This is a genomic window from Roseateles sp. So40a (genome assembly GCF_048081605.1).
Taxonomy (GTDB): domain Bacteria; phylum Pseudomonadota; class Gammaproteobacteria; order Burkholderiales; family Burkholderiaceae_C; genus Roseateles.
In genome coordinates, this window is record NZ_CP182288.1 from 957,448 (window position 1) to 1,014,655 (window position 57,208).

General features: G+C 67.9%; 45 protein-coding genes and 6 tRNA genes (2 of these 51 running past the window's edge). 33 read left to right on the forward strand and 18 right to left on the reverse strand.

Annotated features, from left to right (window positions below; all coding sequences use genetic code 11):
• Both metG and ACNI65_RS04430 read right to left on the reverse strand, forming a co-directional pair.
• Nucleotides 1-1,105: the 5' portion of a methionine--tRNA ligase gene (gene metG, locus ACNI65_RS04425; RefSeq protein ID WP_416761417.1), read on the reverse strand. It extends 941 nt beyond the left edge of the window; the window shows 1,105 of its 2,046 coding nt (coding positions 1-1,105); its start codon is at nt 1,103-1,105; its stop codon lies beyond the left edge, outside the window.
• Nucleotides 1,106-1,184: 79 nt separating this feature from the next.
• The gene (locus ACNI65_RS04430; RefSeq protein ID WP_416761418.1) at nt 1,185-2,180 is read right to left on the reverse strand and encodes a bile acid:sodium symporter family protein; all 996 of its coding nucleotides are present in this window, start codon (nt 2,178-2,180) and stop codon (nt 1,185-1,187) included.
• 925 nt (nt 2,181-3,105) lie between these two features.
• Here ACNI65_RS04430 and minC point away from each other — a divergent pair.
• The 3 genes from minC to minE are packed head-to-tail and all read left to right on the forward strand — an operon-like array spanning nt 3,106 to nt 5,170.
• Nucleotides 3,106-4,026 carry a septum site-determining protein MinC gene (gene minC, locus ACNI65_RS04435; protein WP_416761419.1) on the forward strand — a complete coding sequence of 307 codons (921 nt, stop codon included), beginning with the start codon at nt 3,106-3,108 and terminating at the stop codon, nt 4,024-4,026.
• A gap of 49 nt (nt 4,027-4,075) precedes the next feature.
• Nucleotides 4,076-4,888, forward strand: coding sequence for a septum site-determining protein MinD (gene minD / locus ACNI65_RS04440; protein ID WP_416761420.1), 813 nt, complete (start codon nt 4,076-4,078; stop codon nt 4,886-4,888).
• 18 nt (nt 4,889-4,906) lie between these two features.
• Nucleotides 4,907-5,170: a cell division topological specificity factor MinE gene (minE, locus tag ACNI65_RS04445; protein WP_416761422.1), complete on the forward strand. Its 264-nt coding sequence runs from the start codon at nt 4,907-4,909 to the stop codon at nt 5,168-5,170.
• Nucleotides 5,171-5,192: 22 nt separating this feature from the next.
• Here minE and ACNI65_RS04450 read toward each other — a convergent pair whose 3' ends face one another.
• The 3 genes from ACNI65_RS04450 to ACNI65_RS04460 form a co-directional block, all read right to left on the reverse strand.
• Nucleotides 5,193-6,050 (reverse strand): J domain-containing protein, encoded by an 858-nt coding sequence (locus ACNI65_RS04450; RefSeq protein ID WP_416761424.1) that lies wholly within the window; start codon nt 6,048-6,050, stop codon nt 5,193-5,195.
• A 148-nt stretch (nt 6,051-6,198) separates the two neighbouring features.
• On the reverse strand, nt 6,199-8,430 hold the full coding sequence (locus ACNI65_RS04455; RefSeq protein WP_416761426.1) for a sodium-translocating pyrophosphatase: 2,232 nt from the start codon (nt 8,428-8,430) through the stop codon (nt 6,199-6,201).
• A gap of 253 nt (nt 8,431-8,683) precedes the next feature.
• Nucleotides 8,684-9,898 carry a citrate synthase gene (locus ACNI65_RS04460; protein WP_416761427.1) on the reverse strand — a complete coding sequence of 405 codons (1,215 nt, stop codon included), beginning with the start codon at nt 9,896-9,898 and terminating at the stop codon, nt 8,684-8,686.
• A gap of 236 nt (nt 9,899-10,134) precedes the next feature.
• Here ACNI65_RS04460 and ACNI65_RS04465 point away from each other — a divergent pair, with 236 nt between their 5' ends.
• The 4 genes from ACNI65_RS04465 to ACNI65_RS04480 all read left to right on the forward strand — a co-directional run bounded on the left by ACNI65_RS04465 (nt 10,135) and on the right by ACNI65_RS04480 (nt 14,344).
• A complete protein-coding gene (locus tag ACNI65_RS04465) occupies nt 10,135-11,127 on the forward strand; it encodes a Bug family tripartite tricarboxylate transporter substrate binding protein (RefSeq protein WP_416761428.1) in 993 nt (330 codons plus the stop codon).
• Nucleotides 11,128-11,166: 39 nt separating this feature from the next.
• Nucleotides 11,167-12,120, forward strand: coding sequence for a 2-hydroxyacid dehydrogenase (locus tag ACNI65_RS04470; RefSeq protein WP_416761429.1), 954 nt, complete (start codon nt 11,167-11,169; stop codon nt 12,118-12,120).
• A 165-nt stretch (nt 12,121-12,285) separates the two neighbouring features.
• Entirely contained in the window at nt 12,286-12,825 is a 540-nt protein-coding gene (gene ppa / locus ACNI65_RS04475) for an inorganic diphosphatase (RefSeq protein WP_067062352.1), read from the forward strand.
• Between the two features lie 268 nt (nt 12,826-13,093).
• The gene (locus ACNI65_RS04480; protein ID WP_416761430.1) at nt 13,094-14,344 is read left to right on the forward strand and encodes a glycosyltransferase; all 1,251 of its coding nucleotides are present in this window, start codon (nt 13,094-13,096) and stop codon (nt 14,342-14,344) included.
• A 47-nt stretch (nt 14,345-14,391) separates the two neighbouring features.
• Here ACNI65_RS04480 and ACNI65_RS04485 read toward each other — a convergent pair whose 3' ends face one another.
• Entirely contained in the window at nt 14,392-15,591 is a 1,200-nt protein-coding gene (locus ACNI65_RS04485; RefSeq protein WP_416761431.1) for a GNAT family N-acetyltransferase, read from the reverse strand.
• A 58-nt stretch (nt 15,592-15,649) separates the two neighbouring features.
• Here ACNI65_RS04485 and ACNI65_RS04490 point away from each other — a divergent pair, with 58 nt between their 5' ends.
• Nucleotides 15,650-17,755, forward strand: coding sequence for an NAD(+) synthase (locus ACNI65_RS04490; protein WP_416761432.1), 2,106 nt, complete (start codon nt 15,650-15,652; stop codon nt 17,753-17,755).
• A gap of 106 nt (nt 17,756-17,861) precedes the next feature.
• On the forward strand, nt 17,862-18,200 hold the full coding sequence (locus tag ACNI65_RS04495) for a P-II family nitrogen regulator (protein WP_067275693.1): 339 nt from the start codon (nt 17,862-17,864) through the stop codon (nt 18,198-18,200).
• Between the two features lie 35 nt (nt 18,201-18,235).
• On the opposite strand, the gene ACNI65_RS04500 is transcribed toward ACNI65_RS04495, so the two are convergent.
• From ACNI65_RS04500 to ACNI65_RS04520, 5 genes are read right to left on the reverse strand one after another with little or no spacing between them, the layout of a single operon-like run.
• Entirely contained in the window at nt 18,236-18,613 is a 378-nt protein-coding gene (locus ACNI65_RS04500) for a diacylglycerol kinase (RefSeq protein ID WP_416761433.1), read from the reverse strand.
• A 31-nt stretch (nt 18,614-18,644) separates the two neighbouring features.
• Nucleotides 18,645-19,205, reverse strand: a complete 561-nt coding sequence (locus ACNI65_RS04505; RefSeq protein WP_416761434.1) for an RDD family protein — start codon at nt 19,203-19,205, stop codon at nt 18,645-18,647.
• A gap of 9 nt (nt 19,206-19,214) precedes the next feature.
• The gene (locus ACNI65_RS04510) at nt 19,215-20,045 is read right to left on the reverse strand and encodes a DUF3106 domain-containing protein (protein WP_416761435.1); all 831 of its coding nucleotides are present in this window, start codon (nt 20,043-20,045) and stop codon (nt 19,215-19,217) included.
• Nucleotides 20,046-20,053: 8 nt separating this feature from the next.
• Nucleotides 20,054-20,572 (reverse strand): DUF3619 family protein, encoded by a 519-nt coding sequence (locus ACNI65_RS04515; protein WP_416761436.1) that lies wholly within the window; start codon nt 20,570-20,572, stop codon nt 20,054-20,056.
• Entirely contained in the window at nt 20,569-21,135 is a 567-nt protein-coding gene (locus ACNI65_RS04520) for an RNA polymerase sigma factor (RefSeq protein ID WP_416761437.1), read from the reverse strand. The genes ACNI65_RS04515 and ACNI65_RS04520 overlap by 4 nt, the downstream gene beginning before the upstream one ends.
• A gap of 260 nt (nt 21,136-21,395) precedes the next feature.
• On the opposite strand from ACNI65_RS04520, the gene ACNI65_RS04525 reads away from it, so the two are divergent.
• The 7 genes from ACNI65_RS04525 to pbpG all read left to right on the forward strand — a co-directional run bounded on the left by ACNI65_RS04525 (nt 21,396) and on the right by pbpG (nt 30,682).
• Entirely contained in the window at nt 21,396-23,192 is a 1,797-nt protein-coding gene (locus ACNI65_RS04525; RefSeq protein WP_416761438.1) for an acetolactate synthase 3 catalytic subunit, read from the forward strand.
• 175 nt (nt 23,193-23,367) lie between these two features.
• Nucleotides 23,368-23,859, forward strand: a complete 492-nt coding sequence (gene ilvN / locus ACNI65_RS04530; protein WP_088403543.1) for an acetolactate synthase small subunit — start codon at nt 23,368-23,370, stop codon at nt 23,857-23,859.
• A gap of 53 nt (nt 23,860-23,912) precedes the next feature.
• On the forward strand, nt 23,913-24,929 hold the full coding sequence (ilvC, locus tag ACNI65_RS04535) for a ketol-acid reductoisomerase (RefSeq protein WP_416761439.1): 1,017 nt from the start codon (nt 23,913-23,915) through the stop codon (nt 24,927-24,929).
• A 115-nt stretch (nt 24,930-25,044) separates the two neighbouring features.
• On the forward strand, nt 25,045-25,893 hold the full coding sequence (pssA, locus tag ACNI65_RS04540) for a CDP-diacylglycerol--serine O-phosphatidyltransferase (protein WP_416761440.1): 849 nt from the start codon (nt 25,045-25,047) through the stop codon (nt 25,891-25,893).
• Nucleotides 25,894-26,166: 273 nt separating this feature from the next.
• Entirely contained in the window at nt 26,167-27,861 is a 1,695-nt protein-coding gene (gene leuA / locus ACNI65_RS04545) for a 2-isopropylmalate synthase (protein WP_416761441.1), read from the forward strand.
• A gap of 43 nt (nt 27,862-27,904) precedes the next feature.
• The gene (locus ACNI65_RS04550) at nt 27,905-29,446 is read left to right on the forward strand and encodes a 2-isopropylmalate synthase (protein WP_416761442.1); all 1,542 of its coding nucleotides are present in this window, start codon (nt 27,905-27,907) and stop codon (nt 29,444-29,446) included.
• A gap of 183 nt (nt 29,447-29,629) precedes the next feature.
• Nucleotides 29,630-30,682, forward strand: coding sequence for a D-alanyl-D-alanine endopeptidase (gene pbpG / locus ACNI65_RS04555; protein WP_416763568.1), 1,053 nt, complete (start codon nt 29,630-29,632; stop codon nt 30,680-30,682).
• 63 nt (nt 30,683-30,745) lie between these two features.
• On the opposite strand, the gene ACNI65_RS04560 is transcribed toward pbpG, so the two are convergent.
• The 4 genes from ACNI65_RS04560 to hpnC all read right to left on the reverse strand — a co-directional run bounded on the left by ACNI65_RS04560 (nt 30,746) and on the right by hpnC (nt 34,713).
• Nucleotides 30,746-31,513, reverse strand: a complete 768-nt coding sequence (locus tag ACNI65_RS04560; RefSeq protein WP_416761443.1) for an IclR family transcriptional regulator — start codon at nt 31,511-31,513, stop codon at nt 30,746-30,748.
• A 143-nt stretch (nt 31,514-31,656) separates the two neighbouring features.
• Nucleotides 31,657-32,940: a hydroxysqualene dehydroxylase HpnE gene (gene hpnE / locus ACNI65_RS04565; RefSeq protein ID WP_416761445.1), complete on the reverse strand. Its 1,284-nt coding sequence runs from the start codon at nt 32,938-32,940 to the stop codon at nt 31,657-31,659.
• Nucleotide 32,941: 1 nt separating this feature from the next.
• On the reverse strand, nt 32,942-33,844 hold the full coding sequence (gene hpnD, locus ACNI65_RS04570) for a presqualene diphosphate synthase HpnD (protein ID WP_416761446.1): 903 nt from the start codon (nt 33,842-33,844) through the stop codon (nt 32,942-32,944).
• Entirely contained in the window at nt 33,841-34,713 is an 873-nt protein-coding gene (gene hpnC, locus ACNI65_RS04575; protein ID WP_416761447.1) for a squalene synthase HpnC, read from the reverse strand. Before hpnC ends, hpnD begins: the two co-directional genes overlap by 4 nt.
• Before the next feature lie 134 nt (nt 34,714-34,847).
• Between hpnC and ACNI65_RS04580 the strand changes: the two genes are divergently transcribed.
• The 13 genes from ACNI65_RS04580 to ACNI65_RS04640 all read left to right on the forward strand — a co-directional run bounded on the left by ACNI65_RS04580 (nt 34,848) and on the right by ACNI65_RS04640 (nt 48,035).
• The gene (locus ACNI65_RS04580) at nt 34,848-36,017 is read left to right on the forward strand and encodes an efflux RND transporter periplasmic adaptor subunit (protein ID WP_416761448.1); all 1,170 of its coding nucleotides are present in this window, start codon (nt 34,848-34,850) and stop codon (nt 36,015-36,017) included.
• 16 nt (nt 36,018-36,033) lie between these two features.
• Nucleotides 36,034-39,174 (forward strand): efflux RND transporter permease subunit, encoded by a 3,141-nt coding sequence (locus ACNI65_RS04585; RefSeq protein ID WP_416761449.1) that lies wholly within the window; start codon nt 36,034-36,036, stop codon nt 39,172-39,174.
• A gap of 232 nt (nt 39,175-39,406) precedes the next feature.
• A tRNA-Leu gene (locus ACNI65_RS04590) sits at nt 39,407-39,493 on the forward strand.
• Nucleotides 39,494-39,519: 26 nt separating this feature from the next.
• Nucleotides 39,520-40,830, forward strand: coding sequence for a trigger factor (gene tig, locus ACNI65_RS04595; RefSeq protein ID WP_416761450.1), 1,311 nt, complete (start codon nt 39,520-39,522; stop codon nt 40,828-40,830).
• A gap of 202 nt (nt 40,831-41,032) precedes the next feature.
• Nucleotides 41,033-41,641, forward strand: coding sequence for an ATP-dependent Clp endopeptidase proteolytic subunit ClpP (gene clpP, locus ACNI65_RS04600; RefSeq protein WP_416761452.1), 609 nt, complete (start codon nt 41,033-41,035; stop codon nt 41,639-41,641).
• Between the two features lie 324 nt (nt 41,642-41,965).
• Nucleotides 41,966-43,234, forward strand: a complete 1,269-nt coding sequence (clpX, locus tag ACNI65_RS04605; protein ID WP_416761453.1) for an ATP-dependent Clp protease ATP-binding subunit ClpX — start codon at nt 41,966-41,968, stop codon at nt 43,232-43,234.
• A 139-nt stretch (nt 43,235-43,373) separates the two neighbouring features.
• Nucleotides 43,374-45,806 (forward strand): endopeptidase La, encoded by a 2,433-nt coding sequence (lon, locus tag ACNI65_RS04610; RefSeq protein ID WP_416761454.1) that lies wholly within the window; start codon nt 43,374-43,376, stop codon nt 45,804-45,806.
• A gap of 260 nt (nt 45,807-46,066) precedes the next feature.
• Nucleotides 46,067-46,142, forward strand: a tRNA-Gly gene (locus ACNI65_RS04615).
• 92 nt (nt 46,143-46,234) lie between these two features.
• Nucleotides 46,235-46,308 (forward strand) — tRNA-Cys (locus tag ACNI65_RS04620).
• Between the two features lie 13 nt (nt 46,309-46,321).
• Nucleotides 46,322-46,397 (forward strand) — tRNA-Gly (locus ACNI65_RS04625).
• 50 nt (nt 46,398-46,447) lie between these two features.
• Nucleotides 46,448-46,523: transfer RNA gene (locus ACNI65_RS04630), tRNA-Gly, on the forward strand.
• 103 nt (nt 46,524-46,626) lie between these two features.
• Nucleotides 46,627-46,714, forward strand: a tRNA-Leu gene (locus tag ACNI65_RS04635).
• A gap of 28 nt (nt 46,715-46,742) precedes the next feature.
• The gene (locus ACNI65_RS04640; RefSeq protein WP_416761455.1) at nt 46,743-48,035 is read left to right on the forward strand and encodes an MFS transporter; all 1,293 of its coding nucleotides are present in this window, start codon (nt 46,743-46,745) and stop codon (nt 48,033-48,035) included.
• A 9-nt stretch (nt 48,036-48,044) separates the two neighbouring features.
• Here the strand turns inward: ACNI65_RS04640 and murI are convergent, their stop codons facing one another.
• Nucleotides 48,045-48,908, reverse strand: a complete 864-nt coding sequence (murI, locus tag ACNI65_RS04645) for a glutamate racemase (protein ID WP_416761457.1) — start codon at nt 48,906-48,908, stop codon at nt 48,045-48,047.
• 259 nt (nt 48,909-49,167) lie between these two features.
• On the opposite strand from murI, the gene ACNI65_RS04650 reads away from it, so the two are divergent.
• From ACNI65_RS04650 to ACNI65_RS04665, 4 genes are all read left to right on the forward strand, one after another.
• Nucleotides 49,168-49,917, forward strand: coding sequence for an electron transfer flavoprotein subunit beta/FixA family protein (locus tag ACNI65_RS04650; protein ID WP_416761458.1), 750 nt, complete (start codon nt 49,168-49,170; stop codon nt 49,915-49,917).
• A gap of 27 nt (nt 49,918-49,944) precedes the next feature.
• Entirely contained in the window at nt 49,945-50,874 is a 930-nt protein-coding gene (locus ACNI65_RS04655; RefSeq protein ID WP_416761459.1) for an electron transfer flavoprotein subunit alpha/FixB family protein, read from the forward strand.
• 99 nt (nt 50,875-50,973) lie between these two features.
• Complete coding sequence (locus ACNI65_RS04660) at nt 50,974-52,767, forward strand: acyl-CoA dehydrogenase (RefSeq protein ID WP_416761461.1); 1,794 nt, start codon at nt 50,974-50,976, stop codon at nt 52,765-52,767.
• Between the two features lie 97 nt (nt 52,768-52,864).
• A complete protein-coding gene (locus ACNI65_RS04665; RefSeq protein WP_416761462.1) occupies nt 52,865-53,818 on the forward strand; it encodes an NAD(P)H-dependent flavin oxidoreductase in 954 nt (317 codons plus the stop codon).
• Between the two features lie 112 nt (nt 53,819-53,930).
• On the opposite strand, the gene ACNI65_RS04670 is transcribed toward ACNI65_RS04665, so the two are convergent.
• Complete coding sequence (locus ACNI65_RS04670) at nt 53,931-55,553, reverse strand: ABC transporter substrate-binding protein (protein ID WP_416761463.1); 1,623 nt, start codon at nt 55,551-55,553, stop codon at nt 53,931-53,933.
• 112 nt (nt 55,554-55,665) lie between these two features.
• Nucleotides 55,666-57,208 carry the 3' portion of an ABC transporter substrate-binding protein gene (locus ACNI65_RS04675; protein ID WP_416761464.1) on the reverse strand. Its footprint extends 89 nt past the window's final position, so only the last 1,543 of its 1,632 coding nucleotides appear in the window; its start codon lies beyond the right edge, outside the window — the gene reads right to left on this strand; it ends in the stop codon at nt 55,666-55,668.

Below are 57,208 nucleotides of genomic sequence, written 5' to 3' on the forward strand. Positions count from 1 at the left end.
GCTTGGCGGCGAGGTAGTAGCGCAGCCACTCGGGATTCATGCCCAGCGCCAGGTACTTCATCGGGTCCAGGCCGGTGCCGCGGCTCTTGGACATCTTCTCGCCGCCGTTGACGGTGAGGAAGCCATGCACGTACACATGGTTGGGCGTCTTGCGGCCGCTGAAATGCAGCATCGCCGGCCAGAACAGCGTGTGGAAGTAGGTGATGTCCTTGCCGATGAAATGGATCTGCTCGGTCGTCGGGTCGTTGACGAACGCGTCGAAGTCGCGGCCGGTCTTGCCGAAGTAGTTCTTCAGCGAGGCCAGGTAGCCGATGGGCGCGTCCAGCCACACGTAGAAGTACTTGCCCGGCGCATCGGGGATCTCGATGCCGAAGTAGGGCGCGTCGCGGCTGATGTCCCAGTCGCCCAGGCCGCCGTTGCCGTCCTCGTCCTTGGCGAACCACTCCTTGATCTTGTTGAGCACCTCGGGCTGCAGGCGGCCGGGCGCCTGCGTCCATTGCTCGAGGAACTCGACGCAGCGCGGGTCGGACAGCTTGAAGAAGTAGTGCTCGGAGGTCTTCATCACCGGCGTGGCGCCGGTCAGCACGGAGAACGGGTTCTTCAGCTCGGTGGGCGTGTAGACCGCGCCGCAGACCTCGCAGGAGTCGCCGTACTGGTCCTTGGCGCCGCACTTGGGGCATTCGCCCTTGATGAAGCGGTCGGGCAGGAACATCGACTTCTGCGGGTCGAAGAACTGCTCGATGGTCTTCACCGAGATCAGCTCGTTGGCGCGCAGCGCCTTGTAGATGTCCTTGGACAGCTCGTGGTTCTCGGCGCCGTCGGTCGAGTGCCAGTTGTCGAAGCTGATGTGGAAGCCGTCCAGGTACTGCTTGCGGCCCGAGGCGATGTCCGCGACGAACTGCTGCGGGCTCTTCCCGGCCTTCTCCGCCGCGATCATGATCGGCGCGCCGTGCGCGTCGTCGGCGCAGACGAAGTGCACCTCGCTGCCCTGCATCCGCTGGAAGCGCACCCAGATGTCGGCCTGGGTGTACTCCATGATGTGGCCAATGTGGAAGTTCGCATTGGCGTAGGGGAGGGCGGTGGTGACGAAGAGCTTGCGTGTCATGGCGCGATGAGGGCGGTGGTCCCGCCGGTCGCAGTCGGACGAAATGTCCAAGCGGCGGCGTCCGGGGGAACCGGCGATTTTAGGCGCGTGAAACGCGTGCCGCGTAACGCTGGGCGAGCCACGAGCACAGGATCAGCTGCAGCTGGTGATAGAACATGATCGGCAGGACGATCACGCCCACCGCCGGATGCGCCCCGAACAGCAGCTTGGCCATCGGCACGCCCGAGGCCAGCGTCTTCTTGGAGCCGCAGAACACGGCGGCGATCTCGTCCTCCACCGACAGGCCCATCGCGCGCGCCGCCAGCCGGCTCAGCACGATGACCACCGCCAGGAACAGCGCCGCGCCGAGCGCGGCCTTCACCAGCAGCTCCGCGCCGTGGTCGCGCCACAAGCCCGAGGCCACCGAGTCGCTGAACGCCGACAGCACGAGCAGGATGATCACCCAGCGGTCGATCAGCGTGATGCGCGACTTGTGCGCCGTGTAGAAGCGCAGCAGCACCGGACGCAGCAACTGGCCCGCCAGCAGCGGCAGCAGCAGCAGCTGGGTGAGCTTCCAGACGGCCTCGCCGAAGGGCAGCGTCGCGCCGCTGGTCCCGGCCATCAGCGTCACCAGCAGCGGCGTCAGCACGATGCCCAGCAGGCTGGAGACGCTGGCATTGAAGATCGCCGCGGGCACGTTGCCCTTGGCCAGCACCGTCATCGCCACCGACGAGGAGATCGTCGAGGGCAGCGCGCACAGGTAGGCGAAGCCCAGCGCGAGGTCGGGCGGCAGCCAGCGGCCGAACAGCGCGGTGAAGCCCCACCACAGCAGCGGGAACAGCGCGTAGGTGCTCAGCTGCACGAGCAGGTGAACGCGCCACTTGAGCGCCCCGTCGCGCAACGCCGCGGCCGATAGGCCCAGCCCGGTCAGGAAGAACACCAGCGCCACGCCCCAGTTGCTGACGACCTCCAGGCGCAGCAGCCCGCCGCTGCGGCCGAGATCGGGCCAGGCGCTCGCGAGCGCGACCGCGCCCACCAGCGCCATCAGGAACCATTCCTTGCGAACCCAGGACCGGAGGCCCACCGCCAAGCTCATCGCCAACCTTTCGCCAGCGCTCGGCCGGCACAACCATCGGGGAAAAGCAGGGACTCTAGCGGGCGCCGGACTTGCCCACCTGTCCTCAGCCTTGCCCGGGCGCCAGTTTCTTCGTCCGACGCAACGCCGGCCGCCCTGCATGTCGGATTCATGACGCACGCTGGTGCATCCGTGACGGTGATCGCACGGACAGCGCGCCCACCGGCCGGCCCTGGCGCGGCGTCATCGACTGGATTTGTAACGGTCCGGGCGTCTGTGGCTCGTCCCAAACACCCCCGGGGAGGGTCCCGAAAGGGGGTGAGGACCTCGCCTGCCAGTTCAAGGACCCCCGCTAAATCGTTGATTTGAAAGCCCCTGGAAACCTATCCACCGAGCCTGTGGATAACTGTGGGGAAAACCTGCCCGCGATCGCTCTAAACCGTTGAAAGACGGTCGCCTGAGGTTGGGTGCCTCATTTCCGGGCAAGCCAAATCGTTCTATATGAATCAATGACTTGGCGGGGCCACGGGAAAACCAGCAGCAACCTTGGGGCGGCGGTGTGCGAAGGAGGTCGAGAGCGGCACGATGGGGATAAGTCAAGCCCCGCATCCATCATTTTTGGGTTGACAGCCGCGAGATGACGCTGGAAGAGGCGACCCCTGCGGCCGGTCCGGAACTCCCCCGGACGGCGGATCTGTCCCCCGCCCCTGTGGACAAGCATGTGTGTCTCCTGGCGATGGCGCTTGCAAGTGCTTGTCACGACCGGTATTCCGGTGGTTTGCTCGAAAAAGAGGCAATCGTGACGAGGGTCCGACCGCCGGATGACACCGGCATGAGGAGCGCCTGACGGCTTTCGGGTGGTCGCGGGCTGGGCAGGCCCCTAAAGGGAGGGCCTCCGCGCACCGCTAAAATCCGCGACTTTGCAAACGCATTCCTCATTTCTTTCATGACGCAGGCCGTGGCGGGAAATTTGTCGGGGCGATCCGCCGCCGGCAAGACTCCAGAACTTTTTGAACTGAAGAGCGCCTCGCTGAGCCTGCTCGCCCTCGTGCTCAAGAGCGGCGACACCGCCGCGCTGGACGCGGAGCTGACGGCCAAGCTGGGCGAGACGCCCGATGCCTTCCACCACGACCCGCTGCTGCTGGACCTGAGCCAGCTGCCGGCCGTGGATGCCGAGGTGATGGTGGTCGATGGCGGTGCCGGGCAGTCCGAGCTGAATCTGTCGGTCGAGCCGGTCGAGTCGGCCAAGGTGGCGCCGGACGCCGCCGACGGTGACGCCGCCGCCCGCGTGGACCTGGCCGCCGTGCTGCCGCTGCTGCGCCGTCACCGGCTGCAGCCGGTGGGCGTGATCGGTGCCAATGCCGCGGAACTGGCGCAGGCCGCCGAGCTGGGTCTGGCCGAGGCGCCCGACGAACCGGTTCGTGCGGAGCGCGTGGAGCGTGAACCGCGCCCTGAGCCCAAGGTCCAGCAGGTCATCAAGGAAGTGATCGTCGAGCGCGCCGTCGAGGTGCCCGTGCCGGCCCCGGCGCCCGCGCCGACGGTGTACGTCGACAAGCCGCTGCGCTCGGGCCAGCAGGTCTACGCCAAGGGCGCCGACCTGGTCGTGCTGGCCGCGGTGAACCACGGGGCCGAGGTGATCGCCGACGGCAGCGTCCACGTCTACGCGCCGCTGCGCGGCAAGGTCATCGCCGGTGCGCGCGGCAACGCGCAGGCGCGGATCTTCGCGCAGCAGCTCGATGCCGAGCTGATCGCCATCGCCGGCATCTACCGCACCAGCGAGAACCCGCTGCCGGACAACGTGCGCGGCAAGCCGGCGCAGGTCCGGCTGGACGGCGAGAAATTGATCATGGAACCGCTGGGCGCGTGAGCCGGCGGATCCGCTGTTACCCGACACATTGAAAGAAGGACCTCGACCCATGACCAAGATCGTTGTGGTGACCTCCGGCAAGGGCGGCGTGGGCAAGACCACCACCAGCGCCAGCTTCGCCACCGGCCTCGCGATGCGCGGCTACAAGACCGCGGTGATCGACTTCGACGTCGGCCTGCGCAACCTCGACCTGATCATGGGTTGCGAGCGTCGCGTCGTGTATGACCTGATCAACGTCATCAACGACGAGATCAAGCTGAGCCAGGCGCTGATCAAGGACAAGCAGCTCGACAAGCTCTTCATCCTGGCCGCCTCGCAGACGCGCGACAAGGACGCGCTCAAGCAGGAGGGCGTCGAGCGCGTGCTGGAGGAGCTCAAGGCGATGGAGTTCGACTACATCGTCTGCGACTCGCCGGCCGGCATCGAGACCGGCGCGCTGATGGCCATGCATTACGCCGATGAGGCGCTGGTCGTGACCAACCCCGAGGTGTCCTCGGTGCGCGACAGCGATCGCATCCTGGGCATGCTCAACAGCAAGACCAAGCGCGCGATCGAAGGCAAGGAGCCCGTCAAGGAGCACCTGCTGATCACGCGCTACAACCCCAACCGCGTCGAGGGCGGGCAGATGCTGTCGCTGGAGGACATCCACGAGATCCTGCGCACGCCGCTGATCGGCGTGATCCCGGAAAGCGAAGTCGTGCTGCAGGCGTCCAACCAGGGCCTGCCCGCGATCCACATGAAGGGCACCGACGTGGCCGAGGCCTATGCCGACGTGATCTCGCGCTTCCTGGGCGAGGACAAGCCGATGCGATTCGTCGAGGCCGTCAAGCCCGGCTTCTTCAAGCGCCTGTTCAGCCGCTGACAGCCACGGGGAGACACCATGGGATTCATGTCCTTCTTCCTGGGTGAGAAGAAAAGCACCGCCAGCGTCGCCAAGGAGCGCCTGCAGCTGATCCTCGCCCATGAACGCAATGGTCGCGGCGCCAGCCCCGACTACCTGCCGCAACTGCAGCGCGAGCTGCTGGCGGTCATCTCCAAGTACGTCTCCATCAACCCGGACGACATCAAGGTGCACATGGAGCGCCAGGACGACCTCGAGGTCCTCGAGGTCAAGATCGAGCTGCCGGAGACCCGCAAGGCCTGATCAGGCCGGGGAAGCGGCCCGCTCAGTGCGAGGCCGCGATCCCGCCGCCCAGGCGCTGCTGGCGCTGGCGCAGGAAGGCCTCGGCCATGCTCGACTCGGGCTGCAGGCGCTGGCCGATGTAGAGCTCCTGGCGGCGCTCGGTGATCTGGGCGCGCAGCCGGTTGGCCATGATGCCCAGCGGATCGAGGCCCTTCTTCTCGGCGCGCGCGATGGACTCGCCGAGCTCATGCATCGTGTGGTTCCTGAGCAGCGCCAGATGGGCCTGGACCACGCGCAGGCGGCCCTGCACCGCGCGTTCCGCGCCGCGCAGCCATTCCATGACCGCATCGGCATCGCCGCCGCGGACCTTGACCAGGCTCTCGCCCGAGGCCAGCAAAAGCGCCTCCAGGCGCGCGCGATCGCAGGCTTCATAGGCCTCGTTCACCTCGGCCATCTTGCGCTCGCGGCGCACGCGCTCGGCATCGTCGGGCGCGAGGTCCGGATGCAGCCGCTTGGCGGCACGCCGATACAGCGTCTTGAGCGGCGGCGGGCCGACCTGCACCAGGCCGCCCTCGGGCTCCGCCGGCAGGGGCGCGCCCGCGGGCAGCAGCGGCAGCAGCGGCAGCGCGGTGGCGCGCGGCGCCTCGGGCGCGCGGGTGTCCAGCCCGTTGCGGGCCAGCGCCTCGTGCAGGTAGCGCATCGCGCAGTAGAGCTGTGATTCCAGCGCGTCCAGCTCCATGTAGAGCGGCCCCAGCGCGGCGACGTAGCGGTCCACGAAGCGCTGCATGCGCTGGCGGCAGTCGGCGTACTCGGCTTCCTGCGACGCGAGGTAGCGCTGAAGCTCGACCAGTTGATCGCGGCGGCGTTCGAATTCGCGCGGCGTGATGGCCTGGCTGAGCATGGTGGGCGGTGGTCCTGGACGGTGTCGATCTGAGCAGGGATTCTGCCGCGAGCGCCAGGGCCCTGAAAGCGCAAACAGCCCCTCGCGGGGCTGTTTTTCTCAGCGTTTTCACGGGGACGCCCGCCAGAGGCGTGCGCGCCCCGCCCAGTCAGGGGGTGGAGGCCGCGCTGGCGGCTTCCATCGGACCGCTGGCGACGGCCTCGGGGAGCGCGGCCGGCATGGACGCCGGGCCAGTGGCCGGGAGCGTGGCCGGAGCCGTCGTCTCAGGCGCCGAGGCGCTCATCGCCGGCGGTGTGTGGGCGCCGGCGGCGGGTCCGCCGGCACCGACCGCGGGCAGCAGCGGCACGATCAGCAACGCGACGATGTTGATGATCTTGATCAGCGGATTGACCGCCGGGCCGGCCGTGTCCTTGTAAGGGTCGCCGACGGTATCGCCGGTGACCGCCGCCTTGTGCGCGTCGCTGCCCTTGCCGCCGTGGTGGCCGTCCTCGATGTACTTCTTGGCGTTGTCCCAGGCGCCGCCGCCGGTGCACATCGAGATCGCCACGAACAGCCCCGTGACGATGGTGCCCATCAGCAGTCCGCCCAGCGCGGCCGGGCCGAGCACCAGGCCCACGACGATCGGCACGACCACCGGCAGCAGCGAGGGCACGATCATCTCCTTGATCGCCGCGGCGGTGAGCATGTCCACCGCGCGGCCGTACTCGGGCTTGCCGGTGCCTTCCATGATCCCCTTGATGTCGCGGAACTGGCGGCGCACCTCCTCGACCACCGAGCCCGCGGCGCGGCCCACGGCCTCCATCGCCATCGCGCCGAAGAGGTAGGGGATCAGCCCGCCGATGAACAGGCCCACGATGACCATGTGGTTGCTCAGATCGAAGCTGACCGACAGGCCCTGCTGCTCCAGCGCGTGCGTGTAGTCGGCGAAGAGCACCAGCGCGGCCAGGCCGGCCGAGCCGATCGCGTAGCCCTTGGTCACGGCCTTGGTCGTGTTGCCCACGGCGTCCAGCGGATCGGTGATGTCGCGCACGCTCTCGGGCAGATCGGCCATCTCGGCGATGCCGCCGGCGTTGTCGGTGATCGGCCCGTAGGCATCGAGCGCCACGACGATGCCGGCCATGCTCAGCATCGAGGTCGCCGCGATCGCGATGCCGTAGAGCCCCGCCAGCTTGAACGCCACGAGGATGGCCACGCAGACGAAGAGTACCGGCCAGGCGGTCGAGCGCATCGACACGCCCAGCCCCGCGATGATGTTGGTGCCGTGACCCGTGGTGGATGCCTGCGCCACGTGCTGCACCGGCTTGTAGTCGGTGCCGGTGTAGTACTCGGTGATCCAGACCATCGCCGCGGTCAGCACCAGGCCGACCAGGCAGGAGAAGAAGAGCGCGTTCGCGCCGATGGTCTGTCCGCCCGGCAGCGTCAGGTCCTGCGGGAACAGCGCGCGGGTGATGAACCAGAACGCGATCGCCGAGAGCACGCCCGCGACGATCAGGCCCTTGTACAGCGCCGGCATCACGTTCTTCATGCCGGGGCTGGCCTTCACGAAGCCGCAACCGATGATGGACGCGATGATCGACGCGCCGCCGAGCACCAGCGGGTACACGATCGCCGCGATCGACATGCCGCCGAAGGTCAGCGCCGCCAGCGCCATCGTCGCGATCAGCGTGACGGCGTAGGTCTCGAAGAGGTCGGCCGCCATGCCGGCGCAGTCGCCGACGTTGTCGCCGACGTTGTCCGCGATCACCGCCGGGTTGCGCGGGTCATCCTCGGGGATGCCCGCCTCGACCTTGCCCACCAGGTCCGCGCCCACGTCGGCGCCCTTGGTGAAGATGCCCCCGCCCAGCCGGGCGAAGATCGAGATCAGCGACGAGCCGAACGCCAGGCCCAGCAACGGCTTGAGCGTCTCGCTGTCGGCTCGGGTGCCGTTCTCGCTGACCCACATGAAGAACAGGCCCACGCCCAGCAGGCCCAGACCCACGACCAGCATCCCGGTGATCGCGCCGCCCTTGAACGCCACGTTCAGGGCCGGCGCCATGCCTTGTGTCGCGGCCTGCGCGGTGCGCACGTTCGCCCGCACCGAGACATTCATGCCGATGAAGCCGCAGGCGCCTGACAGCACCGCGCCCACGATGAAACCGACCGCGGTCTGCCACTTCAGGAAGACCCCGATGAGCACCGCCAGCACGACACCGGCGATCGCGATCGTCCGGTACTGCCGCGCCAGATAGGCCGCGGCCCCTTGCTGGATCGCCCCTGCGATCTCCTGCATGCGCGGATTGCCCGCGTCCTGGCTCAGGATCCAACTGCGTTGGATGAACCCATACAGCACCGCCGCCAGCCCGCAGGCCAGCGCGAAATACAGCGCCAAACTCGTCGACATGTGTTTGTCTCCTCTCGCTGATCGCCATCCTGTGTAGACGTTCCATCCAGCGGGCGCCGGGCCTGCGCGCACGCAACAGCAACAGTCCGTCGATCGATGCTAAGGCCGTGAATAGGGCATGGCATGAGCGTTTACCAGCGGATTCATCGGCTTTGCAAGGCAGGTGTCAGGCTTTGCAGGGGCGCGCGACCCGTTGGTGGCAAGGACTGGCACCGGGCACGGGATCTGCCCGCAGCGTCCGCGATCGCTGCCGTCAGCGCCGGCGGCGCGCCTTGCGCGGATCCGCCGGCGTCGTCGTCGGACCCGTGTAACGGCCGCGCGGACGGATCACCGAGGCCGTGGCGAGTTGCTCCATGCTGTGAGCCAGCAGTCCCACGCTGCGCGCGATGGCGAAGATCGCGAAGCCCGCATCGGCCGGCAGGCGATGACGCGCCACCAGCGCCGCGAGCGCCACGTCCATCGATGGCGGCAGGCCGGTCAGGGCCACCACGCGCTCGATCAGGCGAGCGATCGCGCGCGGCGGCTTGAAGTCCGCCATCAGCGACACCGCCCGCGGATCGCCGTCCGGATAGATGTGATGACCGAAGCCCGGCAAGGGCATCGCCGCCGACAGGTAGCGATCGACGACGGCGTCCGCGCCATCGCGCTCGACCTCGTCGAACAAGGCCCGCACGCGTCCCGACGCGTCGCCGTGCAGCGGACCCGAGAAGGTCGTCAGCCCGGCCAGCAGGCAAGCCGGCAGGGAAGCGCCCGTTGATGCGGTGATCCGCGCGGAAAAGGCGGAGCTCGTGATCTCGTGATCCGCGGCCAGCACCAGCGTCTTGCGCAGCAGCGCCGCCACCGCGCGCGGTTGGCCCCAGCCGCGCGCCAGGCGCTCGTGCAGCGGCAGGTGATCCTCGGTCGAGGCGCCGAACGCGACGGCCAGTCGTCCCACCAGCGCGGCCGATTCCTCGATCAGCACCCGCGTCACGCGACCGCGCGTGGAGTGCGCCGTCGCGGTCAGGGCCGCGAGCTCCGCGAAGGCACGCGCGCGTCCCGCCGGCAGCGCGGCCACGACCGACAAGGGCGCCGCCGCAGGTGAGCCCGTCGCCACGGAGGGACGCGGGAATGCCGGGGTCTGCTCGGCGTTCCACAGCAGCCGGGCCGCATCCTCGAGCGTCGCGGTCTCAGACAGCTCGACGACATCGACGCCGCGATAGAAGGGGCGACCGCCCGAGAAGGTCGCGATCGCCGTGGGAATGCTGGGCTCCGCGCCGAAGAGCGTCGTCGTCGCCAGCGTCTCGCGCGTGCGTCCCGTCTCCTTGCGACGCACCAGCGCCTTCACGTCGTCCGCGAGATACAGGCTGCGGCGCGAGTCCTGCGGATCGGGTTCGACGCCGATGCGTCCGCGGCTCACGTAGGCGTAGATCGTCTGCGCGCGCACGCCCAGCGTGTCGCGGGCTTCTTCGAGGGTCATCCAGGGCGCCATGCGGGACTCGTCGCGGGTCGTGAGGCGATCAATGTAATCGTCAACATGAAGCGCGCCAAGTCTCCGATTCCATTGGTTATCCGACGCGAATCCATGGTCAGCATCGGGTGAGATTGATCTTCGTCGTCAATATTGACCGGTCAGGGCACCGCTGGGAGTATTTGTCCACGCGATGTCGACGGGACCCGCAGAGGCCGCGCGACATCAGCCCGCATGCATCCCATGGAGACAAACGCATGACCCGACTCACCCGCTTCCTTCCCACCTTGTTGAGCCTTGCCGGCCTCGCCGGTCTCACGTCGCCCGCTGCCTTCGCGCAGGGTGGGGCGGCCGCCTCGGCGCCGTTCCCGTCCAAGGCCATCACGATCGTCGTGGGCTCCAGCCCCGGCAGCACGACGGACGGCCTGGCGCGCGCGATCGGCGCGGAGATCACCGCCGCCACCAAGGTGCCGGTGGTCGTCGAGAACAAGGCCGGTGCCAGCGGCGGCATCGCCGCGCAGTCGGTGGCGCGCGCCGCGCCCGATGGCTACACGCTCTTCATCACGACCAACACGACGCAGGCCGCCAACCCGCACCTGTTCCGCAAGCTCGCCTACGACCCGGTGAAGGACTTCGCCCCGGTGGGCGCGCTGGTGAAGGGCTACCTGCTGCTGGTGACGAATCCGCGCATTCCCGCGCGCAACGTGACCGAGCTCAGCGCGATCGCGCGCAAGCAGCAGCTGACCTTCGGCGCGGGCAGCTCCTCGGCGCGCGTCGCGGCGGAGCTCTTCCAGCAGATGACGCAGACCCAGCTCACCTACGTGCCCTACAAGGCCAACCCGCAGGCGATGGTGGACCTTGTGGGCGGCCAGGTCGATCTGATGATCGTGGACCTGACGACCAGCCTGCCGCAGGTCAAGGCCGGCAAGCTCAAGGCGCTGGGCGTGAGCAGCCCCAGGCGCTCGCCGCTGGTGCCCGAGCTGCCGACGATCGCCGAGGCAGGTCTGCCCGGCTACGAGATCAGCTACTGGAACGCGGTCTACGCGCCCGCGGGCACCCCGGCGCCGGTCGTCGAGCGCATCAACGCGCTGATGCTCAAGGCGATGACCGCGGAGCCCGTCAAGCGCTTCGTCGAGCAGAACGGCATGGAGCCGTTCACCTCGTCGCCGTCGGAGCTCGCGAGCTTCCAGGCCGCCGAATACAAGCGCTGGGGCGCCGTCATCAAGACCGCGGGCATCCAGCCCGAGTGAGCCCCATTGAATCCCTGTCCCTCTGACCTCGAGAGCCTCATGAAGCCGCACATCCTGCAACTCAACCCCATCCTCGTCCCGTCGATCAACGCGCGGCTGGACGAGCGCTACACGATGCATCGCCTGTTCGAGCAGGCTGATCCGGACGCGTATCTCGCCGCTCACGGCGCCTCGATGCGGGGCGTGATCACTGGCGGCCACACCGGCATCTCGCGGGCCATGATGGAGAAGCTGCCCGCGCTGGCCGTGGTGGCGGTGAACGGCGTGGGCACCGACGCGGTCGACCTGGCCTATGCGCGCGAGCGCGGGCTGCCGGTGACCGGCACCTTCGGCGCGTTGACCGAGGACGTGGCCGACATGGCGCTGGGCCTGCTGCTGGCGACCTGCCGCAACCTCGGCGCGGTCGACCGCTTCGTGCGGGGCGGTCTGTGGCCCCGGTTCCCGCAGCCCAACGCGATCCCGCTGGCGCGTCGTGTCAGCGGGATGCGCGTGGGCATCGTGGGTCTGGGGCGCGTGGGCCGCGCGGTCGCGCAGCGCGTCGAGGCCTTCGGCTGCCCGGTGCGCTACACCGACCTGACGGCGATCGAGGGCGCGCCGTGGACCTTCGAGGCGGACCTCGTGCAGTTGGCCCGCGACAGCGACGCGCTGATCGTCTGCGCTGCCGCCGACAAGGCGCGCGACCTGATCGACGCGCCGGTGCTCGATGCGTTGGGACCGCGTGGTTTCCTGATCAACGTCGCGCGCGGCCGGCTGGTGAAGGAGGCAGATCTCGTGCAGGCGCTGCGGGAGAAGCGCATCGCCGGCGCGGGCCTGGACGTCTTCGCCGATGAGCCCAACGTGCCGCCCGCGCTGCTGGACATGGACAACGTGGTGCTGCAGGCCCATCGCGCCAGCGCGACCGAGGAGACCCGCGCCGCGATGGGCGAGATGGTGCTGGCGAGCCTGGCGCAGGCGCTGGCCGGGGAGCGGCCGACGCACAGCCTGACGACCTGACGCGGCCATGACGCGGTGATGACGCGTCCCTCCCTCGGGCGAATCGGATGAGGGAGGGCCGTGAGCGCGTCAGGACCGATTCAGGCGAGGAATTAGAATCGCGGCTTTTCCGGGGCGCACACGCGGTGTTCCCGGAGTTCCCCGCATTCACCGCTGTCCACCACCATGAGCCTGCACAAAGTCACCCCCGGCGCGAAGGCGCCCGAGCAGTTCAACGTCGTCATCGAGATCCCGATGAACGCCGACCCGATCAAGTACGAGGTCGACAAGGAAAGCGGCGCGCTGTTCGTCGACCGCTTCATGACGACGGCGATGCATTACCCCTGCAACTACGGCTACATCCCGCAGACGCTGGCCGATGACGGCGATCCGGTCGACGTGCTGGTGATCACGCCGTTCCCGCTGACCCCGGGCGTGGTCGTGACCTGCCGCGCCATCGGCGTGCTGCAGATGGACGACGAAGCCGGTGGCGACGCCAAGCTGCTGGCCGTGCCGACCACGAAGATCCTGCCGATCTACGAGCACTGGACCAAGCCCGAGGACATCAACCAGATGCGCCTCAAGGCCATCCAGCACTTCTTCGAGCATTACAAGGATCTCGAAGCCGGCAAGTGGGTGAAGGTCAAGGGCTGGGAAGGCCCCGAAGCCGCCAAGAAGGAAATCACCGACGGCCTGGCTAATTACGCCAAGGCGCAACAAGCCTGATCGGCCTCGATCGGTCGTTTCGACCACGACAAGGCGCCCCGCGGGGCGCCTTTTTCATGGCCGAACGCGCCGCCCCAGGGGAAGAGCGACGCGCTCGCGATGGGCGGGGAGCGTCACCCGGCGAAACTGCCGGCAACTTTGTCCGCATGGCAAACGCAGTGCCATGACGGTGCGTTACATCTGAGACGTCCCTGCTTTGGGGATCGGCGTTGTGTGATGGTGCGCGCGGCACCAAAATGGCGACCTCACTCCACGGAAGTCTCGTCACGTGAAAGTCGCCTACCTGCTCAATCACTATCCCAAGGTCAGCCACACCTTCATCCGCCGGGAGATCCTGGCGCTGGAGCAGCAGGGCGTCGACGTGATGCGCCTGGCGGTCCGCGGCTGGGACGATGCCGCGCCGGATCCCACCGACCAGGACGAGAAGACCCGCACCCATTACCTGCTGCGCGGCGGCGTCGGTCCGCTGATCAAGGCGATGGCGCGTCAGGCGCTGACCTCGCCGGCGAAGTTCCTGTCGGCGCTGGCGCTGACGATCAAGCTGGGCCGGCGCGCCGATCGGCCGCTGCCCGTGCACTTCATCTACCTGGCCGAGGCCTGCATGGCCGTGCCGATGCTGCGCGCCGAGGGCGTGGACCATGTGCACGCGCATTTCGGCACCAACGCGACCGAGGTGGCGCTGCTGATCGAGGCGCTGGGCGGTCCCGGCTACAGCTTCACCTGCCACGGCTCGGAGGAGTTCGACCGGCCCGAGATGCTGCACCTGGGCGAGAAGATCCGCCGCTCGAAGTTCGTGGTGGCGATCTCGTCGTTCTGCCGGAGCCAGATCTACCGCTGGATCGACCACACGCATTGGTCCAAGGTGCCCATCGTGCCGTGCGGCGTCGAGCCGGCCTTCCACGCCACGCCCGCAGCCCCGGCCGAGGGCAGACGTCTGCTGGCGGTCGGGCGCCTGTGCGAGCAGAAGGGCCACCTGCTGATGCTGGAGGCCGCGGCGCTGGTGGCGGCCAAGGGCATTGACTTCGAGCTGGTGCTGGCCGGCGACGGCGAGTTGCGCGAGCCGGTGGAAGCCCGCATCGCCCAGTTGCGCCTGCAGGACCGCGTGCGCATCACCGGCTGGATCAGCAGCGATCAGGTGCGCGAGGAGATGCTCGCGTCGCGCGCGCTGGTGGTGTCGAGCTTCGCCGAGGGCCTGCCCGTCGTGGTGATGGAATCGATGGCGCTGAGCCGCCCGGTGATCAGCACGGCGATCGCGGCGATCCCGGAACTGGTCCGGCCCGAGAACGGCTGGCTGGTCCCGGCCGGTGATCCGCAGCCGCTGGCGCAGGCCATGATCGAGTGCCTGCAGCTCGACGACGCGGAGCTGCAGCGCAAGGGCGAGGCCGCGCGCGTGCGCGTGCTCGCGCGCCATGACATCGACGACGCGGCCGCGCTGCTGGCCAAGCTGTTCCGCGAGCACGCCGGTGCACCGGCGCGCGTGCAGCCGCGGCTGGCAACGTCGACCCCCGGCAGAGCCTGAGCGTCAGACTGGCGAAGCCGGCGCAACGGGCGAGCTCGGCGCGCCGGTCAGTCCTCCGCGGAGGCTTCGTCAGTCCGAGGCGCCTTGAACGGCTGATGCCGTTCGAGTTCATCGATGTACTCGTCCATCGCCTGACCCTCGCGATCGAGGAAGTCGGCCACCGCCTCGCGGAACTGCGGATGCGCCAGCCAATGCGCTGAGCGCGTGGCCACGGGCATCAGGCCCCGCGCCATCTTGTGCTCGCCCTGCGCGCCGCCCTCGAAGCGGCGCCAGCCGTTCTCCAGGCACCACGCCAGCGGCTGGTAGTAGCACGCGTCGAAATGCAGGTTGGGGATGTAGCGCGTCGATCCCCAGTAGCGGCCATACGCCGCGCGTTGCTCCGCGTCGATCGCCACCAGCGACGCCGCCACGCGCTCATCCGATGCGTCACGCGCCACGAACATCAACCAGTGCTCGGGCAGGTCCGCGGCCATGCGGGCGAAGAAGTCGCGCGTCAGGTAGGGCTTGTTGCGGTGCGCGAGGTAGGTCAGCGTGTAGCACTCGTAGAAGAAGTCCCAGTCCTCGGGGGTGATGGCCGCGCCGCGCAGCGCGGTGAAGCGCACGCCGGCGTCGGCGACCTTGCGCTGCTCCTGCTGGATCTTCTTGCGCTTCTCGCGCTGCAGCGTGGCGAGGTAGTCCGCGAACGCGCGCGGCTGACCGTCGCCGGTCCAGTGGAACTGCACCTGCTGGCGGGCGAGCCAGCCGTCGCCGGTGAGCGCGCGCTGGTCCTCGTCGTCGCCGAAGAGCACATGCACCGACGACAGCTCCGAGCGCGCCGTCAGCGCGCGCAGCGCCTTCACCAGCCACTCGCGCGCGTCGGCGTCGCGTGCCAGCAGCCGGCTGCCCGGCACCGGCGTGAACGGCACCGCCACCAGCAGCTTGGGGTAGTAGCTCAGCCCGTGGCGATCGTAGGCATCGGCCCAGGCCCAGTCGAAGACGTACTCGCCATACGAGTGCCCCTTGAGATACGCGGGGCAGGCGGCGATCAGCGTGTCGCCGTCCCACACGCTGAGGAACTGCGCCTGCCAGCCCTTCTTCGCAACCGCCGAGCCCGACGCGTGCATCGCCTCGAGGTACTCGAGCCGCATGAACGGCGAGGGCAGCGGCGACGCGGCCAGCAGCGCGTTCCATTGATCGCGCGGCAGCGCGGCGGGATCGTCGTCGACGCGGATCGTCGGCTGGGCGGGGGAGGGGAGCGGGGCGGTCATGCGCGGCAAATCTTAGGCGCAAGCTCAATCCCCTCGCTTTGATGGCAGGATGCGGCCCATGCAAGCGACGACGACTTCCTCGAGCTCCGCCTCGACCGCGGTCCCCAGCGACGGCCGGTCCTTCGACAACCTCTACGCCCACGACTTCGCCCGCATTGCCGTGGGCATCCCGCTGTGCCGCGTGGCCGATCCGGCCTTCAACGGCGCCCAGACCGCGCAGCTGCTGCGCGAGGCCGCCGCCGACGGTGCGGCCGTCGCCGCCTTCCCCGAACTGGGCCTGGCCGCGTACACCAGCGATGACCTCTTCCACCAGCGCGCGCTGCTCGACGGCTGCGAGGCCGCGCTCGCGCAGGTGCTGGCCGTGTCGCGCGACCTGCCCACCGTCGCGATCGTCGGGCTGCCGCTGCGCATCGAGCATCGGCTCTTCAACTGCGCGGTCGTGCTGCAGCGCGGCCGGCTGCTCGCGGTGCTGCCCAAGAGCTATCTGCCCAACTACGGCGAGTTCTACGAGGCCCGCCAGTTCAATGCCGCCGACGAGGCGCTCAGCGACGAGATCACGCTGCTGGGCCAGCGCGTGGCCTTCGGCACGCGGGTGATCGTCGCGGCCACGGACATGCCGCTGCTGCGGCTGCACGTCGAGATCTGCGAGGACGTGTGGACGCCGATCCCGCCCTCGTCCTACGCGGCGCTGGCCGGCGCGACGGTGCTGGTCAACCTCTCGGCGTCCAACATCACCGTGGGCAAGGCCGGTTATCGGCATCAACTGGTGGGGCAGCAGTCCGCGCGCTGCCTCGCGGCCTACGTCTACACCTCCGCCGGCGCCGGCGAGTCCAGCACCGACCTGGCCTGGGACGGCCAGGCGCTGGTCTACGAGAACGGCAGCTTCCTCGCCGAGAGCGAGCGTTTCCAGCGCCGATCGCAGTTCGTCGCCGCCGACGTGGACCTCGAACGCCTGTCGCGCGAGCGCATGCGCCAGACCAGCTTCGGCGACTCGGTGCGGCATCACGCGCCGCTGCTCAAGACCTTCCGCACGGTCGAGTTCGAGCTGGGCCTGGACCGTTCGACGCCGCTGCCGCTGCGCCGCCGCGTGGACCGTTTCCCGTATGTGCCGGCCGAGCGCCAGCGCCGCGACGAGCGCTGCCATGAGGTCTTCCAGATCCAGGTCCAGGCGCTGGTGCAGCGGCTGGTCTCCAGCGGCATCCACAAGCTGGTGCTGGGCATCTCCGGCGGGCTGGACTCGACGCATGCGCTGCTCGTCGCCGCGCGCGCGATGGACCAGATGGGCTGGCCGCGATCGAACATCCTCGGCGTGACGATGCCGGGCTTCGCCACGGGCACGCGCACGCGTGACCAGGCCTTGCGCCTGATGCGCGAGATCGGCTGCGAGGCCCGCGAGATCGACATCCGCCCGAGCTGCGAGCAGATGCTCAAGGACCTCGGCCATCCGTATGCCGATGGCCGGCCCGTCTACGACGTCACCTTCGAGAACGTGCAGGCCGGCGAGCGCACCAGCCACCTGTTCCGGCTGGCCAACCACACCGGCGCATTGGTGCTCGGCACCGGCGACCTGAGCGAGCTCGCGCTGGGCTGGTGCACCTACGGCGTGGGCGACCACATGTCGCACTACAACGTGAATGCCTCGGTGCCCAAGACGCTGATCCAGTACCTGGTGCGCTGGGTCGCGGAGACCGAGCAGCTCGGCCCCTCGGGGCGCGAGGTGCTGCTGGACATCCTGGGCACCGAGATCAGCCCGGAGCTCGTGCCGCAGGACGCGCGGGTGGAGGGCTCGGGGCTGCAGAGCACCGAGGACAGGATCGGTCGCTACGAGCTGCAGGACTTCAACCTGTTCTACACGATCCGGCATGGCTACTCGCCGGCCAAGATCGCGTTCCTGGCGCGGCATGCGTGGGGCGATCGCACGCGGGGCGAGTGGCCGGATGGGGAGCACGTGCAGCGCAACGAGTACGCGCTGGCCGAGATCAAGCGCGTGCTGCGGATCTTCGTCAGCCGCTTCTTCCGCGGCAGCCAGTTCAAGCGCAGCTGCGTGCCCAACGCGCCCAAGGTCGGCAGCGGCGGCTCGCTGTCCCCGCGCGGCGATTGGCGCGCGCCCAGCGATTCGGAACCGGCGGTGTGGCTCGCGGAACTCGACCGCATTCCTGATTGAAACCGAGGTCGCGGGCGATGCCTCCCTTCTCCAACGGGAGGCGCTGCCCTCGGCGTTCCGTGCTTAAATCACAGCCAGTCTTGCCACCCCTTTTCGGAGCCCCGTGATGAAACAGATCACCGCCATCATCAAACCGTTCAAGCTCGACGAAGTGCGTGAAGCGCTGGCCGAGGTCGGCGCCTCGGGCCTGACGGTCACGGAAGTGAAGGGCTTCGGCCGCCAGAAGGGGCATACCGAGCTGTACCGCGGCGCTGAATACGTCGTGGACTTCCTGCCCAAGGTGAAGGTCGAGGTCGTGGTCAAGGACGACGAGGTCGAGCGCAGCATTGACGCGATCCTGAAGGCGGCCAAGACCGGCAAGATCGGCGACGGCAAGATCTTCGTCACCGCGGTGGAGCAGGTCATCCGCATCCGCACCGGCGAACAGGACGAAGCGGCGGTCTGACGCCCCAGGGCCCGGGAGGGCCCTGTCTCACTGTCTCAACGCAGGTGCTGCCAGATCGCGGCGATCCAGATGCCGCCCGCCAGCACCAGCGACAACAGCACCGCGGCGCTGGCGATGTCCTTGGCGCGCTTGCTGAGGTCGTGGAGCTCGAAGGACACCCGGTCCACGACCGCTTCGACCGCCGAGTTCAGCAGCTCGACGATCAGCACGAGGATCAACGATCCCGCCAGCAGCGCCACCTGCACCCAATCCCGTCCGACCCAGAAGGCCAGCGGCAGGCCGAAGATCGTCAGCCAGGTCTCCTGGCGGAACGCGCTTTCACCGAGATAGGCGGCGCGCAGGCCGGCCCAGGAGTAGCCGGTGGCGTGCAGGATGCGGTCCAGGCCGGTGCGGCCCTTGTGGGGATTGCTCATCGTCGGGAAGCGGAAAGCGGGGATCGGAGGATCAGGAATCGGCCGGCTGCGTGACCGGCTCGGCGGACTTCCTGGCCCGGGGCGGCGGCAGCTGGGTGATCAGGCGGGTGCCGCAGATCACGTCATGCAGGAACTGGCGTTGCGGATGGATCCGCGCCAGCAGCAGGTAGCCGGCGATGCCCGCGAGCATCGTGCCGAAGATGGCGCCGGTGCTGTGGTCCAGGTCGAGCAGGTGCACGCTGGCCAGCGCCGGCAGGAACCACAACCAGGACGCCAGGTAGCGCAGTGCCGCGCGGGCTTGTGTGATCGGCCGGCCCTGCGCGTCGACGACCCGCAGGTGCCAGGCGCGCATCGCGACCGTCTGGCCGCCGCGCGACCAGAACCAGATGAAGTAGATCCCCAGCACGAGGAAGAGGAAGGCCTGCAGTCCATGCTGGCCGACCAGCGCGTTGCGCTGCTGGGTCAGTGTCGAATACAGCCAGCCGGCGACGAACACGACGCCGAACAGCACGACACCTTCATAGATGAAGGACGCGAGTCGGCGCATCAGGCCGGGCGGGGCGTCGCCGCCTGCAACGGGTGCGGAGGTCATCCCGCCAGTTTAGCGGCTGGCCCCGTCGCGCCGAGGCAGCAGCGTGTTGGGATCGAGCCGGGCGTCGCGCGGGGAGCGCAAGGGACGACCGGAGGCGCTGGCGCCGGGGCGCACGGGATCGGCGCGCTGGGTCATCAAGACGGTGGTCGCGCCGGGCAGGGCCTGGACGATCGTCGGTCCGGTGGTCGCGGTCAGCGGCGTGCGCTGGATGGGCGTCTTGGCGCGGCTCGGCGCGGGCGCCTCGCGGCCCGCCGCGGAGGCCTTCTCGGCGGCGCGTTCCACCAGGCGCTGGCGCTTCTCGGGCGGGAGCGCCTGGTAGGCGTCCCATTTCTCGCGAAGCTTGGCGTCCTGGTCCTGCGTGCGCAGCTCTCCGGCGTGCTGGTACCCGATGCGGGCCCGCTGGCGCTCGGCTGGCGACATGCGGGTCCACTCGGCCATGCGGTCGCGCAGGCGCTGCTGGTGCTCGGGGGGCAGCGTCGGGTAGCGCGCGGCGATCTCGAGCCACTTGCCCTTGCGGGCGCCATCCAGCTGGTCCCATTCCTTGCTCAGCGGCGCCAGGGCTTCCTTCTGGGACGCGCTCAGCGACGCCCAGTTCTGACCGAGCATCAGGGCGCCCGGGGCGGTGGTCGTGGCTGCCGGGCGGGAAGCGGACGGGGCGCGCGCGGCCGGGGAGGCCGCCAGGGAGGGGGTGTCGGCCGGCGCGGAAGCCGGCAGGTCCTGCGCGACGGCGACGCCGACGCCCAGCGCCAGCAGGCTCGCGGCGATCAGCGAACGCGTGCGGACCTCAGGGAAACCGCGGAAATGGGCGCTCGGGAGCGGCGGGCGAAGGGAACGGGCCACGCAGCGCCTCACTGCGACGACTTGGCTTCGTCGGACTTCTCGCCGTTGTCGGCACCGTTGGCGTTGTTGGGGTCGTTCGGGTTCTCGTTCAGGTATTCACGGAAGCCCGGATCGCTGTAGGCCGCCGGGGGCAGCGGCTTGGAGAGCATCTCGGTGTCGAGTTCCGCCGCGCTGCGGATCTGCTCGTACCACTGGCTGTGCTGGATCAGCAACAGGCCGCCCAGCAGCAGCGCCAGCGGCAGCAGCGCCGCGGCCTTGCGCCAGCGCGGGGTCTTCTCGCCGCCGCCCAGGGCCAGCGTGCTGCCGCCGACCTGCTGGACATCGGACGCGGCCCGGGCCGGTGCGGCGGCGCGTGCGGCCATCGCCTTGGCGAGCGCCTGCTCTCGCGCGAAACGCAGCCGTTCCTGGATGTCGCCGTTCAGGGTCTCGCTCTGTTCGGTCAGGCCCGCGGCGACCCGGAGGCCGAAACGGGTCACGCGCGCATCCGCCTCCAGCGGCAGCAGCGTTCCTGGCGTGTTCTTCTTCATAGCGAGATTCCCTTGGCTTTCAGCGTTTTGGCCAGCGCATGCACAGCGCGCGAGCAGTGTGTCTTGACACTGCCCTCCGAGCAACCCATGACCGCCGCCGTCTCGGCAACATCGAGTTCTTCCCAGTAACGCAGGAGGAAGGCTTCCCGTTGACGGGCCGGCAAAGCTGCAACTTCCTGTTCGATCGCGGCGAGCACCTGCCCCCGAGACACCTCGTCCGCGGCCGACAGCGCGCCCATCGATCCTTCCTGCGTCTCCAGCATCTCCAGCAAGTCGAAGTCCTCGCCGGGGTCCCCCCCCTCGAAGTCCGACAGGTTGCTGAAGACCGCGTTCCGCGTCTTCTGGCGACGGAAATGATCCATCGTCGCGTTCGACAGGATGCGCTGGAACAGCAGCGGCAACTCTGCCGCGGGGCGGTCGAAGTACTTCTCCGCCAGCTTGATCATGGCGTCCTGGACGATGTCCAGCGCGGCGTCCTCGTCTCGCACCATGTAGACGGTGCGCTTGAACGCGCGCCGGTCGACGGTCTTGAGAAAGTCGTTGAGTTCTTTGTCTGTGGCCAAAGGGCTGGCGCCGGCAGGGGCGATGGAGCGAGCAAAACGGCGCGGATTATCGCATCGACACTACAAATAGCCATTGGCTCTCGGGGCTCATGCGGGTTTGCGTGCATAATCAGCCTTTCGCACACCGCAGTTTTTGTCTCAAGTAGGCCGCCCGACCACGGCGCCCCTGTTTTTGACGCGACGTTTCGAGTCCGCTTCACAAGAGCGCGAGGAGAAGCACCGATGGTTTTTCGTCAGAGAAAATCTCAGAGGTTCGACATATGGACATGTCTGCCGCGGACATCAAACGTGCAGCGATCACGGAAGCTCGCTCACAACCGCACCCCCATTCCGTCAGTTCCGGACAGGAACTGAATGGCTCCGAAATCCTGGTTCAGAGTCTTCAGGCCGAAGGCGTGAAGTTCCTCTGGGGCTATCCAGGCGGTGCCGTCCTCTACATCTACGACGCGCTCTACAAGCAGGACGCCATCCAGCACGTGCTGGTCCGTCATGAGCAGGCCGCCGTGCACGCCGCCGACGGCTACGCCCGGGCGACGGGCGAGGTGGGCGTCGCGCTGGTGACCTCCGGTCCCGGCGTCACCAACGCGATCACCGGCATCGCGACGGCGTACATGGACTCGATCCCGATGGTGATCATCACCGGTCAGGTCCCCACGCCCGCCATCGGCCTCGATGCCTTCCAGGAATGCGACACCGTCGGCATTACACGCCCGATCGTCAAGCACAACTTCCTGGTCAAGGACGTCCGCGACCTCGCCACGACGCTGAAGAAGGCCTTCCACATCGCCCGCACCGGCCGTCCCGGCCCGGTCGTGGTCGACATCCCGAAGGACGTCTCGCTCAACCGCACCGCGTTCCATTACCCGGAGCGCGTCGAGATGCGCTCGTACAACCCGGTGAAGAAGGGCCACAGCGGTCAGATCCGCAAGGCGGTCCAGCTGCTGATGGGCGCCAAGCGGCCCTACATCTACACCGGCGGCGGCGTCATCCTGGGCGAGGCCACGGCCGAGCTGCGCCAGCTCGTCGAGCTGCTGGGCTATCCGTGCACGAACACGCTGATGGGCCTGGGCGCGATGCCCGGCACCGATCCGCGCTTCCTGGGCATGCTCGGGATGCACGGCACCTACGAAGCCAACATGACCATGCAGCACTGCGACGTGCTGCTGGCCGTGGGCGCGCGCTTCGACGACCGGGTGATCGGCAATCCGAAGCACTTCTCGTCGGTGGACCGCAAGATCATCCACATCGACATCGACCCCTCGTCGATCTCCAAGCGCGTGCGCGTGGACATCCCGATCGTGGGCGACGTCAAGGATGTGCTGCAGGAACTGATCGCGCAGATCAAGGAAGCGCAGGCGCGCCCCGACGCGGACGCGGTCAACGCGTGGTGGAGCCAGATCAACGACTGGCGCAAGCGCGACTGCCTGGCCTACAAGCACTCGACCGAGGTCATCAAGCCGCAGCACGTCGTGGAGACGCTGTGGAACCTCACGCGCGACCGCGATACCTACATCACCTCCGACGTCGGCCAGCATCAGATGTGGGCCGCGCAGTTCTACCGCTTCGACGAGCCGCGCCGCTGGATCAACTCCGGCGGGCTGGGCACGATGGGCGTGGGTCTGCCGTACGCGATGGGCATCAAGCTGGCCAAGCCGGAAGCGGACGTGTTCTGCATCACCGGCGAGGGCAGCATCCAGATGAACATCCAGGAGCTGTCCACCTGCCAGCAGTACAAGACCCCTGTGAAGGTGGTCTCGTTGAACAACCGCTACCTGGGCATGGTGCGGCAGTGGCAGGAGCTGGACTACGGCAAGCGCTACTCGCACAGCTACATGGACGCGCTGCCTGACTTCGTCAAGCTGGCCGAGTCCTACGGGCATGTGGGTCTGCTGGTCGAGCGACCGGAAGACGTCGAGCCCGCGCTGCGCGAGGCGATGCGGTTGAAGGACCGCACCGTCTTCCTGGACGTGCGCACCGATCCGACCGAGAACGTCTGGCCCATGGTCCAGGCGGGCAAGGGCATCTCGGAAATGCTGCTGGGGTCCGAGGACCTCTGAGACCGACGACGGCGTGAAGCCGTCCGGCGTGGCACGCGTTACCGCGCGTGCCGCGACCGGCGGCGGAGCGCCCGAGCCGCTCGGAGCGATCCGGACCATTCCCTGAATCGAAGAGCGTGGCCAAGGGCCGCCCGGTTACCGCCGGCGGTCTGAAGAGCGCGAAGGACGAGACCCCATGAAACACATCATCGCTTTGCTCATCGAGAACGAGCCGGGCGCGCTGTCGCGCGTCGTGGCGCTGTTCTCCGCCCGGGGCTACAACATCGAGAGCCTGACCGTGGCGCCCACCGAGGACCCCTCGCTGTCGCGCATGACCATCGTCACCAGCGGCAGCGACGACGTGATCGAGCAGATCACCAAGCACCTGAACCGGCTGATCGAGGTCGTCAAGGTCGTCGACCTGACCGAGGGCCGCTACATCGAGCGCGAGCTCATGCTGATCAAGGTCCGCGCCGTGGGCAAGGAACGCGAGGAGCTCAAGCGCACCTCGGACATCTTCCGCGGCCACGTCATCGACGTCACCGAGAAGACCTACACCATCGAGCTGACCGGCGACGCCTCCAAGCTCGACGCCTTCATCGACGCCATCGACCGCAGCGCCATCCTCGAGACGGTGCGCACCGGCACGAGCGGCATCGGCCGCGGCGAACGCATCCTGCGCGTCTGAGACGCGCGCTTCACTGAACCACCCCTGTACTGATTTCCCCCGGAGAGACCACCATGAACGTGTACTACGACAAGGACGCCGACCTCAGCCTGATCAAGGGCAAGAACGTCACCATCATCGGTTATGGCTCACAAGGCCATGCCCATGCCCAGAACCTGAACGAGAGCGGCGTGAAGGTCACCGTGGGCCTGCGCCGCGGCGGCGCGTCCTGGGCCAAGGCCGAGGGTGCCGGCCTGAAGGTCGCCGAGATCGCCGAGGCCGTGAAGGCCGCCGACGTCGTCATGATCCTGCTGCCCGACGAGCAGATCGCCGACGTCTACAAGAAGGAAGTCGAGCCCAACATCAAGCAGGGCGCCTCGCTGGCCTTCGCTCACGGCTTCAACGTCCATTACGGCCAGGTGCAGCCGCGCGAGGACCTGGACGTGTGGATGGTCGCTCCCAAGGCCCCGGGCCACACGGTGCGCAACACCTACAAGCAGGGTGGCGGCGTACCTCACCTGATCGCCGTCTACGCCGACAAGACCGGCAAGGCGCGTGACCTGGCCCTGAGCTACGCCGCGGCCAATGGCGGCGGCAAGGCCGGCATCATCCAGACCTCGTTCCGCGAGGAAACCGAGACCGACCTGTTCGGCGAGCAGGCCGTGCTGTGCGGCGGCGCTGTCGAACTGATCAAGGCCGGTTTCGAGACGCTGACCGAAGCCGGTTACGCGCCCGAGATGGCCTACTTCGAGTGCCTGCACGAGCTCAAGCTGATCGTGGACCTGATCTACGAAGGCGGCATCGCCAACATGAACTACTCGATCTCCAACAACGCGGAGTACGGCGAGTACGTGACCGGGCCGCGCGTGGTGACCGCCGCGACCAAGGACGCGATGCGCCAGTGCCTGAAGGACATCCAGACCGGCGAGTACGCCAAGTCCTTCATCCTCGAGAACAAGGCCGGCGCACCGACGCTGATCAGCCGCCGCCGCCTGACCGCCGAGCACCCGATCGAGCAGGTCGGCGAGCAGCTGCGCGCGATGATGCCCTGGATCAAGGCCAACAAGCTGGTCGACAAGTCCAAGAACTGATCGTCGACGATCTTCGGCGGATCGGGCGCGAATCGCGTCAGATCCGTCCGCAAAGGCCGCGCGGAGCGATCCGCGCGGCCTTTTTCATGGGTGCGCTGGGTTATCCTCCCGCCCCATGAATTCGACTCCGAACAAGAACGTGGACCTGCTCGACGAGGACGAGACCGATGTCCTCGACGCGCCGCAGCGCCCGCGCCACAAGGGCATCTACCTGCTGCCCAACCTCTTCACGCTGGCCGCGCTGTTCAGCGGCTTCTACGCGATCGTGATGGGCATCGGCGGACGCTTCGAGCAGTCCGTCTACGGCATCTTCGCCGCGATGGTGCTCGACAGCCTGGACGGCCGCGTCGCGCGCATGACCAACACGCAGAGCACCTTCGGCGAGCAGATGGATTCGCTGTCGGACATGGTGTCCTTCGGCGCCGCGCCGGCGCTCATCATGTATTCGTGGGCGCTGCAGGGCCTGGGCAAGTGGGGCTGGTTCGCGGCCTTCGTCTACATCGCCGGCGCCGCGCTGCGCCTGGCGCGCTTCAACACCAACATCGCGGTCGTGGACCGGCGCTTCTTCCAGGGCGTGCCCAGCCCCGCGGCCGCCGCGCTGGTGATGAGCCTGATCTGGGCGCTGGACAGCGCCGGCTACAAGGACATCCACCGCGATCCCGCGCTGGCCTGGCTGGCCTTCGGCTTCACGCTGTACGCGGGCCTGACGATGGTGACCAACGCGCCGTTCTACAGCTTCAAGGACATCACCTTCAAGCGCTCGGTGCCCTTCATCGTGCTGGTGGTGATCATGCTGGCCATCGCCGCGATCAACATCGATCCGCCGCGCGTGCTGTTCGGCGTGTTCTGCGCGTATGGCATCTCGGGCTACATCGTCTATGCGGTGCGCCGCGCCAAGGGCAAACCGGCGAGCGTGATCGCGATGTCGACCGACGAGCCCGATGAAGCGGGCCTTCACCGATAGCGAACGCTCGGCGCGCGGGCATTCGCTCATCGGCGTTGACGCGTCCCGCGCCCGGCCCCTATATTCGACGGCTATGACGTTCGTGACCGCATCCACCCGCACCAGCACCGCGCTGCTGCTACTACTAGGCGACCTTCGGGTTCGCTAGATCGCGCACGTCCGTCTTCCTCGACGCACACCCAGATCAACGGCCCGAATGCAACTCGCAGCGGGCCGTTTTCATTTCTGGAGAGTCTGCGAGTTGCGCCCCCTGAACCCACCAGGAACGCTCTCATGCTCAAGCAACCGCAGACCAAGTACCGCGCCTTCGCCCCCATCGCCTTGCCGGACCGCACCTGGCCCGACGCGCAGATCACGAAGGCGCCGCTGTGGCTGAGCACCGACCTGCGTGACGGCAACCAGGCGCTGATCGAGCCGATGGACTCCGAGCGCAAGCTGCGCATGTTCCAGCAGCTCGTGAAGATCGGCTTCAAGGAGATCGAGGTCGGTTTCCCCTCCGCCTCGCAGACCGACTTCGATTTCGTGCGCCTGCTCATCGAGGACGGCCACATCCCCGACGACGTGACGATCCAGGTGCTGACGCAGGCGCGCCAGCCGCTGATCGAGCGCACGTTTGAATCGCTGATCGGCGCCAAGCGCGTGATCGTGCACCTGTACAACGCGGTCGCGCCGGTGATGCGCCGCGTGGTGCTGGGCATGAGCGAGGACGAGATCGTCGAGCTCGCCGTCACGCACACCCGCATGATCCGCGAGATGGCCGATCGCCAGGGCGCGGAGACCGGCACCGACTTCCGCTTCGAGTACTCGCCCGAGATGTTCTCCGGCACCGAGCTGAGCTTCTCCAAGCGCGTCGTGGACGCGGTGACCGAAGCCTGGGGCCCGACGCCCGAGCGCAAGATCATCATCAACCTGCCGACCACCGTCGAGCATTCGACGCCCAACATCTACGCCGACATGATCGAGTGGATGGGCCGTCACATCGAGCGGCGCGACCGCGTGATCCTGTCGGTGCATCCGCACAATGACCGCGGCACGGGCACCGCGGCCGCGGAGCTCGCCATCATGGCCGGCGCCGACCGCGTCGAGGGCTGCCTGTTCGGCAACGGCGAGCGCACCGGCAACCTGGACCTGGTCAACGTCGCGCTCAACCTGTACACGCAGGGCGTGCATCCGGAGCTGGACTTCTCCGACATCGACGAGATCCGCCGCTGCGTCGAGCACTGCAATCAGATCCCGGTGCATCCGCGCCATCCGTACGTGGGCGAGCTGGTCTACACCTCGTTCTCGGGCTCGCACCAGGACGCGATCAAGAAGGCCTTCGCTGCCCGCAAGGACGGCGAGATCTGGGAAATTCCGTACCTGCCCATCGACCCCAAGGACCTGGGCCGCAGCTACGAGGCGGTGATCCGCGTGAACAGCCAGTCGGGCAAGGGCGGCATCTCCTACCTGCTCGAGGCCGAGTACGGCATCGAATTGCCGCGCCGCCTGCAGATCGAGTTCAGCCAGATCGTGCAGGGCGTGATGGACACGAACGGCAAGGAACTCGGCGCGGCCGACCTGTGGCGCATCTTCGATCGCGAGTACGGCGTCAAGCAGGCCCCGGCGCTGCATCCGCAGATCGACACCGCCGAGGACGGCCAGACCCGCGTGCAGGCGCAGGCCGACCTGTGCGTGCGCATGGTCAGGATCGATGGCCAGGGCAAGGGCCCGATCGACGCGTTCGTCGAGGGCCTGAACAAGCTGCTCAAGACCCAGGTCCGGGTGCTGGACTATCACGAGCACGCGATGGGCAGTGGCGCCGACGCGCAGGCGGTGGCCTACCTGGAGCTGCGCGTGGGTGAGGCGACGATGTTCGGCGTCGGCATGGACGGCAACATCGCGTCCGCGTCGCTGAAGGCAATCGTCTCGGGCCTGCGCCGCGCGTCGCAGCGCGGCGTGCTCAAGCTCGCGGACCGCATCGCGGCCTAAACTCATCGGCCACCGCTCACCGGCCACCGCAAGGAAGCACGACATGTCCGACCCGCTGATCATCTTCGACACCACCCTGCGCGACGGTGAGCAATCGCCCGGCGCGTCCATGACCAAGGACGAGAAGCTGCGCATCGCGCGGCAGCTGGAACGGTTGAAGGTGGACGTGATCGAGGCCGGCTTCGCGGCGGCGAGCCACGGAGATTTCGAGGCGGTCAGGGCGATCGCCGACGCGATCCGCGACAGCACGATCTGCTCGCTGGCCCGCGCCAACGACCGCGACATCGCGCGCGCGGCCGAGGCGCTCAAGGGCGCGGCGCGCTCGCGCATCCACACCTTCATCGCCACCAGCGAGCTCCACATGGAGAAGAAGCTGCGCATGACGCGCGAGCAGGTGCTGGAACAGGCCATCCAGGCCGTGCGTTTCGCCCGCAACCTGAGCGACGACATCGAGTTCTCGCCCGAGGACGGCTACCGCTCCGATCCGGAGTTCCTGGCCCGCGTCGTCGAGGCGGTGATCCGCGAGGGCGCCCGCACGATCAACATCCCCGACACCGTCGGCTACGCGATCCCGGAGCTGTACGGCCAGTTCATCAAGACACTGCGCGAGCGCGTGCCCAACTCCGACCAGGCGATCTGGAGCGTGCACTGCCACAACGACCTGGGCATGGCGGTGGCCAACTCGCTGGCGGGCGTGAAGATCGGCGGCGCGCGGCAGATCGAATGCACGATCAACGGCCTGGGCGAGCGAGCGGGCAACTGCTCGCTGGAGGAGGTCGTGATGGCGGTGAAGACCCGCCGTGACTACTTCGGCCTGGACGTGCGCGTGGATCCGTCGCAGATCGTGGCGGCGTCGCGGATGGTTTCTCAGACGACCGGTTTCGTCGTGCAGCCCAACAAGGCCGTGGTGGGCGCCAACGCGTTCGCGCATGCGTCGGGCATCCACCAGGACGGCGTCCTCAAGGCCCGCGATACCTACGAGATCATGCGCGCCGAGGACGTGGGCTGGAGCGCCAACAAGATCGTGCTGGGCAAGCTGTCGGGCCGCAATGCGTTCAAGCAGCGCCTGCAAGAGCTGGGCGTGGCGCTGGAATCGGAGGCGGAGATCAATGCCGCATTCGTCCGATTCAAGGACCTGGCGGACCGCAAGGCCGAGATCTTCGACGAGGACATCATCGCGCTGGTGATGGACGAGTCCGTCACCCAGATCCATGAACATTACCGGCTGGTGGCGCTGGCGCAGCGGTCCGAGACCGGCGAGCGGCCCCAGGCGCAGGTCGTCTTCGCCGAGGGCGACACCGAGCACCGCACCGAAAGCGACGGCAACGGGCCGGTGGACGCGGTGCTCAAGGCCATCGAGAGCAAGGTCCAAAGTGGGGCCGAAATGCTGCTGTATTCCGTCAGCGCGATCACCGGCGGCAGCACAGAATCCCAGGGCGAAGTGACGGTGCGCTTGCAGCATGCCGGTCGCGTGGTGAACGGCGTGGGGGCAGATCCCGATATCGTCGTCGCCTCGGCCAAAGCATATTTGAGCGCTCTGAACAAGTTGCAGAGCAAAACGGAGCGGGTCGCCGCCCAAGGTTGACAGGACAGCACACGCAGTCGCCCTGGCTGCGTCGGATGACACGGATTCGGGCACTTGAAGAGCCTGCGCCAAGTCGTTGATCTTGCCGGTCTTTCAGCGATCCCCTAAACTCGCGCCCACACCCTGGGGACTGGATTGAAGACCATTGCGACATTGCTGTCTGGTGCCGCGCTCAGCGGCGTCATGTTGCTGACGGGCCTGACCGCCAGTCTCGTGCCGGTTCAAACGGCACAGGCGGCGACCTCGTCGTCCTCCAAAGCCAAGGCGAAGAGCACCCGGCAGGCCAAACCGGCCCCGCGCTCTCCGCGCAAGGTGGCCGCGCGCGCCGCGGCCCCGGTTCGGGAAGTCATCCCCGCCAAACCGTCCTTCGGGACGATGTACGGCCTGCATGACACCGAAGACCCCCTCGACCTGAAATCCAGCGTCGCCTACGTCGTCGACCAGGACACCAACGAGGTCCTGTTCTCGAAGAACCCGTCGGCCGTCCTGCCGATCGCGTCCATCACCAAGCTGATGACCGCGCTGCTGGTCGTCGAGGCGAACCAGTCGCTGGACGAGAAGCTCGAGATCACCGACGAGGACAAGGACACCGAGAAGTTCACCGGCTCCCGGCTGACCATCGGCACCACGCTCACGCGCGGCGAACTGCTGCACCTGGCGCTGATGTCCTCGGAGAACCGCGCCGCCCACGCGCTGGGCCGCAACTATCCCGGCGGCCTGGAAGCCTTCGTCGCCGCGATGAACAACAAGGCGCGTCTGCTCGGCATGCTGGACACCCATTACGTCGAACCGACCGGCCTGTCCAGCCGCAACCAGTCCTCGGCCGCCGACCTGGCGAAGCTGGTGAAGACCGCTCACGCCTTCCCGCTGATCCGCGAGCTGTCGACCTCGTCGGAGTACACCGTGGCCCTGGGCCGCAAGCAGGTGCGCTTCGGCACGACCAACGGCCTCGTCCGCAAGGGCGACTGGGACATCGGCCTGCAGAAGACCGGCTTCATCAACGAGGCCGGCCAGTGCCTCGTCATGCAGGCCCAGCTCGCCGGCCGCAAGCTGATCATGGTGTTCCTGGATTCCGCCGGGAAATACTCCCGCATCGGCGACGCCGAACGCGTGCGCAAGTGGCTCACCGGCACGGCCTCGCCGCTGGCGGGTGTCGCCGGTGTCGCGGGCGTCACCAGCTTGCCGGCCGCCACGCCGGCTGCCGTCTCGCTGACGCCGGTCATCTCGGCCAAGTAAGGCGAGCTTCTCCGGAATGAAAAAGCGGGCCTCGGCCCGCTTTGTCGTTGGGGAGCGCGCGGCTTATCCGCGGAAGCCCAGCGCCGCCGAGATCCTCGTCGCCGTTTCCTTCAGCCGGGGCATCCAGCCCTCCTCCAGGCGGTCCGCCGGCGCAGAGATCGACAAGCCCGCGACCAGCTTGCCCTGATCGTCATAGATGCCTGCGGCCATGCAGCGCACGCCGAGTTCCAGCTCCTCGTCGTCCCGCGCCACGCCGCGCTGACGCACCAGTGCCATCTCGCGCTCCAGCTGGCCGATCTCGGTCAGGCTGTTGCGCGTGTGGCCGGACAAGCCCGTGCGCGTCGCATAGGCGCGCACCCGCTGCGGGTCATCGCTGGCCAGGAAGAGCTTGCCCACCGAGGTCAGGTGCAAGGGCGCCCGGCCGCCCACCGCGCGCACGACCTGCATGCCGCTGCGCTCCGAGTAGGTCCGCTCGATGTAGACGATCTCATCGCCCTGACGCACCGACAGGTTCACCGGCTGATGCGTCAGCTTGTGCAGCTCGCGCATCGGTCCGATCGCCGCCTCGCGCACGTCCAGCCGCGCCTTCACGAGGTTGCCCAGCTCCAGCAGCCGCATGCCCAGCCGGTAACTGCCGGCTTCAGGCCGGTCCACGAACCGGCCCAGGGCCAGGTCGTTCAGGATGCGGTGGGCAGTCGAGGGGTGCAGTCCGGTCGTCTCGCTGATCACCTTCAGGGAGACCGGGTCCTGATGCTGGGCCAGGACGTCGAGCAACGCGAACGTGCGCTCAAGGACCTGGATGGCGGGGGTCTGGAGCTCCTTGGACTTCATGGCGGACGATTGTGAAGGATTTCCGACGGTTTTTGCATGGCGAAACCGGGAGGTGGCTCTACTCGATGGCGGATGGGCGCATTCCGTCGCTTTTGCCCATCAGCGGTGCGCGAAATCGCTGCGTTCGATCGAATCTTGATCGATCAGGGATTCGGCTGCCGCAATGCGGAACGCGCGGCGCTCAGGCCGCTGCGCACCGCGCCCTCGAGCGTCGCCGGATACGGGCCCTCGAGGTAGTCGCCCGCCGCCCAGAGACCCGGCGCGATCGCCGCGCCGGGGCGGAGCAGGCCGGGCGTGCAGGCGAAGGTCGCGCGCTTCTCGCTGAGCACGCGGACAAGCCGCGGCGGCGTCGCCCAGCGGAAATGCCGCACCGCCTGCGCGAGCGCCGCCTGGCCCGTGGCCTCCAGGCCGCGCTCGACCCAGGGCGCCGCGCCGCTCACGACGAGGCTGAACAGCCCCGGGGTCTGGTCCAGCTGGCCGAGGTCGAAGGCGAACTGCGCCGGCTCGTCGGCCGATTCGCGCAGCGCGACCATCGGCGCGGGGAGGGTGGAGCCGGCGCTCTCGAGGTAGATGGTCACGATGGGCTGGAAGTCGAAGGCGCCGGTCAGGGCGCTCCAGTCGGGCGCGAGCGCGCGCGTGAGCCGTGCCGCCTCGACCGAGGACGTCGCGAGGAGGACCGCGTCGAAGCGCTCGTCATCGACGAGCCATCCGTCCGCCGCGCGCTCCAGCTGCTGGACGCGTCGCGTGCGCAGCGTCGCGCCGCGCGCGAGCAGCCAGTCGCGGGACGGCGAGGGGAGCAGCGCGCTCAGGCCGCGGCGCGGCAGCAGCAGATCCGCGCTGCCGGGTCCGCTGAACAGCGCATCGCGCAGCACACGCAGGAAGACCTGCGCGCTGGCGGCCTCCGCCGGTGTGTTCAGCGCGGCCACGCACAGCGGATCGATGAGGTCCTCGCGCACCGCGCGCGGCAGCGCGGCGCACAGCTGGGCGACGGTCAGGGCCGGATCGCAGCGGAAGCCGCGCGCGGTCCACACGCTGCTGGCCGTGAGGAAGCCCAGGCGATCGCGCCACGACCAGGCCGAGCAGCCCAGCACACCGCGCAGGAAGGCGATCACCGGCGGACCGGGCGGCAGCGTCAGCGTGTCGCGGTCGGGGTAGCGCAGCCGCAGCGGCAGGCGCAGCAGCGTCTCGGGATCCGCGCCGACGCGGCGCATCAGGTCCAGCGTCGCGGTGTAGGCGCCGATGAGGATGTGCTGGCCATTGTCGAGCGCCGGCTCGTCGCCCGCGAGGCTGCGGGCTCGGCCACCGAGCACGGGCGCCATTTCCAGCAGCGTGACGTCGGCGCCCAGCGACGCCGCTTCCACGGCCGCGGCCAGGCCGGCCCAGCCGCCGCCGATCACGGCCACGCGCTGCTCGGCCACGCGGCTCACCTCAGCGACCGCGCCAGTTGGTCTTCATCGCGATCCACAGCTTGCGCAGCGGCGTGAGCGCGATGCGTTGCTGCAGGACCTGGAAGTTCTCCGCCTCGATCTCGCGCAGCAGCGTGCGGTAGATGTTGGCCATCATGAGCCCGGGCTTCTGCGCCTTGCGGTCGGCCTCGGGCAGCAACGCCATGGCCTCGTCGTAGATCCGGTGCGCGCGCTCGGCCTGGAACTTCATCAGCGCCAGGAAACGATCGCTGTAGCCCCAGGGCGCGTCGCGCTTGAGGATCTCGTGGGCCTTGACGTCGAACTGCTGCAGCTCGCTCACCGGGAGGTAGATGCGGCCACGGCGCGCGTCATCGCCGACGTCGCGGATGATGTTGGTCAGCTGCATCGCCAGGCCGAGCTTGTGCGCGTACTCGACGGTGCGCGCATCGGTGCGGCCGAAGATGCCCGAGGCCACCTCGCCCACGACGCCCGCCACCAGGTGGCAATAGCGCTGCAGCCCGGCGTAGTCGAGGTAGCGGGTCTGCTCGAGGTCCATCTGGCAGCCGTCGATCACGGCCAGCAGGTGCTCGACGCGGATGTCGTAGTCCTTGACGTGCGGCAGCAGCGCCTTCATCGCCGGATGCGAGGGCTGGCCGTTGAAGGCGCTCATCACTTCCTTGCGCCACCAGGCGAGCTTGGTCGCGGCCACGCCCGGGTCGGAGACCTCGTCCACGACGTCGTCCACCTCGCGGCAGAACGCGTAGAACGCGGTGATCGCAGCGCGGCGCGGCGGCGGCAGGAAGAGGAACGCGTAATAGAAGCTCGAGCCGCTCGCGGCGGCCTTCTGCTGGACGTACTGCTCCGGCGTGGAAGCGGCGCCGGCCGTGGCCGTCGCGTCGGTGTCGTTGTTGGTTTTGGTGCTCATCGCGCCGTCCCTTCGCGGCGTGTGTTCGTGCGGTCCGCGGTCATCGTCAAGGCGCGCCACACGAGCCGCGGCGCGTCGGCGGCGCCGACGGTCGGGCGGTGGAGCAGGGCGGCGAAGCGCATCGCTTGCAGCTTGTCGAGAATGCGAAGGCCGCCTTGTACCACCAAGCGCAGCTCCCAACCGGCTCGGCCCGGGATCTGATGCACGAGCGGCGCGCCCTCCAGCATCATCGCGCGGGCCCATCCGCAGAGTTCCTCGATCAGGGCGCGCGCCGCGGGGCTGTCCCGCAGGGCCAGCAGATCCTGTCCCTCGACCCCGTGACGCTGGCGGTCCTCCAGCGGCGCGTAGATCCGGCCCCGCGGGCCGTCGACGGTGAAGTCCTGCCAGAAATTGATCAGCTGCAGCGCCGAGCAGATCGCGTCCGAGCGGCGCAGCGCCGTCGGGTCGTCGATGCCGTACAGGTGCAGCAGCAGGCGTCCGACCGGGTCGGCGGAGCGCCGGCAGTAGTCCAGCAGCTCGGCGCGCGTGGCGTACTCGGTCTTCACGAGGTCCTGCTCGAAGGCGTCCAGCAAGGCCTCCAGCAAGGGCAGCGGCAGGCGGTGATCGCGCAGGACAGGCGCCAGCGGTCCGAACACGCGCGTGGCCCAGCGCGGGGAGGGCGCCTGACCCGCGGCCACGGCCCGCAAGTCGGCGCGGTAGTCGGCGAGGTCGCGCAGCCGCTGTCCGGCGCCGGCGTCGCCCTCGTCGGCCAGGTCGTCCGCGGTCCGCGCGAACGTGTAGATCGCCATGATCGCGGGACGCAGCGCCGGCGGACACAGCCAGGAAGCGACAGGAAAGTTTTCGTAGTGCTCTATGCTCACGGGCGCCATTTTCCGCTGAGCAGTACCCCGGCGAACCGTACGCCGTCGGTTTGACACGTTCGGACCCGCTGAATACATTACTGACCGGTCAGTCAGTTACTCCGGTGCCCAAAGTGGGGCGCCGCGGCTTTGTCGAGGTGTTCATGCCCCAACGGTCTCTTGTGTCCCTGTCCACGGCTGTGCTGGCCGCGATCGCCGTGTCCGTGCTGGCCGCCTGCGGCAAGCAGGCGCCTCCGCCCGAACCTGACCGTTACGTGCGCACGCTGGTGCTGACGCCGCAATCGGCCGGCCAGCAGCGCGAGTTCGCCGCCGAGGTCCGTGCCCGCGTCGAGTCGCGCCTGTCCTTCCGCGTCCCGGGCAAGATCCTGGAGCGCAAGGTCGATCTGGGCTCCGTCGTGAAGCCGGGCCAGACGCTGGCCCGCATCGACAGCTCCGACCTGGTGCTCGCGCAGGAAGCCGCCAAGGCGTCGGTGCTGGCCGCACGCGTGAACCGCGATCAGCTGGGCGCCGATTACAAGCGCTACATCGACCTCCACAAGCAGGGCTTCATCAGCGCGGCTGAGCTGGACCGCCGCGACGCCGCCTTCAAGGCCGCGCAGGCCCAATATGAATCGGCACGCGCGCAATCCGACGTGCAGCGCAACCAGGCGCAGTACTCGAGCCTCGTGGCCGACGCCGCCGGCGTGGTGACCGGCATCGACGCCGAACCCGGCATGGTCGTGGCCGCCGGCACCCCGGTGGTGCGCGTGGCCAACGACGGCCCGCGCGACATCGTGTTCTCCGTGTCCGAGGACCAGGTCGCGCTGGTGCGCGCCGCCGCCGCTCGTCCCGGCGGGCTGAAGGTGCGCCTGTGGACCGACACCAAGGCCGAGCCGCAGCCGATCAAGCTGCGCGAGCTGGCCGCGGCCGCCGATCCGGTGACGCGCACCTTCCTCGTCAAGGCCGAGCTGAATGATCAGAACGTGCGCCTGGGTCAGACCGCCACCGTGATCCTGACCGGTGCGCCGTCGGACAACTCGATCAAGCTGCCGCTCAGCGCGGTGATGGAGTCGCAGGGCAAGAGCGCCGTGCTGCTGCTCGATCCCAAGACCATGACCGTCAATCCCAAGCCGGTGACCGTCGTCGGCGCCGAGGGCAACGAGCTCGTCGTGCAGGGACTGACGCCGGGCCTGGAGGTCGTCACCGCGGGCGGTCACGTGCTCAATGCCGGTCAGAAGGTCAAGCGCTTCCGCCCGCCGGGCACGCCGACCGAGGCGCAGTCACCCGCGCAGTCCCCCGCGTCGGTGGCCCCCGCTGTCGCGGCCTCTCGCTGAGCCCCGGGAGCGCTGAATGAGCAACCCGAGCCGCGCCGGTTTCAATCTCTCGCGCTGGGCGCTGGAGCACGCCCCGCTGACGCGCTACCTGATGGTGGTGCTGATGGTGCTGGGCTTTGCCGCCTACTTCCAGCTGGGCCAGGACGAGGACCCCCCGTTCACTTTCCGCGCGATGGTCGTGCAGGCCTACTGGCCCGGCGCGACGCCGCAGCAGATGGCCGAGCAGGTCACCGACAAGATCGAGCGCACCCTGCAGGAGGTGCCGCATGCCGACAAGATCCGCAGCTACACCAAGCCCGGCGAGTCGCTGACCATTTTCCAGGTCAAGGACAACACCGCCCCGGGCGACGTGCCGCAGCTCTGGTACACGGTCCGCAAGAAGATCGGCGACCTTCGGCCCACGCTGCCGCAGGGCGTGCTGGGCCCGTTCTTCAACGACGAGTTCGGCGATGTCTACGGCTCGATCTTCGCGCTGTCCTCCGACGGCGGCTTCTCGATGGAGGAGCTGCGCCAGCAGGCCGAGGCCGTGCGCTCCGAGCTGCTGCGCGTGCAGGACGTGGCCAAGGTCGACCTCTTCGGCGTGCAGGCCGAGAAGCTGTTCATCGAGATCTCGCAGAAGCGGCTCGCCGAGCTGGGCCTGGACTTCAACCAGGTCGTCTCGCAGCTCAACGCGCAGAACGCCGTCGAGAGCGCCGGCGTGATGGACGCGGGCAGCGCCAACGTGCAGATCCGCATCGAGGGCCAGCTCAACTCCGTGCAGGCGCTCAGCGACTTCCCCATCCGCGGGCTCAACCCGCAGACCGGCGCCGCCAGCAGCATCAAGCTGGGCGACATCGCCAAGGTGCGCCGCGGCTACGTCGACCCGGCCACGACCATGGTCCGCTACAACGGCAAGCAGGTCGTGGCGCTGGGCGTGTCCATGGGCAAGGGCGGCGACATCATCGCGCTGGGCAAGGCGCTGCAGACCACCGTGAAGCAGCTCCAGCAGCAACTGCCCGCGGGCATCACGCTGCAGCAGATCCAGGATCAGCCCGCGGCGGTGAAGTCCTCGGTGGGCGAGTTCGTGCACGTGCTGATCGAGGCCGTGGTCGTCGTGCTGGGCGTGAGCTTCATCGCGCTGGGCCTGCACACCAAGCCGCTGCGCATCGACGTGTGGCCCGGCCTGGTCGTGGGCATCACCATCCCGCTGGTGCTCGCCATCACCTTCGTCGTCATGTATTACGCCGGGGTGGGGCTGCACAAGATCTCGCTGGGGTCGCTGATCATCGCGCTGGGGCTGCTCGTGGACGACGCGATCATTGCCGTGGAGATGATGGTCCGCAAGCTCGAGGAGGGCTACGACAAGATGCACGCGGCGACGTACGCCTACGACGCCACGGCCAAGCCCATGCTCACCGGCACGCTGATCACCGCCGTGGGCTTCCTGCCCATCGGCCTGGCCAAGTCCACCGTCGGTGAATACACCTTCGCGATCTTCGCGGTGACCGCCGCGGCGCTGGTGATCTCGTGGGTGGTGTCGGTGTACTTCGTGCCCTACCTGGGCGCGCTGCTGCTCAAGACCCGCGCCGGCCACGAGGGCGAGGCGCATGAGGTCTTCGACACGCCGTTCTACAACCGCTTCCGCCGCTGGGTCGCGTGGTGCGTGTTCCATCGCTGGAAGACCATCGGCCTGACCATCCTCGTGTTCGTGCTCGGCCTGGCCGGCATGGGCAAGGTGCAGCAGCAGTTCTTCCCGGACTCGAGCCGGCCCGAGATCCTCGTCGACCTGTGGCTGCCCGAGGGCGCCACGATCGAGGAGAGCAACGTCGTGGCCAAGCGCTTCGAGGCTCGCATGACCAAGGAGCCGCTGGTGGGCAGCATCGCGACCTGGGTGGGGTCGGGCGTGCCGCGCTTCTACCTGCCGCTGGACCAGATCCTGCCCAACACCAACGTCAGCCAGGCGATCATCCTGCCCAGGACGCCGGCCGACCGCGAGACGCTGCGCCACAAGCTGCCGCAGATCCTCGCGGAGGAGTTCTCCGAGGTGCGCGGCCGCGTCAAGCTGCTGCCCAACGGGCCGCCGGTGCCGTACCCGGTGCAGTTCCGCATCTCGGGCGATGACCCGACGCTGTTGCGCCAGTACGCCGACCGCGCCAAGGACCTGATGCGCGCCAACCCCAACCTGCTGGGCGTCAACGACGACTGGAACGAGTCCATCAAGGTGCTGCGCCTGCAGGTCGACCAGGACAAGGCGCGCGCGCTGGGCGTGACGAGCCAGAGCATCGCGCAGGCCGCGCGCATCCTGGTGACGGGCAGCACGGTGTCGCAATACCGCGAGGCCGACCGCCTGATCGACATCGTGCTGCGCCAGCCGGTGCAGGAGCGCGACACGCTGTCCGAGCTCGCCAACGCGTACGTGCCGACGGCCTCGGGTCGCTCGGTGCCGCTGACGCAGGTCGCCAAGCCGCAGTTCACCTGGGAACCCGGCCGCATGCACCGCGAGAGCCGCCAGTTCACGATCACCGTGCAGGGCGACGTGATCGAGGGCCTGCAGGGCGCGACGGTCACCAACCAGGTCTGGCCCGCGCTCGACGCGATGCGCAAGGACATGCCGCCCGGCTACTCGATCACGATCGCCGGCGCGGTGGAGGAAAGCAGCAAGGGCACCGGCTCGATCGCCGCCGGCGTGCCGATCATGCTGTTCATCACCTTCACGCTGCTGATGCTGCAGCTGCACAGCTTCTCGCGCGCGATGCTGGCGTTCCTGACCGGCTTCCTGGGCATCGCCGGCGTGTCCGCGGCGCTGCTGATCCTGAACCGGCCCTTCGGCTTCGTCGCGCTGCTGGGCGTGATCGCGCTGATGGGCATGATCCAGCGGAATTCCGTCATCCTGATCGACCAGATCGAGCAGGACCGCGGCCGCGGCGTGCCGCCGGCGCAGGCCATCGTCGAGTCCGCCGTGCGCCGGCTGCGTCCGATCGCGCTGACCGCCGCGGCGGCCGTGCTCGCGATGGTGCCGCTGTCGCGCAGCGTGTTCTGGGGGCCGATGGCCGTGGCCATCATGGGTGGCCTGATCGTGGCGACGGTGCTCACGCTGCTGGCGTTGCCGGCGATGTACGCGGCCTGGTTCCGCGTCGAGCGCGACAAGGACGCCGGCATCGCCCCGTCCACCCATTGAGGCGGCGCCCCTTCGGGGGCGTTCCTCCCGCCGGCTGACACCCGCTCGGGGGTTTACCCCCGCCCGGCAGCGGCGGGGCGGGCCGTGGGAATCGGTCGATTCCTTGATTACAATCGCCGGTTTTCCGGATCGCGGACGGCAGGGCCCTGGGCCTTTCTCTCGCATCTCCGAATTACCAAGGGCCCGCCGCGCAGGACTGCGCGCAGCGATCGCGGCGAGCCCCCATCACCCGGCGCGGGTGGCGAAATTGGTAGACGCACCAGGTTTAGGTCCTGACGCCTTCACGGGCGTGCCGGTTCGAGTCCGGCCCCGCGCACCACACTTCCAACTGATTCCGAGTCCACTATGGCTGTCACCGTCGAAACTCTCGAAAAGCTCGAACGCCGCATCACGCTCACGCTGGCGGCCGCTGACATCAACACCGAGGTCGAGTCCCGCCTGAAGAAGCTGGCCCGCACCGTCAAGGCCGACGGCTTCCGCCCCGGCAAGGTGCCGATGTCCTTCGTGGCGCAGCGCTACGGCGCGCAGGTGCAGTACGAAGTCGTCAACGACAAGCTGGGCGAGGCCTTCTCGGTCGCAGCCAATGAAGCCAAGCTGCGCGTCGCCGGCATGCCCAGCATCGCCCAGAAGGACACCGCCGGCGAAGGCGAGCTGGCCTTCGACGCCACCTTCGAGGTCTACCCCGAAGTCAAGCTGGGTGACCTGGGCGAGGCCGAGGTCGAACGCGTCGCCGCCGACGTGACCGACGAAGCCATCGACAAGACCGTCGAGATCCTGCGCAAGCAGCGCCGTTCGTTCGCCCAGCGCGGCGCGGCGGACGTGGCCGCCGACGGCGACCGCGTGTCCATCGACTTCGAAGGCAAGATCGACGGCGAACCCTTCGCCGGCGGCAAGGCCGACGGCTTCCAGTTCCTGCTGGGCGAAGGCCAGATGCTCGAAGCCTTCGAGAAGGCCGTGCGCGGCATGAAGGCGGGCGAGTCCAAGACCTTCCCGCTGGCCTTCCCGGCCGACTATCACGGCAAGGACGTGGCCGGCAAGGAAGCCGACTTCCTGGTGACGGTCAAGAAGATCGAGGCCCAGCACCTGCCCGACGTGAACGAGGCCTTCGCCAAGGCCCTGGGCATCAAGGAAGGCACGGTCGAGGCCCTGCGCGCCGACATCAAGAAGAACCTCGAGCGTGAGGTGAAGTTCCGCGTGCTGGCCAAGAACAAGGGCGCCGCGATGGACGCGCTGGTCGGCAAGGCCGAGCTGGACGTGCCCAAGGCGCTGATCGCCGGCGAAGCCGAGCGCATGGTCGCCAACGCCCGCGAGGACCTGAAGAAGCGTGGCATCAAGGACGCCGACAAGGCCCCGATCCCCGCCGAGCTGTTCAATGAACAGGCCGAGAAGCGCGTGCGCCTGGGTCTGGTCGTGGCCGAGCTGGTCCGCGCCAACAACCTGCAAGCCAAGCCCGAGCAGCTGCAGGCCCACATCGAGGAAATCTCGCAGAGCTACGAGAAGCCGGCGGAAGTCGTGCGCTGGTACCTGTCGGACCGCGAGCGCATGGCCGAGGTCGAAGCCGTCGTGATCGAGAACAACGTCACCGACTTCATCCTGGGCAAGGCCAAGGTCACCGACAAGCAACTGCCCTTCGACGAGCTGATGGCCACGGCCTGATCTCGACGCGGCGCGGACCATCCCGGCATCGTTTCACGGCATCGCCCTTGATTCATCCGGAGTCCACCGCCAAGTAAGGCGCCAGGCCGCAAGGCCGGCGCCTTTTTCTTTCCCCGGCGCGAACCGCGACCACCCGGCGGTCAGGGGAAGGAGCGCACGACATAATGGATTGTCGTGATCTCGAACCAATTCAGAGGATTTCATGAGCGCGCTTGAAACCAGCAACCTGGGCATGGTGCCCATCGTCATCGAACAGTCGGGCCGCGGTGAACGCGCCTACGACATCTACAGCCGCCTGCTGCGCGAACGCATCGTCTTCCTGGTCGGCCCGGTCAACGATGCCGTGGCCAACCTGGTGGTCGCGCAGCTGCTGTTCCTGGAGAGCGAGAACCCCGACAAGGAGATCTCGCTGTACATCAACTCCCCGGGCGGCAGCGTCTCGGCCGGCATGTCGATCTACGACACGATGCAGTTCATCAAGCCGCAGGTCTCCACGCTGTGCATGGGCATGGCCGCCTCGATGGGCGCCTTCCTGCTGGCCGCCGGCGAGAAGGGCAAGCGCTTCGCGCTGCCGAACTCCAAGATCATGATCCACCAGCCGCTGGGCGGCGCGCAGGGTCAGGCCACCGACATCGAGATCCACGCCCGCGAGATCCTCAAGACCCGCGAGCAGCTCAACCGCATCCTGGCGGAGCGCACCGGCCAGCCGCTGGAGAAGATCCAGAACGACACCGAGCGCGATTACTTCATGTCGGCGGCCGAGTCCGCGACCTATGGCCTGATCGATCAGGTCATCGAGAAGCGCCCCTGATCGCCGATTCCCCTGCCGGGATCCGGTGATTCCACCGGCGACGATCCACTGCGGCATTTCACGATGCCGAATCGCGCCACCGCGAGTGGCGCGATTCATTTCCCGCCGTCAAGGCGACGCCGACTCCCCGATGGGGGAGGTGGCTCGCCGACCTCGGGGGGAACTGCCGGCGCTGGCGATCAACTGACCGTCCGCCGACCGCACCAACTGACCACTCTTAGGGGCTTTTATCCCCTCAAGGGTGGTGCCGGCAATTGAACTATCATCAATGCAGGCACTTGCCTGTATTCCCAGCAGCCCTCCAGCAGCCCCAGCAGCACTCCCATGGCCGAGAAAAAAGGCAACTCCAGCGAAAAAGTCTTGTACTGCTCCTTCTGCGGCAAGAGCCAGCACGAGGTCAAGAAGCTGATCGCGGGCCCGTCGGTGTTCATCTGCGACGAGTGCATCGAGCTGTGCAACGACATCATCCGTGACGAGGTACCGGCGGAAGCCGCGCCTGGCGGTCGCGCGAGCAAGTCGGACCTGCCGGTCCCCAGCGAGATCAAGACGACCCTGGACCAGTACGTGATCGGACAGGACGTGGCCAAGCGCACGCTGTCCGTCGCGGTCTACAACCATTACAAGCGGCTGCGCCACGCGGCCGATACCAAGGACGGCGTCGAGCTGTCCAAGAGCAACATCCTGTTGATCGGACCGACCGGCTCGGGCAAGACGCTGCTGGCGCAGACGCTGGCCCGCGTGCTCAACGTCCCGTTCGTGATCGCCGATGCGACGACGCTGACCGAGGCCGGCTACGTCGGCGAGGACGTCGAGAACATCATCCAGAAGCTGCTCCAGAACTGCAATTACGACGTGGAGCGCGCCCAGCGCGGCATCGTCTACATCGACGAGATCGACAAGATCAGCCGCAAGGCCGACAACCCGTCCATCACGCGCGACGTGTCGGGCGAGGGCGTGCAGCAGGCGCTGCTGAAGCTGGTCGAAGGCACGATGGCGTCGGTGCCGCCGCAGGGTGGCCGCAAGCATCCGAACCAGGACTTCCTGCAGATCGACACGACCAACATCCTGTTCATCTGCGGCGGCGCGTTCGACGGCCTGGAAAAGGTCATCTCGAACCGGTCGGAGAAGTCGGGCATCGGCTTCGGCGCCTCGGTCAAGAGCAAGAGCGAGAAGAAGGTCGGTGAGCTCTTCCGCGAGGTCGAGCCGGGTGATCTGATCAAGTTCGGCCTGATTCCGGAACTCGTCGGCCGCCTGCCGGTGATCGCCACCCTCGGCGAGCTGACCGAGGACGCGCTGGTGCAGATCCTGACCGAACCGCGCAACGCGCTGGTCAAGCAGTACCAGCAGCTGTTCGCGATGGATGGCGTCGAACTGGAAGTGCGTCCGTCCGCGCTGAGCGCCGTCGCGAGAAAGGCGCTGGCTCGCAAGACCGGCGCCCGCGGCCTGCGCTCCATCGTGGAGCACGCGCTGATCGACACCATGTTCGAGTTGCCGTCCCTGGAAAGCGTCGCCAAGGTCGTCCTGGACGAGCACAACATCGACGAGGACAGCAAGCCGTTGCTGGTCTACCGCGAAACGAAGGCGAGCGCCTGAGCGCGCCGCCCACCGCCAAGCACCCCGGGCGATTCGCTTGCCATCACTTCACGTGGAAAGCAATCGCCCAAAGGCTATTGAACGGCACCTTGTAATTGGCAGCTCTTGCCCTAGATGGGCTTGAGAAAGAGAGGTTTTCATGTCCGGTCATCCGATCCTTCCCGCGGAACCCATCACGCTGCCGCTGCTCCCGCTGCGCGACGTGGTCGTGTTCCCGCACATGGTGATCCCGCTCTTCGTCGGCCGTCCCAAGTCCATCAAGGCCTTGGAAGCGGCGATGGAAGCCGGCCGCCAGATCATGCTGGTCGCGCAGAAGGCGGCCGGCAAGGACGAGCCCAAGCCCGACGACATGTTCGAGATGGGTTGCGTCTCCAGCATCCTGCAGATGCTGAAGCTGCCCGACGGCACGGTGAAGGTGCTGGTCGAGGGCCTGCAGCGCGCCACCACCACCAAGATCGAGGACGGCGAGGAGCACTTCTCCGCCGAGGTGATGCCCATTCCGCCGGAAGCCGATGAGCAGCCGGAAGTGGAAGCGCTGCGCCGCGCGGTGACCCAGCAGTTCGACCAGTACGTCAAGCTCAACAAGAAGATCCCGCCGGAGATCCTGACCTCCATCGCGGGCATCGATGATGCGGGCCGCCTGGCCGACACGATCGCGGCGCACCTGCCGCTCAAGCTCGACGCCAAGCAATCGGTGCTGGACCTGTCCGAGGTGGGCAAGCGGCTGGAGAAGCTGCTGGACCTGCTCGAGCACGAGGTCGACATCCTCCAGGTCGAGAAGCGCATCCGTGGCCGCGTGAAGCGCCAGATGGAGAAGTCGCAGCGCGAGTACTACCTGAACGAGCAGGTCAAGGCCATCCAGAAGGAACTGGGCGACGGCGAGGAAGGCGCCGACATGGAGGACCTGGAGAAGAAGATCCAGGCCGCTCGCATGCCGAAGGAAGCGCGCAAGAAGGCCGAGTCCGAACTCAAGAAGCTCAAGCTGATGTCGCCGATGTCCGCCGAGGCGACCGTCGTGCGCAACTACATCGACACGCTGGTCAACCTGCCGTGGGCGAAGAAGACCAAGATCAAGCACGACCTGGCCAACGCCGAGGCGGTGCTCAACGAGGACCATTACGGTCTGGACAAGGTCAAGGAACGCATCCTCGAGTACCTCGCGGTGCAGCAGCGCGTGGACAAGGTCAAGGCGCCGATCCTGTGCCTGGTCGGACCTCCGGGCGTGGGCAAGACCTCGCTGGGCCAGTCGGTGGCGCGCGCCACGGGCCGCAAGTTCGTGCGCATGGCGCTGGGCGGCGTGCGTGACGAGGCCGAGATCCGCGGTCACCGCCGCACCTACATCGGCTCCATGCCGGGCAAGGTGCTGCAGAGCCTGTCCAAGGTCGGTACGCGCAATCCGCTGTTCCTGCTCGACGAGATCGACAAGCTGGGCATGGACTTCCGCGGCGACCCGTCGTCGGCGCTGCTGGAGGTGCTGGACCCCGAGCAGAACCACACGTTCGCGGACCATTACATCGAGGTCGACTACGACCTGAGCGATGTGATGTTCGTGGCGACCTCGAACTCGCTGAACATCCCGCCGGCGCTGCTGGACCGGATGGAGGTCATCCGTCTGTCGGGTTACACCGAGGATGAGAAGGTCAACATCGCCCAGCGTTACCTGCTGCCCAAGCAGCGGGGCAACAACGGCGTGAAGGACGAGGAGCTCGAGGTCACCGAAGGCGCGATCCGCGGCGTGATCCGCTACTACACCCGGGAAGCCGGCGTGCGGTCGCTGGAACGCGAGGTCTCCAAGATCTGCCGCAAGGTGGTCAAGGGCCTGCAGCTCAAGACCTTCGAGGGCAAGGTCGTGGTCACCGAGGACAACCTCAACGAGTTCCTGGGCGTGCGCAAGTACGACTTCGGCCGCGCGGAGAAGAAGAACCAGGTCGGCCAGGTGGTCGGTCTGGCGTGGACCGAAGTGGGCGGCGATCTGCTGACCATCGAGGCCACCGCGATTCCGGGCAAGGGCAACATCATCCGCACCGGCTCGCTGGGCGATGTGATGAAGGAGTCGGTCGAGGCGGCGCGCACGGTGGTGCGTTCGCGGGCTCGCCGCCTGGGCATCAAGGACGAGCTGTTCGAGAAGCGCGACGTGCACATCCACGTGCCCGACGGCGCGACGCCCAAGGACGGCCCGAGCGCCGGCGCGGCGATGACGACGGCCTTCGTGTCGGCGCTGACCGGCATCCCGGTGCGCGCTGACGTGGCGATGACCGGCGAGATCACGCTGCGCGGCGAGGTCACGGCGATTGGCGGCCTCAAGGAGAAGCTGCTGGCCGCGCACCGGGGTGGCATCAAGACCGTGATGATTCCGGAAGAGAACGTCAAGGATCTGCAGGACATCCCCGAGAACGTGAAGAACCATCTCGAGATCGTGCCGGTTCGCTGGATCGACCGGGTGCTGGAGGTGGCGCTGGAGACGTATCCGCAAGCGCTGCCGGATGAGGAGCCGGTGGCCGCGGCGCCCGCTGCCGAGAAGGTGGCCGACGCCAAGCCGGAAGCGGCGGGCGGCGATTCGCTCAAGCACTGACCTTCACAGTCCGCACCTCAAGGGCGCCTTCGGGCGCCCTTGTTCTTTGGGGGCGTCGCCGGGTAGGGCGGCTTTGGCGGGCGGGGCGATCCCGCGACCGTTCCGGCAGGTGGGCGATCTTCATAAAGAATTCGCTGAACTCTTGCGAGAGGGTCAAAAACCGTTCTATACTCTCGGCTTCAGCGCAAACGGTGCTGCGACGACAAAGCGAATCGCAAGAGACGCGACGAAGTTGAAGCAGGCAGTGCGTTGAAGACCATGCGGGAATAGCTCAGTTGGTAGAGCGCAACCTTGCCAAGGTTGAGGTCGCGAGTTCGAGCCTCGTTTCCCGCTCCAGGTATTCAAAGGATGGAAGCTCCGGCTTCCATTTTTTATCGGAATCGGACACACCAAATCCGGTTTCTACAGAATCCCGTCCAGGGTTCTGGGGCGCGATAGCAAAGCGGTTATGCCCCGGATTGCAAATCCGGTCAGTCCGGTTCGACTCCGGATCGCGCCTCCAAAGAATGGACATTGCGGGAATAGCTCAGTTGGTAGAGCGCAACCTTGCCAAGGTTGAGGTCGCGAGTTCGAGCCTCGTTTCCCGCTCCAACGACACCAAAGGTCGGTTGGGGTGACAAATCACTCCGCTGTCCTGCGATGCGGGAATAGCTCAGTTGGTAGAGCGCAACCTTGCCAAGGTTGAGGTCGCGAGTTCGAGCCTCGTTTCCCGCTCCAAATTCTGAAAAAGGGAAGCCAGTTTGGCTTCCCTTTTTTCTTGCCCGGCGGCCCCGATAATGCCCGGTCACTTCGACAAGGAACTCCTCATCGAGTTGTCGCGGCCTGGATGGTGAAATCGGTAGACACAGCGGACTTAAAATCCGCCGCCCTCAACCGGCGTACGGGTTCGAGTCCCGTTCCAGGCACCACGCGCACGGCTCCTGAAGACCGCATCGCATGGGCATGTTTGCGCAGGAACTGTTGAACCCGGGCGTTCGCAAGCGCGAGGTCCTTGGCTGGTCCCTGTACGACTTCGCCAACTCGGGCTACACGACCGTCGTCCTGACCGCCGTCTACAACGCGTACTTCGTCAGCGTGATCGCTCGAGGCCAACCCTCGGCGACCTTGCTGTGGACCGTGCTGATCGCCGTGTCCAGCTTCGTGGTGATGGTGACGATGCCGGGCCTGGGTGCCTGGGCCGATGCCCACGGCGCGAAGAAGAAGCTGCTCGGCCTGTGCACCGTCGGCTGCGTGCTGACGACCGCCGCACTGGCCATGTTCGGCCCCGACCAGCTCTGGTGGGCCGCCGCGGCGGTGGTGCTGTCCAACGTCTTCTTCTCCTACGGTGAATCGCTGATCGCGGCCTTCCTGCCGGAGCTCGCCAGACGCGACGCGCTGGGGCGGGTGTCGGGCTGGGGCTGGGCGTTCGGCTATCTCGGCGGGATGCTGGCGCTGGGCGTGTGCCTGGGCGTCGTGCTCAGCGCGCAATCGCGTGGCGAGAGCGCCGAGCACTTCGTCCCGGTCACGATGCTGATCACCGCGGGCCTGTACCTGCTGGCCGCGCTGCCGACCTTCCTGCTGCTGCGCGAGCGCGCTGACCCCTGCGCGACGCGGCGCGTGGCGCGCATGGGCTCGGGGCTGTCGCAGCTCTGGGCGTCGTGGCAACGGGCGCGCGCCTATCCGGACTTCCTGCGGCTGCTCGCGTGCGGCACGAGCTATCAGGCGGGCATCGCCGTGGTCATCGCGCTCGCGGCCGTCTACGCGGAGCAGGCCCTGGGCTTCTCGCAGGCGCAGACGATGACGCTGGTGTTCCTGGTCAACATCGCTTCGGCCGTGGGCGCCTTCGTCTTCGGGTACTACGAGGATCGCATCGGCCACCAGCCCGCGCTGGCGGTGACGCTGGTGGGCTGGATGCTGATGACGCTGCTGGCCTTCCTCGCGACGAGCGCCTGGCTGTTCTGGATTGCCGCCGTGATCGCGGGCCTCTGCATGGGCTCCAGCCAGTCCTGTGGCCGGGCGCTGGCCGGTGCGCTCGCGCCGTCTGACCGCCTGGCCGAGTTCTTCGGCCTGTGGACCTTCGCCACGCGGCTGGCCGCGATCATCGGCCCGCTGACCTACGGCGCGGTGACGGTGCTGACCGCGGGCAACCATCGACTCGCGATCCTCGCCACCGGCGTGTTCTTCCTGCTGGGCTACTGGCTGCTGCGACGCGTGGACATGACGCGCGGCCTGGCGCGCGCGCTGATCTGATCCAGCCCTTCAGGCCGGGACGCGCGAGGCGACCACGTCGCGCCAGCCCAGCGCCTGCCGGGCGAGATGCTCGAGCTGCGCGGGATCGCCGGTGCTCTCCAGCACGATGGCATCGCCGGCCGTCGGCGCGACGCCCAATCCTTCCCACACGCGCCGGGCCTGCCGGGCCACCGCGTCCTCGATGTTGAGCAGGCGCACGCCGTCGCCCAGCGCGGCCTGGATGCGCGATTGCACCAGCGGGTAATGCGTGCAGCCCAGCAGCACCGTGTCCACACCGGCCTCGCGAAAGGGCGCGCAGAAGCGCTCGATCAACGCGCCGAGCTCCGCGCTGGCGAGGTCGCCCTGCTCGATCAGCGACACGAGCCCGGGGCAGGGCTGGCTGATCAGCTCGACGTCGGCGGCGTGGGCCGCAACCAGTTGCTCGAAGCGCCGGCTGGCGATCGTGGCGGTCGTCGCCATCACGCCGATGCGACCGTTGCGCGTAGCGGCCACAGCGGGTTTGACGCCGGGCTCGATCCCGACGACCGGCCAGTCGGGCCACTGCTCGCGCATGGCCTGCACCGCATGCGCGGTCGCCGTGTTGCAGGCCACCACCGCCATGCGCGCGCCGACGGCGCGCAGGCGCTCGGCCACGCGCAGGCTGCGTTCGACGATGTAGGCGCTGCTGCGGTCGCCATAGGGCGCATGGGCGGTGTCGGCGACGTAATGCAGCGGCACGCCGGGCAGCTGGGTCCGCAAGGCCTGCAGCACCGTCAGGCCGCCGACGCCCGAATCGAAGACCCCGATCGAGGGGACGGGGGCATCCCCCGCCAGGTGGGACTTGGGGGCACTCGTCAGAGGGGCAGCGGGGGGCAGGGGACTCGAGCTCGTCATCTTGGGGGTGGCGTGTCGGGAGCGGAGTCTAGAGGGATTCCCTCATTCCCGTACCGAACCCGCTTGGCAGCCGCCAATCGATGGCTAGAATAGAACGATCGTTCGTTTTATTTTCGAGCCGGCGCCGAGGAGCGCTCGTGGTCCCGCGCAGAGTCCGGGACGGGAGCAGGGGCGCATGACGGCTGGGAGACACGGGAGCGGCCCGAGGCTCCCATAGAATCGAATTAACGTTAACGTCAATCCAGCTTGGAGTACTTCGATGAAGGTATTGGTCCCCGTCAAACGAGTCGTCGATTACAACGTCAAGGTGCGCGTCAAGAGTGACGGGACCGGCGTGGACATCGCCAATGTGAAGATGTCCATGAACCCGTTCGACGAGATCGCCGTCGAGGAAGCCGTCCGCCTGAAGGAGAAGGGTGTGGTCTCCGAGGTGATCGCCGTCTCCTGCGGCGTCACGCAGTGCCAGGAAACGCTGCGCACCGCGATGGCCATCGGCGCCGACCGCGCCATCCTGGTGGAGACCGATGTCGAACTGCAGCCGCTGGCCGTGGCCAAGCTGCTCAAGGCGCTGGTCGACAAGGAACAGCCGCAACTGGTGATCCTGGGCAAGCAGGCCATCGACGACGATTGCAACCAGACCGGCCAGATGCTGGCCGCGCTGACGGGCCTGCCGCAGGGCACGTTCGCGTCCAAGGTGGAAGTCGCCGACGGCAAGGTCGCGGTGACGCGTGAGGTCGACGGCGGCCTGGAGACCGTGTCGCTGACGCTGCCGGCGGTCGTGACGACCGACCTGCGCCTGAACGAGCCGCGATACGTGACGCTGCCCAACATCATGAAGGCCAAGAAGAAGCAGCTCGACGTGGTGAAGCCCGCCGACCTGGGCGTGGACGTGGCGCCGCGCATCAAGACGCTGTCGGTGGCCGAGCCCCCGAAGCGCAGCGCCGGCATCAAGGTGCCGGACGTGGCCACGCTGGTCACGAAGCTGAAGACCGAGGCCAAGGTCATCTAAGTCCAGAACAAGATCCGGAGATAAGACATGACCACCCTCGTCATCGCTGAACACGACAACGCCTCGCTGAAGGGCGCCACCCACCACGTCGTCACCGCCGCCGCCGCCATCGGTGGCGACGTGCACGTGCTGATCGTCGGCTCGAATGCCGGCGCCGCCGCCGCGTCCGCGGCCAAGATCTCGGGCGTCGCCAAGGTGCTGCACGCCGACGGCGCGCAGTTCGCCGACGGCCTGGCCGAGAACGTCGCCGCCCAGGTGATCGCCATCGCCAAGGACTACTCGCACGTGCTGTTCCCCGCGACCGCCGCGGGCAAGAACGTCGCGCCGCGCGTGGCCGCGCTGCTGGACGTCGGCCAGGTGAGCGACATCACCAAGGTCATCGCCGCTGACACCTTCGAGCGCCCGATCTACGCCGGCAACGCGATCGCCACCGTGCAGTCGACCGATGCCGTCAAGGTCATCACGGTGCGCACGACCGGTTTCGACTCGGCCGCCGAGGGCGGCAGCGCCGCCGTCGAATCGCTGACGGCCGTGGCCGACAGCGGCAAGAGCAGCTTCGTCGGCCGCGAGGTCACCAAGAGCGACCGTCCCGAGCTGACCGCCGCCAAGATCATCGTGTCGGGTGGCCGCGCGCTGGGCAGCAGCGACAAGTTCAATGAAGTGCTGACGCCGCTGGCCGACAAGCTGAACGCCGCGCTGGGCGCCTCGCGCGCCGCGGTGGACGCGGGCTACGCGCCCAACGACTGGCAGGTCGGCCAGACCGGCAAGATCGTCGCGCCGCAGCTGTACATCGCCGCCGGCATCTCCGGCGCGATCCAGCATCTGGCCGGCATGAAGGACTCCAAGGTGATCGTGGCGATCAACAAGGATCCGGAAGCGCCGATCTTCTCGGTGGCGGATTACGGCCTCGAAGCCGATCTGTTCACTGCCGTCCCTGAGCTCGTCAAGGCTCTGTGATCGGACGTTGACGACCTGCGGCGGAGCGTTCCGCCGCACACCAGACCAGGGCGCCCGCCGACGAAGCGCGGCGCCCTTTTTTCATCCGGAGACACCCCCATGACCTACCGCGCCCCGATCAAGGACATGCTCTTCGACATGCAGGCCCTGGCCGGCCTGCAGACGCTGTCGCAGCAGATCCCCGCGTTCGCCGACCACGGCCTGGACACCGCCCAGGCGGTGCTCGAGGAATCGGCCAAGCTCAACGAGGACGTCATCGCCCCGCTGAACGTCGAAGGCGACAGGAACCCGTCGTACTGGAAGAACGGCGAGGTCTTCGCGACGCCCGGCTTCAAGGCGGCGTTCCGGCAGTACGTCGAGGGCGGCTGGCAGGGGCTGCAGCATCCGGAGGCCTACGGCGGCCAGGGTCTGCCCAAGACGATCGGCGCGGCGTGCGGCGAGATCGTGCAGGCGGCCAACGTCAGCTTCGCGCTGTGCCCGCTGCTGACCGACGGCGCGATCGAGGCGCTGCTGGTGGCGGGCTCCGAGGAACAGAAGCAGACCTTCATCCCCAAGCTGATCTCCGGCGAGTGGACCGGCACGATGAACCTCACCGAGCCGCAGGCCGGCTCGGACCTGGCGATGGTGCGCACGCGCGCCGAGCCGCAGGGTGACGGCACCTACAAGGTCTTCGGCACGAAGATCTTCATCACCTGGGGCGAGCACGACATGGCGGACAACATCGTCCACCTGGTGCTGGCGCGCATCCCGGGCGCGCCCGAGGGCGTGAAGGGCATCAGCCTGTTCCTGGTGCCCAAGTTCCTGGTCAACGCGGACGGCTCGCTGGGCGCGCGCAATGACGCGCACTGCGTGTCCATCGAGCACAAGCTCGGCATCAAGGCGAGCCCGACGGCTGTCCTGCAATTCGGCGATCACGGCGGCGCCATCGGCACGCTGATCGGCGAGGAGAACCGCGGCCTCGAGTACATGTTCATCATGATGAACGCCGCGCGTTTCGGCGTGGGCGTGCAGGGCATCGCGGTGGCGGACCGTGCGTATCAGAAGGCGGTCGAGTACGCGAAGGACCGCGTGCAGTCGCGTCCGGTGGACGGCTCGTCCAAGGACGCCGCGGCGATCATCCATCACCCCGACGTGCGCCGCATGCTGATGACGCAGCGCGCGCTGGTCGAGGGTTGCCGCGCGATGGCCATCGACGCGGCCGCGGCCTACGACATGGCCCATCACCACGAGGATGCGGAGACGCGCAAGGAGGCGCAGGCCTTCTACGAGTTCATGGTCCCGCTGATCAAGGGCTACAGCACGGAGATGAGCCTGGAGGTGACCTCGCTGGGCGTGCAGGTGCACGGCGGCATGGGCTTCATCGAGGAGACGGGCGCGGCGCAGTACTACCGCGACGCGCGCATCCTGCCGATCTATGAAGGCACGACGGCGATCCAGGCCAACGACCTGGTGGGCCGCAAGACGGTGCGTGACGGCGGCGCCTTCGCGCGCGGCGTGGCGGCGCAGGTCGAGGAGACCGAAGGCGCGCTGGCCGCGAACGGCAGCGCCGATGCGCTGGCCGTGCGCGCGCAGCTCGCCGCGGCGCGGGCGGCTTTCGTCGAGGTCGTGGACTTCATCGCCGCCAACGGCAAGGCCAAGCCCAACGCGGCGTTCGCCGGGTCGGTGCCCTACCTGATGGTGGGCGGCAACCTGATGGCCGGCTGGCAGCTGGCGCGCTCGCTGCTGGCGGCGCAGGAGCTCAAGGCGGCCGGCGAGGACGTGGTGTTCATGGACGCCAAGATCGTCACCGCGCGCTTCTACGCCGAGCACATCCTGCCGCGCTGCGCCGCGCAGCGCGATGCGGTCGTCAACGGCGCGGACAGCGTGATGGCGCTGCCCGTCGACGCGTTCTGAGTTGATTGCAACGTCCCCTGCGCGACGCGGGCTCGCGGGCGCAGGGGCCACCATGGGACGGCAACGATCCGTCGACTTGACCCGAGGAGATTCCGAGGTGGCACTTCCCCCGCTGTTCAACAAGCTGCGCCTGCCGGTGATCGGCTCGCCGCTGTTCATCATCAGCAACCCCAAGCTGGTGATCGCGCAATGCAAGGCCGGCATCGTCGGTTCGATGCCCGCGCTCAACGCCCGTCCGGCCGAGCTGCTGGACGACTGGCTGGCCGAGATCACCGAGACGCTGGCGGCGCATGACCGCGCGCATCCCGAGTCGCCGGCGGCGCCGTTCGCGATCAACCAGATCGTGCACAAGAGCAATGACCGGCTCGATCACGACATGGCCCTGTGCGCCAAGTACAAGGTGCCCATCGTGATCACGTCGCTGGGCGCGCGCGAGGACGTGAACGCCGCGGTGCATGAATGGGGCGGCATCGTGCTGCACGACATCATCAACAACAAGTTCGCGCGCAAGGCCATCGAGAAGGGCGCTGACGGCCTGATCGCGGTGGCGGCGGGGGCGGGCGGTCATGCGGGCGTGAAGAGCCCGTTCGCGCTGATCCAGGAGATCCGCGAGTGGTTCGACGGCCCGCTGGCGCTGTCGGGCTCGATGGCGAGTGGTGACGCGATCCTGGCGGCGCAGGCGATGGGTGCGGACCTGGCGTACATCGGCTCGGCGTTCATCGCGACGGAGGAAGCGCGGGCGCAGGAGGAGTACAAGCAGATGATCGTCGAGAGCAACAGCGACGACATCGTGTACAGCAACCTGTTCACGGGCGTGCACGGCAACTACCTGAAGGGCTCGATCGTGAAGGCGGGCCTGGATCCCGAGAACCTGCCGGAGAGCGACCCGACGAAGATGAACTTCGGCGGCACGGGCGCGAAGGCGTGGAAGGACGTGTGGGGCAGCGGCCAGGGCATCGGCGCGATCCGCGAGGTCCTGCCCGCGGGTGAGCTCGTCGCGCGCTTCGGCCGCGAGTACGCGGCGGCGAGGCAGCGCTTGTCTCTCGCCTGAATCACCCACAACCGCAAGCACGAAGGCCACCTCGCGGTGGCCTTCTTTCATTGGGATCTGGAGTGGAGGATCGGCAGGACGGCGGCTTAGCCGCCGTCCTTCAGCGATCACTTCACTTGATCGTCGTGAACCGCGCTTCCGGCCGGTCGTCGGAGCGATGCGGTGTCGTGACGTTCTTCTTCATCGCCCACGGACGCACCTGGTGGTGCAGCGGGATGAAGAAGACCTCGTCGCGGATGCGCACCAGGCCGTCCTTGAGCAGCGCGTTGCGCTTGCCCACATCGCCCTCGACCTTGGCCGCGTCGATGATCTGGTCGAGCTTGGCATCGCTCAGCCGGAAGTAGTTGCCGCTGCCGTCGGCGCCGCCCGCGCGCGTGCGCGCCAGCGACTGCATCGTGTACAGCGCGTCATAGGTCGGCACGCCCCAGCCGTACAGGAACAGCGGGTACTCGAAGGCCTGCAGCTTCGGGCTGAACGTGCTGAACGACTCCGTCTGCAGCCGCGCCTTGATGCCCACCTTGCTCCACATCGACACCACCGCGAGGCAGATCTCCTCGTCGTTGACGTAGCGGTTGTTGGGGCAGTTCATCGGCACCTCGAAGCCGCCCGGGTAACCGGCCTCGGCCAGCAGCTTCTTCGCGCGCTCGCCGTCGACCTTGGTCGGCGTGTCGATGTCGGGCGTGTTGCCGTTCACGCCGGGCGCGACCATGATGCCCGCGGGCACCGACAGGCCGCGCATCGTCGCGCGTTTGATCGCCTCGCGGTCGATGGCCAGCGACATCGCCTCGCGCACGCGCTTGTCCTTGAACGGGTTCTTGCCCGTCACGTTGCTGCCCTTGAGCTGCTCGCTGCCCTGGTCCATGCCGATGAAGATCGTGCGCGTCTCGCTGCCTTCCAGCACCGTCAGCTTGGCGTCGGACTTCAGCCGGCCCACGTCCTGCGTCGGGATGTCGGACAGCAGGTCCACGTCGCCTGACAGCAGCGCGGCGACACGCGTCGGATCGGACTTGATCGGCGTGTAGATCACCTCGTCGACATTGGTCGCGTTCTTCGCGTCCCACCAGTCCTTGTTCTGGACCATCGTGATGCGCTGGTCCGGCTGCCAGCCGGTGATGCGGTACGGGCCCGTGCCGTTGGCGTTGCGCGTGGCGTAGGTCTCTTCCTTGGCCTTGAAGTCCGGCAGGTTGATCGCCTTGTTCTTCTCCGCCCAGGTCTTGCTCATGATGCGGAAGTCGACGAACTGGCGCAGCAGGATCGGGTTGGGTGCGACCAGCGTCACCTCCACCGTGTGGCTGTCCACCTTCTTGATGTCGGCCACGCCGGCCACGAACGGATGCATCGTGCCCACCGGCTGCTTGATGCGGTGGAAGGAGAACACCACGTCGTCGGCGGTGAACGGCGAGCCGTCATGGAACTTGACGCCCTTGCGCAGCTCGAAGCGCCAGCTGGTCGGGCCGGTCTGCGTCCACTTGGTCGCCAGCGACGGCTCGACCTGGTACTGGCGGTCATACCGCGTCAGGCCCTCGTAGGCATGCATCGAGATCGCGTTGGTCGTGCTGTGGTTCTGCGAATGCGGATCCAGCGTCAGCACGTCGTTCTGCGCGGCCCAGCGCAGCGGCGCGGCGGTGGCGACCTGCAGCGGCAGGGCCGCGCCCAGCAGGGTGGCGGCACCGACGGCGGCGGCGGACAGCAACAGGCGGGCGGACCGGGTCGGTCCGAAGGATTTCCTCGACATGAGCGGTAGCTCCCTTGGCAACGTCGTTAAGCAAACGTGAAGTCGCCTGGATGCTAGCCGCCGCGACCGGCCCGATGGGGCCGGTCGCTCTACGGGATTGCCCGGGGTCGGGTCACTTGATCGTCGTGAATCGCGCCTCCGGCCGGTCGTTGGAACGGTGCAGCGTCTGCAGGTTCGCGCGCATCGCCCACGGGCGCACCTGGTGGTGCAGCGGGATGAAGAGGTATTGATCGCGCGTGCGCACCAGCGCGTCACGCAGCAGGGCGTCGCGCTTGGCGGTGTCGACCTCGCTCTTGGCGGCGTCGATCAGCTTGTCCAGGGCCGGGTCGCTGACCTTGGAGAAGTTGAAGCTGCCGTCCGCGCCGCCGCTGCGCGTGCGCGCCAGCGCCTGCAGCGCATAGAGCGCATCACGCGTGGACACGCCCCAGCCCAGCATGTACAGCGGCGCCTCGAAGCGCTGGAAGAGCTGGCTGTGCTGCGACATCGGCTGCGCGCTCAGCCGCGCGGTGACGCCGATCTTGCTCCACATCGACACGACGGCCAGGCAGATCTTCTCGTCGTTGACGTAGCGGTTGTTGGGGCAGTTGAGCGGGATCTCGAAGCCGCTCGGATATCCGGCATCGGCCAGCAGCTTCTTCGCCTTGGCCAGGTCAGGCGCGCGCGGCTTGTCCAGCGCGGCGTCGTAGCCGTGCACGCCGGGCGCGACCATCAGCGACGCGGGCACCGACAGGCCGCGCATGATGCTGCGCCTGATGGCCTCGCGGTCGATGGCCAGCGACAGCGCCTCGCGCACGCGGACGTCCTTGAACGGGTTCTTGCCCTTGACCGAGGCGCCGCGCAGCTCGTCGCTGCCCAGGTCCATCGCGAAGAAGATGGTGCGGGTCTCGGGGCCCTCGATCGACTTGAGCTTGGCGTCGGCCTTCACCGCGGCGACGTCCTGCGTGGGCACCTCGGTGAGGAGGTCCACGTCGCCCGAGGTCAGCGCCGCGACGCGCGTCGGATCGGACTTGATCGGGATGTAGCTGACCTCGGTGATGTTGCCCTTGTTCTTGTCCCACCAGGCCTTGTTGATGACCATCGACACCTTCTGGTCCGGCTGCCACGAGGTGATCTCGTAGGGGCCGGTGCCCGAGGCATGGCGGCTGGCGTAGTTCTCGTCCTTGGCCTTGTAATCGGCCATCTGCGTGGCCTTGTTCTTCTCGGACCAGGCCTTGCTCATGATCCGGAAGTCGACGAGGTTGCGCAGCAGGATGGGCTGCGGCGAATCGAGGATCAGGTCAACGGTGAAGTCGTCGACCTTCCTGATCTCCTTGATGCCGGTGACGTAGATCTGCATCGTGCCCTGCGGCTGGCGGATGCGGTCGAAGCTGAAGACCACGTCGTCGGCGGTGAAGGGCGAGCCGTCATGGAACTTCACGCCCTTGCGCAGCTCGAAGCGGAACTGCGTCGGGCTGATCTGCGTCCACTTCGTGGCCAGGCAGGGCTCGATCTCCCATTGCTCGTTGTAGCGGGTGAGACCCTCGTAGGCATGCTGCAGGATGGCGCTGGTGGTGGTGTGGTCCTGCGAATGCGGATCGAGCGTCAACACGTCGTTCTGCGCGGTCCAGCGCAGCGGCACGGCGTGCGCGCCCGGGGCGAGGGCGGCGGCGCCGAGC

Coding starts and splice junctions, on each gene's coding strand:
- ACNI65_RS04430 (WP_416761418.1), bottom strand. CDS start 2,180: ATGAGCTTGGCGGTGGGCCTCCGGTCCTGGGTTCGCAAGGAATGGTTC.
- minC (WP_416761419.1), top strand. CDS start 3,106: ATGACGCAGGCCGTGGCGGGAAATTTGTCGGGGCGATCCGCCGCCGGC.
- minD (WP_416761420.1), top strand. CDS start 4,076: ATGACCAAGATCGTTGTGGTGACCTCCGGCAAGGGCGGCGTGGGCAAG.
- minE (WP_416761422.1), top strand. CDS start 4,907: ATGGGATTCATGTCCTTCTTCCTGGGTGAGAAGAAAAGCACCGCCAGC.
- ACNI65_RS04450 (WP_416761424.1), bottom strand. CDS start 6,050: ATGCTCAGCCAGGCCATCACGCCGCGCGAATTCGAACGCCGCCGCGAT.
- ACNI65_RS04455 (WP_416761426.1), bottom strand. CDS start 8,430: ATGTCGACGAGTTTGGCGCTGTATTTCGCGCTGGCCTGCGGGCTGGCG.
- ACNI65_RS04460 (WP_416761427.1), bottom strand. CDS start 9,898: ATGGCGCCCTGGATGACCCTCGAAGAAGCCCGCGACACGCTGGGCGTG.
- ACNI65_RS04465 (WP_416761428.1), top strand. CDS start 10,135: ATGACCCGACTCACCCGCTTCCTTCCCACCTTGTTGAGCCTTGCCGGC.
- ACNI65_RS04470 (WP_416761429.1), top strand. CDS start 11,167: ATGAAGCCGCACATCCTGCAACTCAACCCCATCCTCGTCCCGTCGATC.
- ppa (WP_067062352.1), top strand. CDS start 12,286: ATGAGCCTGCACAAAGTCACCCCCGGCGCGAAGGCGCCCGAGCAGTTC.
- ACNI65_RS04485 (WP_416761431.1), bottom strand. CDS start 15,591: ATGACCGCCCCGCTCCCCTCCCCCGCCCAGCCGACGATCCGCGTCGAC.
- ACNI65_RS04490 (WP_416761432.1), top strand. CDS start 15,650: ATGCAAGCGACGACGACTTCCTCGAGCTCCGCCTCGACCGCGGTCCCC.
- ACNI65_RS04495 (WP_067275693.1), top strand. CDS start 17,862: ATGAAACAGATCACCGCCATCATCAAACCGTTCAAGCTCGACGAAGTG.
- ACNI65_RS04500 (WP_416761433.1), bottom strand. CDS start 18,613: ATGAGCAATCCCCACAAGGGCCGCACCGGCCTGGACCGCATCCTGCAC.
- ACNI65_RS04505 (WP_416761434.1), bottom strand. CDS start 19,205: ATGACCTCCGCACCCGTTGCAGGCGGCGACGCCCCGCCCGGCCTGATG.
- ACNI65_RS04515 (WP_416761436.1), bottom strand. CDS start 20,572: ATGAAGAAGAACACGCCAGGAACGCTGCTGCCGCTGGAGGCGGATGCG.
- ACNI65_RS04525 (WP_416761438.1), top strand. CDS start 21,396: ATGGACATGTCTGCCGCGGACATCAAACGTGCAGCGATCACGGAAGCT.
- ilvN (WP_088403543.1), top strand. CDS start 23,368: ATGAAACACATCATCGCTTTGCTCATCGAGAACGAGCCGGGCGCGCTG.
- ilvC (WP_416761439.1), top strand. CDS start 23,913: ATGAACGTGTACTACGACAAGGACGCCGACCTCAGCCTGATCAAGGGC.
- pssA (WP_416761440.1), top strand. CDS start 25,045: ATGAATTCGACTCCGAACAAGAACGTGGACCTGCTCGACGAGGACGAG.
- leuA (WP_416761441.1), top strand. CDS start 26,167: ATGCTCAAGCAACCGCAGACCAAGTACCGCGCCTTCGCCCCCATCGCC.
- ACNI65_RS04550 (WP_416761442.1), top strand. CDS start 27,905: ATGTCCGACCCGCTGATCATCTTCGACACCACCCTGCGCGACGGTGAG.
- pbpG (WP_416763568.1), top strand. CDS start 29,630: ATGTTGCTGACGGGCCTGACCGCCAGTCTCGTGCCGGTTCAAACGGCA.
- ACNI65_RS04560 (WP_416761443.1), bottom strand. CDS start 31,513: ATGAAGTCCAAGGAGCTCCAGACCCCCGCCATCCAGGTCCTTGAGCGC.
- hpnD (WP_416761446.1), bottom strand. CDS start 33,844: ATGAGCACCAAAACCAACAACGACACCGACGCGACGGCCACGGCCGGC.
- hpnC (WP_416761447.1), bottom strand. CDS start 34,713: ATGGCGCCCGTGAGCATAGAGCACTACGAAAACTTTCCTGTCGCTTCC.
- ACNI65_RS04580 (WP_416761448.1), top strand. CDS start 34,848: ATGCCCCAACGGTCTCTTGTGTCCCTGTCCACGGCTGTGCTGGCCGCG.
- ACNI65_RS04585 (WP_416761449.1), top strand. CDS start 36,034: ATGAGCAACCCGAGCCGCGCCGGTTTCAATCTCTCGCGCTGGGCGCTG.
- tig (WP_416761450.1), top strand. CDS start 39,520: ATGGCTGTCACCGTCGAAACTCTCGAAAAGCTCGAACGCCGCATCACG.
- clpP (WP_416761452.1), top strand. CDS start 41,033: ATGAGCGCGCTTGAAACCAGCAACCTGGGCATGGTGCCCATCGTCATC.
- clpX (WP_416761453.1), top strand. CDS start 41,966: ATGGCCGAGAAAAAAGGCAACTCCAGCGAAAAAGTCTTGTACTGCTCC.
- lon (WP_416761454.1), top strand. CDS start 43,374: ATGTCCGGTCATCCGATCCTTCCCGCGGAACCCATCACGCTGCCGCTG.
- ACNI65_RS04640 (WP_416761455.1), top strand. CDS start 46,743: ATGGGCATGTTTGCGCAGGAACTGTTGAACCCGGGCGTTCGCAAGCGC.
- murI (WP_416761457.1), bottom strand. CDS start 48,908: ATGACGAGCTCGAGTCCCCTGCCCCCCGCTGCCCCTCTGACGAGTGCC.
- ACNI65_RS04650 (WP_416761458.1), top strand. CDS start 49,168: ATGAAGGTATTGGTCCCCGTCAAACGAGTCGTCGATTACAACGTCAAG.
- ACNI65_RS04655 (WP_416761459.1), top strand. CDS start 49,945: ATGACCACCCTCGTCATCGCTGAACACGACAACGCCTCGCTGAAGGGC.
- ACNI65_RS04660 (WP_416761461.1), top strand. CDS start 50,974: ATGACCTACCGCGCCCCGATCAAGGACATGCTCTTCGACATGCAGGCC.
- ACNI65_RS04670 (WP_416761463.1), bottom strand. CDS start 55,553: ATGTCGAGGAAATCCTTCGGACCGACCCGGTCCGCCCGCCTGTTGCTG.